This window comes from Streptomyces sp. NPDC001902 (assembly GCF_042891295.1).
In the GTDB taxonomy this organism is placed as follows: Bacteria; Actinomycetota; Actinomycetes; order Streptomycetales; family Streptomycetaceae; genus Actinacidiphila.
Genome location: NZ_JBIATA010000025.1, coordinates 1 through 52137 on the forward strand (window position 1 = coordinate 1; position 52137 = coordinate 52137).

The 52137-nt window shown below is 71.3% G+C and carries 58 protein-coding genes and 4 pseudogenes (1 of these 62 only partly in view); 23 read left to right on the forward strand and 39 right to left on the reverse strand.

The window, feature by feature from the left end:
• Window positions 1-145, forward strand: a pseudogene (locus ACFYYN_RS32090) (IS481 family transposase); the annotation flags it as partial.
• Here the strand turns inward: ACFYYN_RS32090 and ACFYYN_RS32095 are convergent.
• The 4 genes from ACFYYN_RS32095 to qcrB all read right to left on the reverse strand — a co-directional run bounded on the left by ACFYYN_RS32095 (window position 142) and on the right by qcrB (window position 4918).
• The gene (locus ACFYYN_RS32095; protein ID WP_500548524.1) at window positions 142-687 is read right to left on the reverse strand and encodes a DUF1062 domain-containing protein; all 546 of its coding nucleotides are present in this window, start codon (window positions 685-687) and stop codon (window positions 142-144) included. The pseudogene ACFYYN_RS32090 and the gene ACFYYN_RS32095 overlap by 4 nt on opposite strands.
• Before the next feature lie 489 nt (window positions 688-1176).
• A complete protein-coding gene (locus ACFYYN_RS32100; protein ID WP_500548525.1) occupies window positions 1177-2028 on the reverse strand; it encodes an alpha/beta fold hydrolase in 852 nt (283 codons plus the stop codon).
• A gap of 233 nt (window positions 2029-2261) precedes the next feature.
• On the reverse strand, window positions 2262-3212 hold the full coding sequence (locus ACFYYN_RS32105) for an alpha/beta hydrolase (protein WP_500548526.1): 951 nt from the start codon (window positions 3210-3212) through the stop codon (window positions 2262-2264).
• Window positions 3213-3289: 77 nt separating this feature from the next.
• A complete protein-coding gene (gene qcrB / locus ACFYYN_RS32110; RefSeq protein WP_500548527.1) occupies window positions 3290-4918 on the reverse strand; it encodes a cytochrome bc1 complex cytochrome b subunit in 1629 nt (542 codons plus the stop codon).
• Window positions 4919-5211: 293 nt separating this feature from the next.
• Between qcrB and ACFYYN_RS32115 the strand changes: the two genes are divergently transcribed.
• Window positions 5212-6096 (forward strand): sigma-70 family RNA polymerase sigma factor family protein, encoded by an 885-nt coding sequence (locus ACFYYN_RS32115; protein ID WP_500548528.1) that lies wholly within the window; start codon window positions 5212-5214, stop codon window positions 6094-6096.
• 79 nt (window positions 6097-6175) lie between these two features.
• On the opposite strand, the pseudogene ACFYYN_RS32120 reads toward ACFYYN_RS32115, so the two are convergent.
• The 3 genes and pseudogenes from ACFYYN_RS32120 to ACFYYN_RS32130 form a co-directional block, all read right to left on the reverse strand.
• Window positions 6176-6859, reverse strand: a pseudogene (locus ACFYYN_RS32120) (sigma-70 family RNA polymerase sigma factor); the annotation flags it as partial.
• A gap of 432 nt (window positions 6860-7291) precedes the next feature.
• Window positions 7292-7717, reverse strand: a complete 426-nt coding sequence (locus ACFYYN_RS32125) for a MarR family winged helix-turn-helix transcriptional regulator (protein WP_500548529.1) — start codon at window positions 7715-7717, stop codon at window positions 7292-7294.
• An 11-nt stretch (window positions 7718-7728) separates the two neighbouring features.
• Entirely contained in the window at window positions 7729-9084 is a 1356-nt protein-coding gene (locus ACFYYN_RS32130) for an NAD(P)/FAD-dependent oxidoreductase (RefSeq protein ID WP_500548530.1), read from the reverse strand.
• A 284-nt stretch (window positions 9085-9368) separates the two neighbouring features.
• Between ACFYYN_RS32130 and ACFYYN_RS32135 the strand changes: the two genes are divergently transcribed.
• Both ACFYYN_RS32135 and ACFYYN_RS32140 read left to right on the forward strand, forming a co-directional pair.
• Window positions 9369-9830 carry a hypothetical protein gene (locus tag ACFYYN_RS32135; RefSeq protein ID WP_500548531.1) on the forward strand — a complete coding sequence of 154 codons (462 nt, stop codon included), beginning with the start codon at window positions 9369-9371 and terminating at the stop codon, window positions 9828-9830.
• 138 nt (window positions 9831-9968) lie between these two features.
• Window positions 9969-10448, forward strand: a complete 480-nt coding sequence (locus tag ACFYYN_RS32140; protein ID WP_500323989.1) for a cupin domain-containing protein — start codon at window positions 9969-9971, stop codon at window positions 10446-10448.
• A gap of 54 nt (window positions 10449-10502) precedes the next feature.
• Here the strand turns inward: ACFYYN_RS32140 and ACFYYN_RS32145 are convergent, their stop codons facing one another.
• The 4 genes from ACFYYN_RS32145 to ACFYYN_RS32160 all read right to left on the reverse strand — a co-directional run bounded on the left by ACFYYN_RS32145 (window position 10503) and on the right by ACFYYN_RS32160 (window position 14010).
• On the reverse strand, window positions 10503-11378 hold the full coding sequence (locus ACFYYN_RS32145; protein ID WP_500548532.1) for an RNA polymerase sigma-70 factor: 876 nt from the start codon (window positions 11376-11378) through the stop codon (window positions 10503-10505).
• A 48-nt stretch (window positions 11379-11426) separates the two neighbouring features.
• On the reverse strand, window positions 11427-12158 hold the full coding sequence (locus ACFYYN_RS32150; RefSeq protein WP_500548533.1) for an SDR family oxidoreductase: 732 nt from the start codon (window positions 12156-12158) through the stop codon (window positions 11427-11429).
• A gap of 49 nt (window positions 12159-12207) precedes the next feature.
• A complete protein-coding gene (locus ACFYYN_RS32155; RefSeq protein WP_500548534.1) occupies window positions 12208-13530 on the reverse strand; it encodes a PP2C family protein-serine/threonine phosphatase in 1323 nt (440 codons plus the stop codon).
• Window positions 13531-13743: 213 nt separating this feature from the next.
• The gene (locus tag ACFYYN_RS32160) at window positions 13744-14010 is read right to left on the reverse strand and encodes a WhiB family transcriptional regulator (RefSeq protein ID WP_500324238.1); all 267 of its coding nucleotides are present in this window, start codon (window positions 14008-14010) and stop codon (window positions 13744-13746) included.
• A gap of 305 nt (window positions 14011-14315) precedes the next feature.
• On the opposite strand from ACFYYN_RS32160, the gene ACFYYN_RS32165 reads away from it, so the two are divergent.
• Entirely contained in the window at window positions 14316-14813 is a 498-nt protein-coding gene (locus tag ACFYYN_RS32165; protein WP_500548535.1) for an Ohr family peroxiredoxin, read from the forward strand.
• Window positions 14814-14816: 3 nt separating this feature from the next.
• Here ACFYYN_RS32165 and ACFYYN_RS32170 read toward each other — a convergent pair whose 3' ends face one another.
• Window positions 14817-15536, reverse strand: coding sequence for a hypothetical protein (locus tag ACFYYN_RS32170; RefSeq protein ID WP_500548536.1), 720 nt, complete (start codon window positions 15534-15536; stop codon window positions 14817-14819).
• A gap of 231 nt (window positions 15537-15767) precedes the next feature.
• On the opposite strand from ACFYYN_RS32170, the gene ACFYYN_RS32175 reads away from it, so the two are divergent.
• Entirely contained in the window at window positions 15768-16346 is a 579-nt protein-coding gene (locus ACFYYN_RS32175) for a DUF5994 family protein (protein ID WP_500548537.1), read from the forward strand.
• Window positions 16343-17068 carry a hypothetical protein gene (locus ACFYYN_RS32180; RefSeq protein WP_500548650.1) on the forward strand — a complete coding sequence of 242 codons (726 nt, stop codon included), beginning with the start codon at window positions 16343-16345 and terminating at the stop codon, window positions 17066-17068. Before ACFYYN_RS32175 ends, ACFYYN_RS32180 begins: the two co-directional genes overlap by 4 nt.
• Before the next feature lie 388 nt (window positions 17069-17456).
• Here the strand turns inward: ACFYYN_RS32180 and ACFYYN_RS32185 are convergent, their stop codons facing one another.
• Together ACFYYN_RS32185 and ACFYYN_RS32190 are read right to left on the reverse strand one after the other, a co-directional pair.
• Window positions 17457-17936 (reverse strand): DUF5994 family protein, encoded by a 480-nt coding sequence (locus ACFYYN_RS32185; RefSeq protein WP_500358987.1) that lies wholly within the window; start codon window positions 17934-17936, stop codon window positions 17457-17459.
• Window positions 17922-18800 (reverse strand): annotated as a pseudogene (locus ACFYYN_RS32190) (SDR family oxidoreductase); the annotation flags it as partial. The gene ACFYYN_RS32185 and the pseudogene ACFYYN_RS32190, both read right to left, overlap by 15 nt.
• A gap of 109 nt (window positions 18801-18909) precedes the next feature.
• Here ACFYYN_RS32190 and ACFYYN_RS32195 point away from each other — a divergent pair.
• Both ACFYYN_RS32195 and ACFYYN_RS32200 read left to right on the forward strand, forming a co-directional pair.
• Window positions 18910-19368, forward strand: coding sequence for an SRPBCC family protein (locus ACFYYN_RS32195; RefSeq protein ID WP_500548538.1), 459 nt, complete (start codon window positions 18910-18912; stop codon window positions 19366-19368).
• Window positions 19369-19393: 25 nt separating this feature from the next.
• Window positions 19394-21016 (forward strand): phytoene desaturase family protein, encoded by a 1623-nt coding sequence (locus tag ACFYYN_RS32200; RefSeq protein ID WP_500548539.1) that lies wholly within the window; start codon window positions 19394-19396, stop codon window positions 21014-21016.
• A gap of 102 nt (window positions 21017-21118) precedes the next feature.
• Here ACFYYN_RS32200 and ACFYYN_RS32205 read toward each other — a convergent pair whose 3' ends face one another.
• Entirely contained in the window at window positions 21119-21331 is a 213-nt protein-coding gene (locus tag ACFYYN_RS32205) for a hypothetical protein (RefSeq protein WP_500548540.1), read from the reverse strand.
• Between the two features lie 158 nt (window positions 21332-21489).
• On the opposite strand from ACFYYN_RS32205, the gene ACFYYN_RS32210 reads away from it, so the two are divergent.
• The 3 genes from ACFYYN_RS32210 (at window position 21490) to ACFYYN_RS32220 (ending at window position 23158) form a co-directional block, all read left to right on the forward strand.
• A complete protein-coding gene (locus ACFYYN_RS32210) occupies window positions 21490-21966 on the forward strand; it encodes a MarR family winged helix-turn-helix transcriptional regulator (RefSeq protein WP_500548541.1) in 477 nt (158 codons plus the stop codon).
• 114 nt (window positions 21967-22080) lie between these two features.
• Window positions 22081-22638, forward strand: a complete 558-nt coding sequence (locus ACFYYN_RS32215) for a hypothetical protein (RefSeq protein WP_500323978.1) — start codon at window positions 22081-22083, stop codon at window positions 22636-22638.
• 46 nt (window positions 22639-22684) lie between these two features.
• On the forward strand, window positions 22685-23158 hold the full coding sequence (locus ACFYYN_RS32220) for a hypothetical protein (protein ID WP_500548542.1): 474 nt from the start codon (window positions 22685-22687) through the stop codon (window positions 23156-23158).
• Between the two features lie 71 nt (window positions 23159-23229).
• Here the strand turns inward: ACFYYN_RS32220 and ACFYYN_RS32225 are convergent, their stop codons facing one another.
• The gene (locus tag ACFYYN_RS32225) at window positions 23230-23415 is read right to left on the reverse strand and encodes a hypothetical protein (RefSeq protein WP_500548543.1); all 186 of its coding nucleotides are present in this window, start codon (window positions 23413-23415) and stop codon (window positions 23230-23232) included.
• 145 nt (window positions 23416-23560) lie between these two features.
• Entirely contained in the window at window positions 23561-24700 is a 1140-nt protein-coding gene (locus tag ACFYYN_RS32230) for a winged helix DNA-binding domain-containing protein (RefSeq protein WP_500548544.1), read from the reverse strand.
• A 108-nt stretch (window positions 24701-24808) separates the two neighbouring features.
• Here ACFYYN_RS32230 and ACFYYN_RS32235 point away from each other — a divergent pair, with 108 nt between their 5' ends.
• Together ACFYYN_RS32235 and ACFYYN_RS32240 are read left to right on the forward strand one after the other, a co-directional pair.
• Window positions 24809-24976 carry a DUF5670 family protein gene (locus ACFYYN_RS32235; protein WP_018561957.1) on the forward strand — a complete coding sequence of 56 codons (168 nt, stop codon included), beginning with the start codon at window positions 24809-24811 and terminating at the stop codon, window positions 24974-24976.
• 176 nt (window positions 24977-25152) lie between these two features.
• On the forward strand, window positions 25153-25491 hold the full coding sequence (locus ACFYYN_RS32240) for a DUF3040 domain-containing protein (RefSeq protein ID WP_500548545.1): 339 nt from the start codon (window positions 25153-25155) through the stop codon (window positions 25489-25491).
• Window positions 25492-25644: 153 nt separating this feature from the next.
• Here the strand turns inward: ACFYYN_RS32240 and ACFYYN_RS32245 are convergent, their stop codons facing one another.
• A complete protein-coding gene (locus tag ACFYYN_RS32245; protein ID WP_500548546.1) occupies window positions 25645-26319 on the reverse strand; it encodes an HhH-GDP family DNA glycosylase in 675 nt (224 codons plus the stop codon).
• A 226-nt stretch (window positions 26320-26545) separates the two neighbouring features.
• On the opposite strand from ACFYYN_RS32245, the gene ACFYYN_RS32250 reads away from it, so the two are divergent.
• Window positions 26546-27106 carry a hemerythrin domain-containing protein gene (locus ACFYYN_RS32250; RefSeq protein ID WP_500548547.1) on the forward strand — a complete coding sequence of 187 codons (561 nt, stop codon included), beginning with the start codon at window positions 26546-26548 and terminating at the stop codon, window positions 27104-27106.
• A 311-nt stretch (window positions 27107-27417) separates the two neighbouring features.
• Here ACFYYN_RS32250 and ACFYYN_RS32255 read toward each other — a convergent pair whose 3' ends face one another.
• The 10 genes and pseudogenes from ACFYYN_RS32255 to ACFYYN_RS32300 form a co-directional block, all read right to left on the reverse strand.
• Window positions 27418-27600 carry a hypothetical protein gene (locus tag ACFYYN_RS32255; protein WP_500323971.1) on the reverse strand — a complete coding sequence of 61 codons (183 nt, stop codon included), beginning with the start codon at window positions 27598-27600 and terminating at the stop codon, window positions 27418-27420.
• Between the two features lie 107 nt (window positions 27601-27707).
• Window positions 27708-27922, reverse strand: a pseudogene (locus ACFYYN_RS32260) (hypervirulence associated TUDOR domain-containing protein).
• Window positions 27923-27973: 51 nt separating this feature from the next.
• Window positions 27974-28204 (reverse strand): DUF6480 family protein, encoded by a 231-nt coding sequence (locus ACFYYN_RS32265; protein ID WP_500323969.1) that lies wholly within the window; start codon window positions 28202-28204, stop codon window positions 27974-27976.
• A gap of 24 nt (window positions 28205-28228) precedes the next feature.
• On the reverse strand, window positions 28229-28915 hold the full coding sequence (locus ACFYYN_RS32270; RefSeq protein WP_500548548.1) for a UdgX family uracil-DNA binding protein: 687 nt from the start codon (window positions 28913-28915) through the stop codon (window positions 28229-28231).
• Window positions 28916-29055: 140 nt separating this feature from the next.
• Window positions 29056-29211, reverse strand: coding sequence for a DUF6131 family protein (locus ACFYYN_RS32275; protein ID WP_326579019.1), 156 nt, complete (start codon window positions 29209-29211; stop codon window positions 29056-29058).
• 30 nt (window positions 29212-29241) lie between these two features.
• On the reverse strand, window positions 29242-29568 hold the full coding sequence (locus ACFYYN_RS32280) for a plasmid stabilization protein (RefSeq protein ID WP_500323967.1): 327 nt from the start codon (window positions 29566-29568) through the stop codon (window positions 29242-29244).
• A 161-nt stretch (window positions 29569-29729) separates the two neighbouring features.
• The gene (locus ACFYYN_RS32285; protein WP_500440198.1) at window positions 29730-30206 is read right to left on the reverse strand and encodes a hypothetical protein; all 477 of its coding nucleotides are present in this window, start codon (window positions 30204-30206) and stop codon (window positions 29730-29732) included.
• A gap of 39 nt (window positions 30207-30245) precedes the next feature.
• Window positions 30246-31082, reverse strand: coding sequence for a Rieske (2Fe-2S) protein (locus ACFYYN_RS32290; RefSeq protein WP_500323965.1), 837 nt, complete (start codon window positions 31080-31082; stop codon window positions 30246-30248).
• A 129-nt stretch (window positions 31083-31211) separates the two neighbouring features.
• Complete coding sequence (locus ACFYYN_RS32295; protein ID WP_500548549.1) at window positions 31212-32369, reverse strand: PP2C family protein-serine/threonine phosphatase; 1158 nt, start codon at window positions 32367-32369, stop codon at window positions 31212-31214.
• A gap of 82 nt (window positions 32370-32451) precedes the next feature.
• Complete coding sequence (locus ACFYYN_RS32300; RefSeq protein ID WP_500548550.1) at window positions 32452-34182, reverse strand: PP2C family protein-serine/threonine phosphatase; 1731 nt, start codon at window positions 34180-34182, stop codon at window positions 32452-32454.
• Window positions 34183-34397: 215 nt separating this feature from the next.
• Here ACFYYN_RS32300 and ACFYYN_RS32305 point away from each other — a divergent pair, with 215 nt between their 5' ends.
• Entirely contained in the window at window positions 34398-35054 is a 657-nt protein-coding gene (locus ACFYYN_RS32305; protein WP_500323962.1) for a HemK2/MTQ2 family protein methyltransferase, read from the forward strand.
• Entirely contained in the window at window positions 35035-35259 is a 225-nt protein-coding gene (locus tag ACFYYN_RS32310; RefSeq protein ID WP_500548551.1) for a CDGSH iron-sulfur domain-containing protein, read from the forward strand. The genes ACFYYN_RS32305 and ACFYYN_RS32310 overlap by 20 nt, the downstream gene beginning before the upstream one ends.
• 459 nt (window positions 35260-35718) lie before the next feature.
• On the opposite strand, the gene ACFYYN_RS32315 is transcribed toward ACFYYN_RS32310, so the two are convergent.
• Window positions 35719-36909, reverse strand: a complete 1191-nt coding sequence (locus ACFYYN_RS32315; protein WP_500332390.1) for a zinc-dependent alcohol dehydrogenase — start codon at window positions 36907-36909, stop codon at window positions 35719-35721.
• Between the two features lie 278 nt (window positions 36910-37187).
• On the opposite strand from ACFYYN_RS32315, the gene ACFYYN_RS32320 reads away from it, so the two are divergent.
• Window positions 37188-38996, forward strand: a complete 1809-nt coding sequence (locus ACFYYN_RS32320; protein WP_500548552.1) for a thiamine pyrophosphate-requiring protein — start codon at window positions 37188-37190, stop codon at window positions 38994-38996.
• A gap of 30 nt (window positions 38997-39026) precedes the next feature.
• Here the strand turns inward: ACFYYN_RS32320 and ACFYYN_RS32325 are convergent, their stop codons facing one another.
• The 6 genes from ACFYYN_RS32325 to ACFYYN_RS32350 all read right to left on the reverse strand — a co-directional run bounded on the left by ACFYYN_RS32325 (window position 39027) and on the right by ACFYYN_RS32350 (window position 44087).
• Complete coding sequence (locus tag ACFYYN_RS32325; RefSeq protein WP_500548553.1) at window positions 39027-39866, reverse strand: helix-turn-helix transcriptional regulator; 840 nt, start codon at window positions 39864-39866, stop codon at window positions 39027-39029.
• Window positions 39867-39989: 123 nt separating this feature from the next.
• On the reverse strand, window positions 39990-40745 hold the full coding sequence (locus tag ACFYYN_RS32330; RefSeq protein ID WP_500548647.1) for an SDR family NAD(P)-dependent oxidoreductase: 756 nt from the start codon (window positions 40743-40745) through the stop codon (window positions 39990-39992).
• A 164-nt stretch (window positions 40746-40909) separates the two neighbouring features.
• Window positions 40910-41929: an ABC-2 membrane transporter-related protein gene (locus tag ACFYYN_RS32335; protein WP_500548554.1), complete on the reverse strand. Its 1020-nt coding sequence runs from the start codon at window positions 41927-41929 to the stop codon at window positions 40910-40912.
• Window positions 41926-42840, reverse strand: coding sequence for an ABC transporter ATP-binding protein (locus ACFYYN_RS32340; RefSeq protein WP_500548555.1), 915 nt, complete (start codon window positions 42838-42840; stop codon window positions 41926-41928). The genes ACFYYN_RS32335 and ACFYYN_RS32340 overlap by 4 nt, the downstream gene beginning before the upstream one ends.
• A gap of 37 nt (window positions 42841-42877) precedes the next feature.
• Window positions 42878-43144, reverse strand: coding sequence for a hypothetical protein (locus ACFYYN_RS32345; protein WP_500548556.1), 267 nt, complete (start codon window positions 43142-43144; stop codon window positions 42878-42880).
• 298 nt (window positions 43145-43442) lie between these two features.
• Window positions 43443-44087, reverse strand: a complete 645-nt coding sequence (locus tag ACFYYN_RS32350; RefSeq protein ID WP_500548557.1) for a hemerythrin domain-containing protein — start codon at window positions 44085-44087, stop codon at window positions 43443-43445.
• 72 nt (window positions 44088-44159) lie between these two features.
• On the opposite strand from ACFYYN_RS32350, the gene ACFYYN_RS32355 reads away from it, so the two are divergent.
• Window positions 44160-44783, forward strand: coding sequence for a TetR/AcrR family transcriptional regulator (locus tag ACFYYN_RS32355; protein WP_500548558.1), 624 nt, complete (start codon window positions 44160-44162; stop codon window positions 44781-44783).
• 113 nt (window positions 44784-44896) lie between these two features.
• Here the strand turns inward: ACFYYN_RS32355 and ACFYYN_RS32360 are convergent, their stop codons facing one another.
• The 3 genes from ACFYYN_RS32360 to ACFYYN_RS32370 form a co-directional block, all read right to left on the reverse strand.
• Window positions 44897-46258, reverse strand: a complete 1362-nt coding sequence (locus ACFYYN_RS32360) for a variant leucine-rich repeat-containing protein (protein ID WP_500548559.1) — start codon at window positions 46256-46258, stop codon at window positions 44897-44899.
• 65 nt (window positions 46259-46323) lie between these two features.
• Window positions 46324-47331, reverse strand: coding sequence for a CU044_5270 family protein (locus tag ACFYYN_RS32365; protein WP_500548560.1), 1008 nt, complete (start codon window positions 47329-47331; stop codon window positions 46324-46326).
• Window positions 47324-47896 carry an RNA polymerase sigma factor gene (locus tag ACFYYN_RS32370; protein WP_500548561.1) on the reverse strand — a complete coding sequence of 191 codons (573 nt, stop codon included), beginning with the start codon at window positions 47894-47896 and terminating at the stop codon, window positions 47324-47326. Before ACFYYN_RS32370 ends, ACFYYN_RS32365 begins: the two co-directional genes overlap by 8 nt.
• Before the next feature lie 187 nt (window positions 47897-48083).
• Between ACFYYN_RS32370 and ACFYYN_RS32375 the strand changes: the two genes are divergently transcribed.
• The gene (locus tag ACFYYN_RS32375) at window positions 48084-49079 is read left to right on the forward strand and encodes a phosphotransferase family protein (RefSeq protein WP_500548562.1); all 996 of its coding nucleotides are present in this window, start codon (window positions 48084-48086) and stop codon (window positions 49077-49079) included.
• Between the two features lie 102 nt (window positions 49080-49181).
• Here the strand turns inward: ACFYYN_RS32375 and ACFYYN_RS32380 are convergent, their stop codons facing one another.
• Entirely contained in the window at window positions 49182-49484 is a 303-nt protein-coding gene (locus tag ACFYYN_RS32380; protein ID WP_500548563.1) for a hypothetical protein, read from the reverse strand.
• Window positions 49485-49740: 256 nt separating this feature from the next.
• Here ACFYYN_RS32380 and ACFYYN_RS32385 point away from each other — a divergent pair, with 256 nt between their 5' ends.
• The 3 genes from ACFYYN_RS32385 to ACFYYN_RS32395 form a co-directional block, all read left to right on the forward strand.
• Window positions 49741-50670 (forward strand): metal ABC transporter solute-binding protein, Zn/Mn family, encoded by a 930-nt coding sequence (locus ACFYYN_RS32385; RefSeq protein WP_500548564.1) that lies wholly within the window; start codon window positions 49741-49743, stop codon window positions 50668-50670.
• Between the two features lie 80 nt (window positions 50671-50750).
• Entirely contained in the window at window positions 50751-51563 is an 813-nt protein-coding gene (locus tag ACFYYN_RS32390; RefSeq protein WP_500548565.1) for a metal ABC transporter ATP-binding protein, read from the forward strand.
• Window positions 51560-52137, forward strand: partial view of a metal ABC transporter permease gene (locus tag ACFYYN_RS32395; protein WP_500548566.1) — the 5' portion only. Its footprint extends 319 nt past the window's final position; only the first 578 of its 897 coding nucleotides appear in the window; its start codon is at window positions 51560-51562; its stop codon lies off the right edge, out of view. Before ACFYYN_RS32390 ends, ACFYYN_RS32395 begins: the two co-directional genes overlap by 4 nt.

Here is a 52137-nt window from a genome sequence, read left to right on the forward strand (position 1 = left end):
CGCACAGCCCTACCGCTCAGAGACCGAACGACGTGAGGCGTTCCCACACTGGCTGCACACCTACAATCACCACCGCGGACACACCGCGCTGAACGCCAAACCACCCGCCAGCCGCGTCCCCAACCTCACAAGGCAATACACCTAGGCCGTGTGATCCGCGGCGGCGTCGTGCGAAGGCGGTGGGGTGGCGATGACGAAGAAGGTGAAGTCTCCGCGTGCCTTCGCGTCGACGGCCAGGGGCAGGCGTAGCCGCCCGCAGGCGACCATGGCCCTCACGGCGGATCGGCTCAGGCCGAGCCCGGTCATGAGCAGCTTCTCGACCCGGATGGGCGCAGGGAGGTCGAAACCGACGACGACCTCGAACGATGCCGGGTCGTCCTGCTCGATGTCGTAGAACGGCGTGTCGGTCTCCAGCTCCCACGTGCCGGTCCAGTCGAGCCGGTACCCGGCCCTTCCGGCCAGCGCCCCGTCCATCGTCAGATGCCGCACCATGCCCGGATCGTTGTTCTCGAACATCAGCAGCCGCTCGTGGTCGAGTGCCTGTACGTGGACGCGCTCGTGGACGGGGATCTTCGACGTACGGCCGCACAGCTCGCAGCAGATCAGCATCCAGACGTCGAGGAGCTTGCCGCTCGCGTTCACGCGGAACTTGCCGCTGGGACGGTGGCGCGTGGACCTGCACGACACGCATGCCGTGACGATGGCGGGCAGAGCGAGCTCCCTTACCACCCACAGTGCTTTCCGGTCGACGTCGGAACCGCCGCCCTCAGCGGACACACGGATACTGCGGACCTCGTTCATGGCTTCGCGAACTCCAGGGCTGACGGAGGAGGCGTCAGGGAGCGCGTCGCGGCGCTGTGAACTCCCCCGGATCCAGTGGCGTGAGGCCGGCGTCCGAGAGCGGAGCACACCGGCCGGCGCGACGTGGCACATCACGTCGCGTGAAGGAAGCCCGCACCGATCACGAGGTGCGGGCTTCGAACGGCACGCCGGAACCGGACGGGGCGTGACTCGAACCCGTCTTCATTCCGCACGTGCGCCACTGGTTACAGATCCATGGCCGAGATGATGTTCGACCAGCGGGCCGTCAGGCAACCGAATTTCCCGGAGGCCACGAACGGCGGGCGGGGCGGCGCATCGTGCGCCGCCCCGCCCGCGGGGTCACCGGGCCGGCGGTCAGCGGACCGAGCGCGCGGCTTCCTCGATGATGCGCGCGGACTCCTTCGGGTGGGACACGCTCACCGCGTGGGACGCGCGGACCTCCTCCACGTGGGACTTGGCGCGCTTGGCCATGAAGACCTGGAGCTCGCGGGGGATGTTCCGGTCGTTGGAGGCCACCAGGGTCCAGGAGGGGATGGTCTTCCACGCGGGCTCGCCGGAGGGCTCGTTCAGCGCGCCGCCGGACACGGGGCGCTGGGTGGCCGCCATGATCTCCGCGGTGTGCGCGGGGACGTCCGCGGCGAACTGCTGGTGGAACTTGGCCTGGTCGATGTAGAGGTCGACGCCCTTGGAACCGTCGGGCATCGTGACCGGCACCTGCTTCAGCGCGCCGCCGAGCGTGCTGCCCTCGAACTTCAGCGACAGGTTGAAGGCGTCCTCGCCCTTGTCGGGCATGAAGGCGGCCAGGTAGACCAGGGCCTTGACCTTGTCGGAGCCGTAGGCGGCGTTGGAGATCACGGCGCCGCCGTAGGAGTGGCCGGCCAGGACCACGGGCCCGTCGATGCTGTCCACCAGCTCCCGGACGTACGCGGCGTCGCTGGCCAGCCCGCGCAGCGGGTTGGACGCGGCCACCACGGGGTAGCCGTCGTGCTTCAGCTTCTTGACGACGTCGTTCCAGCTGGAGGAGTCGGCGAACGCGCCGTGGACCAGGACCACGGTCGGCTTGCGGTGGTGCGAGGGGGCGCCGTGCCCGCCCTTGGTGGCGCTGGCGGGGGCCATGGTCGCGGCGAGCAGACCGGCGGCGACGGTCACCGTCGCCATGACGGTGAGCGGGGTGCGGAGGGTCCGGTAACGGGCATGACGGTTCACAGGAAGGCCCTTTCGAGGCGGGAGATGGTTGTGCGATCCGGGCCCCGGGAACGAGGTCCGGCGGAGGGTGCGGCGGGTTGTCGCCGCACGTCTGCGAGAGGTGGCTCGCGGCCGGCAACCGGGGACGTCCGGGTCCGGGACCACCAGGAATCACCGGTGCGGGCGCTTCTCGGGGAGGCCCGCGGGCAGGGGGCGGCCCAGTGGCCCGGCCCCGCGTCCGGCGGTGGGGTGACTCAGTTGGTGTGCAGCGCGGTGTGCAGCGCGCGGGTGGCCTGCTCCATGGCGGCGGTGGTCGCCTGCGTGGAACGGACCGGGTTGAGCATCATGAAGTCGTGCAGCGTGCCGTTGTAGCGGACGCTGGTGGTGGGGACGCCGGCCTGCGTGAGCTTGCGGGCGTAGGCCTCGCCCTCGTCGCGCAGCACGTCGTTCTCGTCGGTGATGACCAGCGCGGGCGGCAGGCCCTCGAGGTCCTCCAGGCTCGCCCGCAGCGGCGAGGCGGTGATCTCCGCCCGCTCGGCCGGGCCGGTGGTGTAGCAGTCCCAGAACCAGGCCATGGCCTTCGCGGTCAGGTACGGGCCGTCTGCGAACTCCCGGTAGCTGCCGGTGTCCTGGGCCGCGTCGGTGACGGGGTAGTAGAGCGACTGGTGGACGAAGGTCACGTCGCCGCGCCGCTTCGCCATGATCGTCAGCGCCGCGGCCATGTTGCCGCCGACGGAGTCGCCGGCGACGGCCATGCGCGAGGCGTCCAGTCCCTCGTCCGCGCCCTTCCCGGTGACCCAGCGGGCCGTCGCGTAGGCCTGCTCGACGGCCACCGGGTACCGGACCTCGGGCGAGCGGTCGTACTCGACGAACACCACCGCGGCGTGCGCCATGACGGCCAGTTCGCGCACGAGACGGTCGTGCGTACCCGCGTTGCCGAGCACCCACCCGCCACCGTGCACGTACAGCACGACGGGCAGGACCTCCTCCGCGCCCACGGGCTTGACGATGCGCACGCGCACGTCACCCACCTCGGCCGGCACGGTGATCCACTTTTCCCGGACGTCGTACTTCTCGACCGGCGCCGCCTGCAGGTCGTCGAGGACCTTACGGGCGCCTTCCGCACCGAGCTCGTAGAGGAATGGCGGCGTCGCCGTGGCGTCCGCGATTTCCTGAGCCGCAGGCTCGAGGACGGGCTTGCTCATTGTCGAACTCCCAAGTTCGGCACTCTCGTGCACTTCCTTCGCCCTTATGACAAAGGACCGGCTGAATATGTGACACCTCAGTGGATAATGTTCTTCTCGCCGTGGTCGTGGGTGATCTCCTCGAATTCCTGCACGGTGGGCTTGGGAATCTGCGTCCCCTTCCCGTACAGGCCCCGGCTGAGCAGGGCCCGCAGTCGCTCCACCCGGCCGGCCCTGCCGTCCGGGGAGAGGCGGATGGGCACGTACTGCTCGTGCTGCGTGAGGAGGTGGAGCTGCTCGCGGTCGAGCGGCTGGTGGACTTCGACGTACTCGCCGTCCGGCAGGCGCTTGATGATCCCGGTCTCGCGGCCGTGCAGCACCTTGTCGCGGTCGCTGCGCTGGAGGGCGAGCGCCCAGCGCTTGGTCACGCCGTACACCACGAAGGGCACGACGAACAGGCCGATGCGGACGGCCCACGTCACGGAGTTGACCGACATGTGCAGGCGGATGGAGATCACGTCGTTCGCCGCGCCCAGCAGCGCCACCGTGTACACGCTGACCCACGCCGCGCCCAGGGCGGTGCGCACCGGCCGGTTGCGGGGCCGGTCGAGGAGGTGGTGGTCGCGGTTGCCGTCCTTGGTGACCCATGCCTCGACGAACGGGTAGGCGCCCAGGGCGAGGAAGAGCCCGGCGCCCGCCAGCAGGGGCACGAGGTTGTCCAACGCCAGGGTGTGGCCCCAGAGGACGACCTCCCAGCCGGGCATGACGCGCAGCAGGCCGTCGAGCACGCCCATGTACCAGTCGGGCTGTGAACCGGCGGTGACCTGGTCGGGCCGGTAGGGGCCGTACAGCCAGATGGGGTTGATCTGCGTGGTCGAGGCGATGATGAGGACGACCCCGCTGACCAGGAGGAAGTACGCCCCCGACTTCACGGCGTAGACCCGGAAGGGCAGGCCGACCACGTTCCGCTCGGTACGCCCGGGCCCCGGGTACTGCGCGCGCCGGTGACGGCGCGCCAGGACCAGGTGGGCGACGAGGACGCCGGCCATGAGGGCGGGGATCACCACGACGTGGAGCGTGTTGAAGTGCGCGATCAGGTCCTTGCCCGGGTACTCGCCCCCGAAGAGGTACATCGACAGGTAGGTCCCGACGACCGGTATCGAGAGGATGGTGCCGTTCACGACCATCAGTCCGGTCCCGGAGAGCAGGTCGTCCGGGAGGTCGTAGCCCGTCAGTCCCTCGAACATGCCCAGGACCAGCAGGGAGAAGCCGAGCACCCAGTTGAGCTCGCGCGGCTTGCGGAACGCACCGGTGAAGAACACCCGGAGCATGTGGGCGAACATGCTGGCGACGAAGATCAGCGCTGCCCAGTGGTGGGCCTGGCGGATCAGCAGGCCGCCGCGCACCTCGAAGGAGATGCGCATCGTCGAGTCGAAGGCCTCGGACACCATTTGGCCCTGCAGCGGTGCGTAACTGCCGTGGTATTCCACCGGCGTCATCGACGGATGGAAGTACAGCGACAGGTACACCCCCGTCAGGACGAGGATGAAGAAGCTGTAGAGGGATATCTCCCCCAGCATGAAGGACCAGTGGCTGGGGAATGCCTTCCGCATCCCGGACGATCTGGTACGTCTGTCCATGCCCAGTCGTTCGCCGACCCATTCGGCGACTTTCACCCCCCGGTCCGGCGGTCGTTCCGAATCGGTGGGCCGGCTGTCACCGTCCATGTTCCTGTCACCATTCATGATTCACCCATGGCGGGTCGCGGGTCGGCACTCTCGTGCACCTTCCGGCAATACGACCGATCACGCGGCGAAAGTGTGACGTGTGCCGTCTGCGCGCCAATGCGGAAGGAGGTTTCGCGCCCTGTTCACGAGGGAGGGGTGGACCCGCACGGGGACAGCTCCGCCGGCGGCCGGCGCGTGGGCTCAATGTCACAAGGTCCGCACGGACCTGGTCTCACCACTAGGACCGGAATTCGGTGCCATGTCGGTGTGGTGGGCGAGGGAGGTCGGGGGTCATGGATTTCTCCGGTGACGCGGTGCCGATCGCGGAGCTGCTGGACGAACGTCGGCACTTGCTGGACGTGGCGTTGTGGATGGTGGGCGGCACGGCGGAGGCCGAGGCGGTCGTCGACGAGGCCTACCGCCGGTGGTTCGAGCTGCCGGAGGCGGCCCGCCGGTCGATCGATCCGCCCGGGGCGTGGCTCGTGAAGACGGTCGGCGCGATCTGTCTGGCGCGGCTGGCCGCGTCCGCCGGGGGAACCGTCCCGTCCGCGGCGGACACGGAACGGCCGGGCGTGGGGGCCGAGCTGGAACAGGAGATCGGTGAGGTCCTGCTGACGGCCCTGGCCGCGCTGTCGCCCGTCGAGCGGGCGGCGTTCGTGCTCAACGACTGCTTCGGGATGGCGCTGGGCGCCGTGGCCGACGTGGTGGGGCGGTCGGAGCCGGAGTGCGCCGAGCTAGCCGATCGTGCGCGGCTGACGATCCGCGCCTGCCGGTCGCATCCGGTGACGCCGGAGGTGCAGGACGCGGTGGCGCGCGCGGTGCGCGCGGCCTGCGCGGGCGGCGACGTGGTGCGGCTGACGTCGCTGTTGCGTCCGGACGCCACGGCGTTCTTCGACGGTGGCGGGAAGATCCGGGCACTGGTCCGGCCGGTGCACGGCGCCCGGGCGGTCGCGCGCAGTCTGCTGACCTTGCTCTCGCACCACCAGCGGGTGGCCCTGTCCGCCCACTCCGTGAACGGCCGCACCGGTCTGGTGGCCCGCTACGAGGGCCAGGTGGTGGCGGTCATCAGCCTGGACGTCGCCGACCACCGCGTCTCGCAGGCCTGGATCGTCCTCAACCCCGACAAGCTCCGGCCCTGGAACCATCCGGCCCGCCCCGTGGGCACCCTCGGACCCTGACGGCTCCGCGGGCCCTTCATGCGCCGGCGTCCGTCGTCCGCGACGGACCGGCGGCGCAGACCCCGTCGCGGACCGTGGGGGCCGCTCCGTGCGGGCCGCCGCGTCCGGCCAGACGGTCCGCGACATCCGGGGCGAGGAGCGCTTCCAGCGGGGCGAGGTTCCCCGTCCGGGCCGCCGAGACGAAGGTCTCCAGGAGGCGCTGGTGCTCCGCGGCGTCGACGGTCTCGCGGGGCTTGTCCACCACGTGCTTGCGGGCCCGGCTGACGATCTTGCGGACGTTGACGATGCTGAGCCGGAGTATCTCGGCGATCTCCGGATAGGCGTAGTCGAACGCCTCGCGCAGGACGTAGGCCGCGCGTTCCGTGGGGTTCAGCCGCTCCAGGACCAGCAGCAGGGCGAACTCCACGGCCTCCGTCCGCTGGACGCCCGCCTCGGGATCCGCGCTCGTGTCCACGGGCTCGGGCAGCCAGGGTCCGATGTAGGTCTCCCGGCGCACCCGGGCGGATTGTGCGACGTTGATGGCGAGCCGGGTCGTCGTGGTCGAGAGGAAGGCGGCCGGACTGAGCACCGCGGAGCGGTCGGTCCGTTGCCAGCGCAGCCACACCTCCTGCACCACGTCCTCGGCCTCGACGGCGCTGCCGAGCACGCGGTACGCGATGCCGAACAGGCGTGGCTGGAGTTCAACGAAGGCGGAGGCCGCCTCGTCGAGGCTTGGTGCGGAGGGGGACGGCTCGGCGTCCGCGTTCCGCCGGTCAGAGGTCATTTACGGGCAGCCCTCGGCCGCGTGACACAAAGGTGTCACACGATGTATTGCATGGGTGGCCACTCCACGGTCTCTGATCACCGAGCGTCACGATCTCTCCATTCACGTCCGCTGAATAGACCGGAAGGGGCCCGATCATGTGACAGAAAAAGGCGGGAGAAAGTCGTCGTCGGCACCGGAACAACAGGCCTGCGGGGAGCGCATGGTGTGTTCCATGGGCTCACAACCCACCGTTGCCTCACATCATACGCTGGACAAACGACACAAAAGGGATGTCGAATCCGACACTTCGCCAAAAACCGCACAGATTCAACCCTCTGTTGCCAGAGAAAGAGTGACACGTTATTCATCCGTGGCGGAAACTTCCCCATGCACGATGGTCGATGTGACGGAAAGTGACCGGCCCGGCCGGGACGCACGCGCCTCCAGGGGCTATGAGAGCCCCTGGAGGTAGCGGATCAGGTCGGCGTCGGTGTCGTCTGCGCGGAGGCCGGACACGACGTCGTGGACGGCGCGCTCCAGGAGCGGCACCCCGAGCCGCAGCACGTCCTGCGCGACCGGGGTGAGGTGCACGTCCACGCTCCGCCGGTCGTACGCCGAGGTGCGCGTGGTGATCAATCCCCGGTCGCGCAGCCGGGTCACCAGCCGGCTGGTCGCGGACTGGGTCAGGCCGATCACGTCGGCCAGTTCGTCGAAGTGGAGCTGGCCCTCGGCATCGCGGATGCTCTCCTGGAGGGCTCGCAGGGCATGGAACTCCCTTGCACTCACGCCCAGTTGCCCGTGCAGCGCCCGCTCGACGCGGTTCTCGATGCGGCGGTGGAGCCGGTCGAGCGCGCTCCACCGCCCGCTCAGTGTCATCTTCCCGGCGGTCACACTCCGGCGTGGTCGCCCGCCCGCGGCTCCGCGGGACGCCGGGGGGTGGCGCTCGTGACGAACGCGTCCCGCGGGTGCTGCACGGAGGCGAGGGAGACGAGGTCCCGGCCGAACAGGGCCGCGGTGAGCCAGACGGTGAGCACCCGGACCTTCCGCTCCCACGTGGGCACCGCGAGCACGTGGTAGCCGCGGTGCATCAGCCAGGCCGGGAACCCCTTGACGACGATGGCCTTGTACTGGAAGATGCCGCGTCCCAGGCCCAGCGTGGCGACCACGCCGAGGCTGCTGTGGCGGTAGTCCCGGACCCTGCCGCCGCGCAGGCTCGCGACGATGTTCTTGGCCAGGCGCTTGCCCTGCCGGACCGCGTGCTGGGCGTTCGGCACCGTGTGCGCCCCCGGCACGGGCGAGGCCAGGTCGGGCACGGCCGCGTCGTCCCCGGCCGCCCACACGTCCGGCACCGGCTCGGCCTCCGTACCCACCCGGAGGTCCGGCCGCACGATGAGCAGGCCGCGCTCGTCGACCGGCAGGTCGGTGTGGTTGTGCACCACGGGGTTCGAGGCGTTGCCGGCGGTCCAGACGATGAGTTCCGAGTCGAACTCCTCCCCGCTGGACAGCACGACGTGCCCGTCCTCGGCGGAGACCAGCTGGGTGTTCAGGTGCACATGCCCGCCGCGGCGCTCCAGGTGGCGCACGACCCAGGCCCCGGGCCCGTCGGTCACCTCGGGCAGGATGCGGCCCCGCGCCTCCACCAGGTGGAACGACAGCTCCTCCAGTCTCAGTTCCGGATAGGACTTGAGCATCGCGGTCGCCAGCGACAGCAGCTCACCGAAGCCCTCGACACCGGAGAACCCACCGCCCACGAAGGTGACGGTGAGCAGCTTCCGCCGCTCGGGCCCCGGGGGCAGCGAGGCGGCCTGGTCGAACGCCGTCAGCAGCCGGTCGCGGATGGCGACCGCCTCCTCGACGTGCTTCAGGCCGATGGCGTGCCGGGCCAGGCCCGGGATGGGGAAGGTACGGGTCACGGCTCCCGCGGTGACGACGAGGGTGTCGTACCGGAGTTCGTACTCCTCCCCCTTCACGGGCCGCACGGTCACCGTGCGGTCGGCGTGGCGGATCCCGGTCACGCTGCCCGCGACCAGCCGGGACTTGTGCAGGTGCCGCCGCATCGACACGGCGGCATGACGTGCCTCCACCGAACCGGCCGTCACCTCCGGCAGGAACGGCTGGTACGTCATGTAGGGACGCGGGTCGACGACGGTGACCCGCGCCTCCCCGAGCCGCAGCGTCTTCTCGAGGCCCCAGGCCGTGTAGAAGCCCGCGTAGCCGCCGCCGACGATCAGGATCTCGCGCATGATTCCCTCTGTTTCTCTCCGTCACCAAGAAGACAGCGCAGGCCCTGTCGGTGTGACAGAGCATGTCCGCTCAGTGGTGAACACTGTGATCACGGCAGAGACGTATCGGGGGATTTCCCACCAGAACGACCTTTTGGGGGGCCGTCCGCAGCCCCTCCGATCGCCGGACGGATCAACACTGTCTGCTACGTTCCTGAGGACTCGACGTCAGCCGGCCCGGGCTGACGTCCACGGCGACGCCACGCGCGCCCCCCACCTTCGCCTTCCTTCTCCTGGAGCTCCACGTGCGCACAGCACTCCTGTCCGCCGTACTCGTCAGCACCGTCGCGCTCGCGCCGTTCGCCACGGCGTGCACGGACGCCCCTCCTCCGGACGACGCCCACACCTCGCCCCCCGCGACGGCCCTGCGCGGGGGTGCCGTCTGCTCCGCCCACTTCAGCTTCGCCACCGATGTCTCCTGCGGCCTGACCGACTTCGGCGACGTGCGCTTCCACTGCGCCGACGAGCTCACCGGTACGTGTCCGAGGACCCGCTCCGTTACGCTGGAGAACATCGGCAGGACGCCGGTCAGGCTCGTGGCCGTCAGCGGATCGGAGCCCGGCGAGAGACACGAGACGGTCACCGGGACCCTGCCCTCCGGGGGCCGGCAGGTCCTGACGCCCCGCGCGGGCGACACCTACCTCTACGACATCCTCCTGCGCGCGGACAACGGCCTGGCCGCGGTGGGGGTCGTCGCCGTCTCCTGACGCCACGGAGCTGTCACACGCGCCCGGGCAACCCGGTCTACCCCCGAGGGGCGTGGTCATGGACGGCCGACCGGAACGGCCGGCACACGCCCCGCCGATGCGCCACGGCGCACACGACGCGAGCGAGGGATGGTAGGCATGTCATACCCAAAGCAGGTGTACTTCGGGGACAGCGGCGAGGTCAACGCCAACTTCCGCCCGGCGAGCGCCCCTCCGAACGTCGGCCAGGCCGGGGACGGCATCCACTACCTGGCGACCACGGACATGACGCGGGGCGAGTACGGGCTCTACCGCGTCATGATGAAGGCGAACGCGGGCGGTCCCAAGACGCACTTCCACCGGACCATCTCGGAGTCCTTCTTCATCCTCAACGGCACCGTCCGCCTCTACAACGGCGAGAAGTGGGTGGACGCTCAGGAAGGCGACTTCCTGCACGTCCCGCAGGGCGGGCTGCACGCCTTCCGCAACGACTCCGACGCCCCGGCGGAGATGCTGCTGCTCTTCACTCCGGGCGCACCGCGTGAGGAGTACTTCGAGCAGATCTCGCGGATGGGCAACGCCACGGCGGAGGAGCGCGCCGCGTTCCTGGACAAGCACGACTCGTACTTCGTCGACTGACCGGGCCGCTCCCCCGGCGCCGCGCCCCCTGGGCGGTGCCGGGGGTCCGTGCACTCACTTGTCCAGGACGGCGAGTTTCGTCGGGCTCATCATCCACATCACCCGGTCGATGCCCTCCGGTGTGACGCTCAACGTCAGGACGGCGTAGACCGTGCCGTCGCGGGACAGCTTCATGCCGGGCCCGCCGTTCACCTGGATGGGCTCCACGGTGGCGCCGACCCAGAACCGGTCGGCGAAGGCGTGGATGTACTTGGCCACCCGCTGACGGCCCACGACGGGGAACTTCGAGGCACGGACCTCGCCTCCGCCGTCGGAGTACGAGACGACGTCCTCGGCGAACATGTCCTCCAGCACGCCCACTTCCCCGGCCTTCGCGGCCGCCACGAACGCCGTCAGGAAGCGCTGCCGGTCGGCGGTCACGACACCGGCCCGCTTCTCCGCCGCCAGGTGCTTGCGCGCCCGGCTCACCAGTTGGCGCGCGTTGGCGTTGGACTGTCCGATGATCTCCGCGATCTGCGCGTAGGGGTACTCGAAGGCCTCCCGGAGCACGTAGGCGGCGCGCTCCGCGGGCGTGAGCTTTTCCAGGAGCATCAGCACCGCGACCTCCAGCGCCTCCCCGTTCACGGCTCCCAGCGCGGGGTCGCTCTCGGTGTCCACCGGCTCCGGCAGCCAGGGTCCGACGTAGGTCTCACGCCGGGCCCTGGCCGACTGCAGCACGTTGATGGCGAGCCTGGTGACCGTCGTCGCGAGGAACGCCGGGGGGTTCTCCACCTTGGAGCGGTCGTAGGTCTGCCAGCGGATCCACGCCTCCTGCAGGATGTCCTCGGCCTCGCTCACGCTGCCCAGCATCCGGTAGGCGATGCCGAACAGGCTGCCACGGGCGGCCTGGAACTCCTCCTGTGCTTTCTGGAGGTCGTCGGCGTCATCCACTGCGTCGTCCTTGGTCGGCGTTGTCCGCGGTCCGGACGCGCCCGTCGGTCAGGACAGCCAGTCCCGGTAGTGGGTGGGGGCGATGCGAGCGGCTTGCCCACCCACGAGGACGTCGCCCTGGGGGACGGCGAACATGCCCGCCGTGTCGTCGACGACGACGGAACGCCCGTCGCCCTTGGCGGCGATGGTGATCCGGCCGATCTCGTCGAGGGAGAAGACATCGGGCCCGGCGATGTCCACGGTCCCGTTGAGCGGGGGACCCGAGGCGACCTCGGCGACCATCCGCGCGACGTCGGCGGCGGCGATCGGCTGGAGCGGGGTGTGCGGCAGCCGGACGGTGTCGCCGTCGGTGGTCCAGGACATCGTCGCGTCCATGAACTCCATGAACTGCGTGGCGCGGACGATGGAGTACGGGATCGAACTCGCCTTGAGGATGTCCTCCTGCAGCACCTTCGCCCGGTAGTAGTCCAGCTCCGGCACCTGGTCCACGCCCACGATGGAGAGGATGACCATGTGACCGACGCCGCCCTTCTCACACGCGGCGATCAGGTTGTCCATCGACGTCTGGAAGAACGCGGGTGAGGCCTCGTCGAAGGTCGGCGAGTTCGTGAGGTTGACGACGACGTCCGCGCCCGCGACGGCCTCCACGACGCCCTCGCCGCTCAGGAGGTCCACGCCGGTGGACAGGGAGTGCGGCACGGCCTCCTGGCCGGCCGCGTTGAGGTCCTTCACGACCTGCGAGCCGATGAGCCCGGTTCCGCCGATGACTGCGATTTTCATGGCTTTGCCCATCTCCCGATGCCTGTGACCGGTTAATGCCCCTACCTGCTTAACGTACCTTCGCGGCAGTCGACGCGCCTGGTCTGCCACGGAGGCCGCCCGAGGGCACGCCGGACCGCGCCGCACGGTGTGACGGGCCGGCCGGTGTCAGGGCGTGCAGGCCGCCATCGCCCCGATGGGGCGGCGGACGGGAACTTCCCGCCGCGTCCGGCGGCGGCCCGCCCGGAACCCGCCCGGCCTCCACCCCGGGGGCGGTCGCCTGCGCGGGAACGGGAACCCGCTGGAGGGCGACAATGGCGACGTCGTCGCTCAGCGGGCCCCGGAGGTGCCGGCACAGGTCTTCCCGTACGTGCCGCACCAGGCCACCGGGCTCGTCGCCCGCCCAGGAGGCGACCCGGTCCTGGAGGGGGTAGAAGGTGCCCGCCGGGTCCCGGGCCTCGGTGACGCCGTCGGTGTAGAGCAGGAGGACGTCCCCGGGGGCGAAGGGGAAGGTGTCCTCGTGGTGGTCGTGGGGGGCCAGGCCGCCCAGGCCGAGGGGCGGCCCGCAGCGGCGGGGTGCCAGGAGGGTGACGCGCCCGCCGCCGGAGACGAGGGGCGCGGGGTGGCCGCAGTTGACCGCGCGGATGACCCGCCGGTCGTCGGGTATCTCCAACACCAGCGCGGTGACGAAGCGTTCGGCGGCGTCGTCGTGGCCCTCCTCGAACTCCTCCAGGTGGGTGCGCATGCTGCACTCCAGGTGTGCGGCCACTTCGGACAGGGTGGCGCAGCGGGGTGCCGCCTCCCTGAACGCGCCGACGGCGGCCGCCACTTCGTGGATCCCCTGCAGGCCCTTGCCGCGGACGTCGCCGATCAGCATCCGCGTCGCTCCGGGGACGCGGGCGGCTGCGTAGAGGTCGCCGCCGACGGTGGCGTGGGCGTCGGAGGCCTGGTAGGCGGCGGCGACGCGCAGCGGGCCGATCCGGTCGGGGAGCGGGCGCAGGACGACTCGCTGCGTGATCTCGGAGACCGACCGTACGGCGGTCAGTTCCAGCTGGTGGTGCTCCTGGCGGACGCAGAACACGACGGCGACCACGGACAGCACGAGCACGACGGCGTCCTGCGAGGTGGTGACCGGCGGAACCCCGGTGGGGCTGACGACCAGGCCGATCCCGGCCGCGGCGACGATCAGGACGGCTCCTGCGGTCAGCGAGGCGCCGGCGAACGCCGCCGCCGCCGAGGCGGCCACGAGCGTCGTCGCCCAGCCGACGGCCGGTGGGCACAGCCCGTCCAGGACGCTCATGGCGGCGAAGAGGAGGAGCCCGACGGCGGGCCGTGTCCACGGACCCCGCGAGCGGGGGGCGGGGCGGTTGCGGAGCGGAAGGGAGGGGATCATGCGCTGCCTTTCCGTGCGGGGGCATTGCGTGGCCGCGCGGTCGCGCCCGTGTGCGGCGCTGCGCCACCGTTCCGACTTTCCGGGTACGACAGGACATCCACCGCATATGTGACATGGATCCCATCCGCCCCCGCCGCGCCATCCGCTCCCGGCCTCTATTGTTCGACATATGACGAACATCGAACAAGGGAAGCCATGAGCGTCCGACCCGGATCAGACGGTGGCCTGCCGCGTCTTCCGCCAGCGCTCGACGTAGTCGCGGCGCTGCATCCTCCGCCGTTCGTCCTCCGTGGTGCCGCCCCAGATCCCGTCGAGGCGACCGGCCGACAGCGCCGACCGCAGGCACTGCGCCGTGACGGGGCACCGCAGGCACACGGCCTTGGCTTCCTGGATCTGCGCCATTCCCGGGCCGCTGCCGCTGATGGGGAAGAACAGCTCCGGATCCTCCTCGCGGCACGCAGCGTCGTAACGCCAATTCATGAAGACCTCCTGGTGGGACGGGCCGGGACTCTTCATGGAGACCAGTGGATCGACGTGGCTGTGACGCCCGATATGCCGCGCTTGGGTGCCCGGCGGACGACCCGGGCGTCAATCGCTCGGGCCCGGGGGCGAGTTCACCTGGAATTTACCTCCGGCGTGTCACAAGTTGATCAGCTGATCGGTCAGAGTCGGTGATCGGGTCCGGGCCTCTCCCGGGACGAAGGGCGGACCATGCAGACCACAGTCATATGCGGCGGAAAGGCGCCCGCACCGTACGGGAGCCGGCTCCGAAGAGGGGCACCACGGTGAGCGAGCCGACCCAGTGGCCCGGGCTGTCCACGGCGAAGGACTACGACGGCACGGCCTTCTCCCCCATCTACACGGCGTCCGTGACCGTCAGCGGCGGCGAGGTGAGCCACGGACGGGCATCGGGACGGGCCCGGTCGTCCGACGGGATGCTCGACCTCGTGCTGCGGCTGCCCCCCGAACTCGGCGGGGAGAGCGGCGGCACGAATCCGGAACAGCTGTTCGCCGCCGGGCTCGCGGCCTGCTTCCACGGCGCCCTCAGCCTGGTCGCCCGGCAGGCCGGCCGGAACCCCGCGGCGATCGCGGTGGAGGCCTCCGTGGCCTTCGGCCGGGACCCCCTGGACGGCGGCTACCTGGTGCGGGCGGACCTGGTGATCACCTGGCCCGGGACGGACGCGGCGACCGCCGCGCCCCTGCTGCGGCGGGCGGACTCGCTGTGTCCCTACACCAAGATGCTGGCGCGGGGGACGCCGACGACGCTCACGCTGGCCCCCTGAGCCTCACACGTAGTGCACGTCGCTGACGTCGATCGAGACGAGCAACGTGTCGCGCCGCGGGCTGCCGTCCTCGGCGCGGAGGTGCACCCGGCGCTTCGAGGGCATCCGCAGCCCCTGGGCCTCGACGTAGTCGTAGACGTACTGCGCGCACGCGAAGCCGCCCGCGATCTCCACGTGGTAGTCGTAGCGGCGCAGCCGGAGGGCGTCGTCGAAGTAGAAGTCCTGCTCACGGGAGTGCGTGGCCACGTCCTCGGGGAACGTGGCGCGCAGGCCCCGCCACGTCTCGTCGTCCTCTCGCCACGCCCCGATGCCGGAGACGGTGACCCCCGGGCCGGCGAGCAGGAAGGGGGTGGTCAGGTAGGTCCACAGGGCGTAGCCGTTGAAGTAGGCGCGGTCCAGCGCGTCCCAGGGGGTGGTCATCGTGTGCCCCACGAAGTGGGACCGGGGGTCGCCGCGCTCGGCGACGACCGTGCCGTCGGCCTTCTCGATCGCGACACGGCCGGGGGTGAAGTCGGTCGACTGGTCGGGCGCGCCATAGGGGCGCAGGGACGCCCGCTCTTCGTGGAGCCACACGGTCATGTCGCGGGGCGCCGGGTCCTGCGGCACGCCCTTCAGCGCCCACAGCTCGCCGCCGGTGACGATCGTCGCGCGGACCTCGCCGAACCGCGCGTAGCGGTCACCGCCGCCGTGCGCCCGGAGGATCTCCGCCAGGTACCGGTCCATGGCCGTTCGCTTCCGTCGCCTGGCCCCGAGTACGTGGGACGAGTCTTCCAGGGCCCTGCCCGCGGGGCATCACGGCACTGCCGGCCGCCCGACCACGGCCCCGTCGGGTCCTCACCGGAGTACGCTTGAGGGACCAGGAGCATTTCGCACACGGGCCCTCATGCCGGTGTCGTTCCCGGCGAACGACCATCTCGGGCCAGCGGGAACGCTCCCCGGAGTCAGGTCCGTGTCATGAACATCGTCCTCGATCGCCCATTCGTCGCTGATGGGCAGGACTCTTCACCACCGATACCGCCGCCTCGGCTGGCACTCAAGCCGGCCAGTGCCGGCACCCGGGGACTGCTGGACGGCGCCTGGTGGCCTCGTTCTCGCGACCTCACGCGTGAACTCCCGGCCCTGATCGACACACTGGACCGCTGCTGGGCGCGCGTGACCCGGGTCGCGGTGCACCCCTCGCTCTGGCCTGTGATCCCACGCAAAGTGCCCGTCTCGGGACATGTCGTCCACGTCGGCTGGTTCACCGAACAGGACGCGAACAAACTGCTGTTGCTCTCCTACACCACCGGCCGCCTCGACTTGCTGGTCATTCCGCCGGAATGCGATCTGGCCGCAGCGACCCGGCTGATGGCAGCCGCGGCCGACCCCCGGAGCCGACGCACCGCGAGCGGCATCATGGCGGACGAAGAAGCCCTCCGGGCCAGGGGAACCGACCGCGGAGACGAAACGGACTGGGAGTCGGAAGGCGGAGCCGCGCCGGCGGCCGGCGCGGCCGCGGGGCCGGTCCCCGCTGAGGGGATGTGGACGTCATGACCGTCCTCGTCAGCCTGGCCGTGCTCCTCGCGATGATCGCCGTGGGCACCTTCCTGATCCATGCGCTCAACGACCGCCACGACCAGCGGATCGCCGCCTTCCGTTACGGCGATCTCCTTCCGTACCGTCGTCGCCGGACCGTCGCCGTCCCGGAGGAGAGCGCGGGCGATCCCGCGAACCCACCGGCCGGGACGATGCAGGAAGAGCCGCGAGGCGGAAGCCGTCGACTGCTGCGATCCACAGGTTCGACGGCAGCGAGTGCGCGGCGACCCGAACGGCTGCTGGCCTCGCCTGGTCGGGTCACCGTTGCGGACCGCCCGCCGTCGGCGGCGCACACCGGGCAGACGGCCACGCCGCCCCGGACCGCGCTCGCCGAGGTCCGCATCATCGCCGCGTCCCCCGAGGCCGCCCGCCGGGTCGCCGAAACGCTCCGGAGGCACTTCGCGGGGACGGAGCAGCGCAGCTACCCGGCGAATCCCGAAGGCGGCACCCGCCTGCACCTCACGGTCGACACCACGCAGGGCCCCGGAGCCGTGGAGTCGTTCCAGTCCGGAGCGGGCACGGGACACCCGGCCCCCACCGACCGTCCGCACGAGGGCGAGATTCCGGCTCGGACGGCGTCGGGCCGCGATGACACGGGCGAAGCGGCGCAGACCCGCAAGCGAGCGGACACCGCCCGGGCCCGCCGGGCCGACTGGCCGCCGGCAACCGCCTGGGGGTGATGTACCGGCCCGTACCCCATCGGGCCGGCAGGCGGCTGGGGCGGGCGAACCCGTCCCGCCCGGCTTCACCGCGGGGCCCGGACCGGCGAAAGACCGCCGGTCCGGGCCCCGTTGGAGGCTTCCCTCCCCTTGGCGTCCGCGACGGCACCCTCGTCCGCGGGACATGGCTCTCCCGGTATCCGTGTCACAGCGTCGAGCGTCCGGCAGCAGTACCATGGACAGTGAACTGGCGCACTCTCACGTGCGGCAGTTTGGAAGGGCGGCCCTGGCGTGTGAATGCGCCGGGGCCGTTGTGTTGGCGGTTGCGCGAGGCCCCCGTACCAGGGTGCGGCAGCGCGGGTCATCGCGCGTAGAGCGGAGGGGACGCGCCGCTTCGCCGGGACCCCCGTCACGGTCCGCGGGGAGGGGTGCCCGTGTCGATGAGGATCTGTTCGGCCCCCTGGACGTTGCCGGCCGCCACCGCCTTGGCCATCGCCGCGCGTGCCGCATCGGGGGTCGCCTGTGGCGGAACCACCAGCAGGGAGAAGTGGTCCCGCTCGCCGCGGGTGATCAGGACCGTGTCGTCACCGACGGCGAAGGAGTCGATGTGCACGACCCGGTCGTCGATGGTCAGGCGCGTGGGGAGTTCGTCCCAGGCACTCGCGTCCAGGCCGACGCGCGTGATGGGACCCAGGTGGCGGACCAACTCGGTGATCAGGCTGGGAAGCTCCGCGACGATGTCGCGGGAACGCGGCCACCACGCACCGTCGAGGATGCCCTGGCGGTCGGGGGTCGTCTCCAGCCTCAGCACTGCCGTCCCGGGTTTCACTTCTCGCTGGATCTCATCCGCAAGGAGTCCGGGAGGGTGGGGGGTGTCGGAGTCGGCCATGGTGTTCTCGCTCGTCTTGTCGTCTTCAACGTACTCCCCGCGCCGGCCTGCCGTCCGCCGTTCCAGGGCGCCCATCGCGTGCCGGGCCCGCCAGGCGACCACACCCGGCAGAAGGGTGCGCACCGCTTGGACACCGCGCAGCCAGGGCTGTACGTAGACGGCGGGCGCGCGGCGTTCGATGCCCCGCACGAGCCGCTCCGCCGTGTCCTCGGCGGGGTAGGTACGGCTCGCCGGCCAGGGCATGAGGGCCCTCAGTTCGCGCAGGGGCGCGTCGTACCGGGCATCGCGGATCATCTCGGTGTCCGTCCAGCTCAGGTAGGCGACGCCCACGGCGACGCCACGGTGGGCCACCTCGGCACGCAGGGAGTGCGTGAAGGCCTCGACCCCTGACTTGGAGGCGCAGTAGGCGGACATCAACGGGGCGGCGCCGATCGCCGCGAGCGAGGAGACCTGCAGGTAGTAGCCGCGGGTGGCCAGCAGTTGCGGGAGGAAGGCCCGGGCGGTCAGAGCACTTCCGACGAGGTTGACCTCGACGATCCTGCGCCAGGTCGCCATGGAGGACTCGCCGAAGGGGCCAGCGGAGGCGATCCCGGCGTTCGCGACGACCACGGAGGCCGGCCCGAACTGCTCCGTCACCTCGTCGGCAGTGCGGCGCAGGGCGGCCTCGTCCGTGACATCGAGTTGCCAGGCCCGTGCCGGACCGGGCACGCCGGCGGCCGCCGACTCCAATTCCTCCGGTTCCAGTCCGAGCAGCGCGACACGGGCGCCGCGGGCCGCGAGGGCGTGCGCCACCGCCCGCCCGATGCCCCGGGCGGCGCCGGTGACCACGGCCGTACGGCCCAGCAAGGGCAGGGAGCCCGTCACCTTGGTCCTCCCGCTGCGACGAGGAAACTCCGCAAACACGCCTATAACGACCGTAACCGAGGGCAGAAGAACGGGCGTGCGGTGAACACGAAGGTCACCGGAGGTACTCATGGCAGTTCGGCACAGGCTCGTCGGCGGCGCACCGGAAGACGTATGGGCCGTGCTGGCCGACGGCACGCGTTACGGGGACTGGGTCGTGGGTCCGTCGTCGTCCCGGCGCGGCGAAGGCGACTGGCCGGCGGTCGGCTCCAGCATCGAGTACACCGTTCCGCTGGGTCCGGTGAAGCTGACCGGCGAGACGATCGTACGGATCTGCCGGCCTCCGCGGCAGCTGGAACTGGAGGCCTTCAGCGGATGGCTCGGCTCCGCGCGGATCGCCATCGACCTGCGCCCGTGGGGCAAGGACACGCTGGTCATCGTCGACGAGCATCCGCTGCGCGGCCCCGGCGGCCTGTTCCACAATGCCGCGCTGGACGCGCTGCTCCAGGTCCGGCACCGCAGCATGCTCAGCCGGCTGGCCGACGCCGTGGAGGCCGACGCGGCACGCGAAGGCACGGACGGCGGCTGAACGGCGCCGACGACGGGAGGCACCCATGGCGGACGCGGTCGTGATCGGCGCGGGCCCCAACGGCCTGGTCGCCGCCAACCTGCTGGCCGACGCGGGATGGAGCGTGGAGGTGCTCGAGGCCCAGGACGAGCCCGGCGGCGGAGTCCGCTCCGGGCGGGACGTCCATCCGGAGTACATCCACGACCTGTTCAGCTCGTTCTACCCGCTCACGGCCGCCTCGCCGGTCATCCGCGGGCTCGACCTGCACCGTGAGGGCCTGCGCTGGAGCCACGCGCCGGCCGTCGTCGCCCATCCGCTGCTCGACGGCCGCTGCGCGGTGCTGCACCGGCGTGCCATCGACACGGCCGCGGTCCTCGACGCGGAGACCGCCGGCGACGGCGCGGCATGGCACCGGCTGTGCACGATCTGGGGGCGCCTCGGCGACGACCTCGTCGATGCCCTGTTCACGCCCTTCCCTCCGGTGCGTCCGGGCCTGCGGCTCGCGGCACGGCTGCGCGCGGGCGGTGGGCTGCGCATGGCACGCACCCTGGTGCTTCCCGTGCGCCGTCTGGGCGAGGAGGAGTTCCGGGGCGAGTTGGGCCCCTTGCTGCTGGCCGGCTGCGCGCTCCACGCCGATCTCGCCCCGGAGGCCGCGGGGAGCGGAGGATTCGGCTGGCTCATGGCCATGCTGGGGCAGACGTACGGTTTCCCCGTGCCCGTCGGCGGCGCCGGAGCGCTCACGGCCGCCCTCGTCGGGCGGCTCCGCAGACGCGGCGGGACGCTGCGGTGCGGAGCGCGGGTGACGGAGGTCGTGGTGCGCTCCGGCCGGGCGGTGGGGGTCCGTACGGCCGACGGCGACGCGGTGCCGGCACGCCGCGCCGTGCTGGCCGACGTGTCCGTGCCCGCGCTGTACGGGCAGCTGGTCGACCGGGACGACCTCCCGGACCGGGTCCTGGAGGATCTGCGCCGCTTCCAGTGGGACTTCGCGACCTTCAAGGTGGACTGGGCCCTGGAGGGAGCGGTGCCGTGGTCGTCGTCCGCGGCGGCGCAGGCGGGCACCGTGCACCTGGCGGAAGGTGTCGACGAACTGACGCGGTTCGCCGCGCAGATCGCCATGGGGCAGGTGCCTGAGCGGCCCTTCCTCCTGTTCGGGCAGATGACCACGGCGGACGGGTCGCGTTCCCCGTCCGGTACGCAATCCGCGTGGGCGTACACCCACCTCCCCCACCGTGTCCGCGGCGACGCCGGCGGGGCGGGCATCACCGGCACCTGGACCCGCACCGACCAGGAGCTGATGGCCGACCGGGTCGAAGCGCAGGTCGAGCGGTACGCACCCGGCTTCCGCTCACTCGTCGCCGCCCGCCGTGTACTCGCCCCGCCCCAGCTCGAGGCGAACGACGCCAACCTCCACGGCGGTGCCATCAACGGCGGCACCGCGGGCATGCACCAGCAATTGGTCTTCCGCCCCCTCCCGGGAACGGGACGTCCGGAGACGCCGATCGCGGGACTCTTCCTGGCGTCCGCGGGGGCCCATCCGGGCGGCGGCGTGCACGGCGCCCCGGGCGCCAACGCCGCTCATGCCGCGCTGCGATCCCGTTCCCCGAGCCGCCTGCTGAGCAGGGCGCAGCGTGCCCTCACCCGCCGCGGCCGCACGGGGCGCTCCACCTGATCCGCCGTGTCCTTCAGGCTTTGGGAGGCAGACGCAGGCCGGATTCGCCGTTTCCCGGGAACCGGTTTCCCCGCCCTTGCGGAACTCACTGACGCCCGGCTTCTACAGGGAGATCATCACCCGGGCAGCGGCGCGGTCGCTGGCGTGGCCTTCGAGCGCCGCCCATTCCGCGACGTCCAGGGCCCACAGTGAGTCGCAATACCTGATGACGACGTCGGCCCCGTCCTGCTTCACGGTGTGCTGGGGGTCACCGGGGCAACTGCCTACCGCCACCACGGCGGCAGCCGCTTCAGGACTGCGGCATGCAAGGCGCATCTCGGGCATGGTCAACGCTCCTGTCGTGGCTGAATCCCTATCGACGGAGCGTACTCGCGGTGAAGATCGATCACAGTTGAGTGATGCATTCGGGTCAATCGCAATGGCTAAAATGTGGAGCTTTCAAGCAGAATTGCCGCCCTCGATATGATGGGGAAATGGCGAAGGGCAAGAGCGACGAATGGCTGACCGCTGACGAGCAGCGCGCCTGGCGCACCTATCTGGAGGTCGGCACGCTGCTGCTCCACCAGCTCGGACGCGACCTGGAGCCGTTCGACCTCACCATCAACGACTACGAGATCCTGGTAAACCTCTCGGAGTCGCCCCAGCACCGCATGCGGATGAGCGACCTGGCCCGCGCCACCCTGCAGTCCAAGAGCCGGCTGTCCCACCAGATCAGCCGCATGGAGAACGCCGGTCTGGTCCGCCGCGAGAACTGCGAGTCCGACCGGCGCGGGCTGTTCGCCGTCCTCACGGACGAGGGCTGGGAGACCATGCGCAACGTCGCCCCGCACCACGTCGCCGCCGTCCGGGAGCACTTCATCGACCTGCTCCCCGCCGAGGACCAGGCGGCCCTCCGCAGAGCCCTCACCCCGGTCGTCGAGCACTTGCGCGCGGAGCACGGTACGGCCTGAGGTGCCACTGGCGTCATAGGTGACGAATGCCCGCACAAGTGGCGTTTTGGATACCGGTGCCAGGGCAGGCGTCAGCCTGAGGGGGGTTCCCGTAAGTGCTAGGGAGTCGACCCCATGTCAACAGGGACACTTCTGGCGATCATCATCCCCGTGGTGGTGATACTCGCCCTGATCGCGGTGGCGTCCACCCTCTTCATGCGCCACCGGCGCCTGAAGGAACGGTTCGGCCCGGAGTACGACCGGACGGTGGAAGGCGCCGACAGCCGCAAGGACGCCGAGCGGGACCTCGCCGCACGCACCAAGCGTCACGACTCGCTGGACATCAAGCCGCTGCCGAGCGGTGTGCGAGACCGCTACGCGCGGGAGTGGACCAGCGTCCAGGAGGAGTTCGTCGACCGGCCCGAGGACGCCGTCCACGACGCCGACAGCCTGGTGGGCTCCCTGATGCGCGACCGCGGCTACCCGACCGAGAACTTCGACCAGCAGGTCAAGGACCTGTCGGTGGAGCACGGCCGGACCCTGGACCACTACCGGGCGGCCCACGAGGTCAACGACCTCAGCACCCGGCACGAGGCCACGACCGAACAGCTGCGCGGCGCGATGGTCCACTACCGCGCCCTGTTCGACGAACTGCTCACCGACGGCGGTGGGCGGCGCCACGCCCGGGCCTGAGCGAAGGGCCCGTCCCGGAACACCCCATCTGGAGAGGCGGAGAACCATGGAACGCGAGCGTGCCTCCCGCGGAAGCGGTCTGGCCACCGAAGACCTCGCAGAGACCCACGCACCCGCCGGCCTCGAGCAGGACCGCCCGGAAGCGGCCTCCCGGGCACCGGAGTACCCAGGCGAGAGCACCGGAACCCGGGGCGGACCGCCCCCGGAGGACATGGCGGGCACTCCTGTCCAGGAGTCCGCCTCGGATGAGGCCCCGCAGTTGCTGGGTTCTCAGGACCAGGAGAACTTCCGCGACCGTTGGCAGCAGATCCAGAGCGAGTTCGTCGACGACCCCCGCGATGCCGTGCACGCCGCCGACGAGTTGGTCGCCGACGTCATGCAGAAGCTGGCCTCGACGTTCGCCCAGCACAAGGGGGACCTGGAAGGCCAGTGGACCCGTGGCGAGCAGGTGAACACGGAGGACCTGCGTACGGCGCTCCGGCGCTACCGGTCCTTCTTCAACCGCCTGCTGTCCACCTGAGTCCGGTGCGGCGGGGCGCTGCCCAGGCGGCGGCGTCCCGCCCACCGCTGTGCGGGTGCCGGGAGGACGACCTAGAAATCTTCCAGGCCGGTTCCCCGACGCTTCTCGTGCGGTGGAATCTTCAACTGCTCCGAGCCCCGCTCCTCTTCACCCGGTTCATCCGGTTCATCCGGGGACGGCGTTCCCGATTCCCGGGTCGCCTCCTCCCCCGGGTGTCGGTCCGGGTCCCGGCGGGTCTCCTCCTCCGGCTGCTCCATGGGCTGACTCCTCCCTTCTCGGACGGTGACGTCTCAGGATCATCACCTATAAACCCGATGATAAGTACGCGAAAGATCGGCAGAGCAGTCTCCGCGACACGACGCGAGGCGGCGAAAAGGCGAAGCCGACGTCGCGGCGCCACGTTCAGGCCTTCACGAACCGGCTCTCGACGCCGGGGAACCCCTTGTCCCACCAGTGTCCGTAGCGGCGGTAGACGGCCGGGTCGCGGTCGGCGAGCAGAGCCCACAGCTTCGCCGCCTCCTCCACCAGCCCCTGCCAGGCAGCCTTGCCGAGCGTGCGGAAGGCGGTCAGCTCCAGGCCGTCGCCGGTCGCGCGCCACACCCCGGCGACCTGCCCGTCGACGAGCAGGCACGGCAGCGTGTCGCCGTTCCGCCGCGCGATCACCGGCCGGTACTCCCCGGGCACGACCCGCCCCGCGCCGGCGTGGGCCAGCAGGATGCTGTCCCACATGGGGAGCAGCCTCGGCGGCGCCGGCGTGTCCTCATCGGGGACCGTGGCGTCGGCGAGGTCGTACAGGGCGGCGCGGCCCGGTCCCGCCACCTGCACCACCTGGTCGCCGAGCCCGTCCAGCGCCCGGGTGATGACGGAGCGCTGCAGCAGCGTGAAGCGAGCGAAGTCCTGGGCCGAGGCGGGCCCGAACGCGCCCAGGTAGGCGAGCAGCAGTCGCCGCACCCCGGCGTCGGTCTGCTCGGACTCGGGCGCGGGGACCGCCGCGGAGGCGCGGTAGGTGTTCGGCAGGGTGAACGACCAGGGGCCGCCGGCCGGCGCGTGATGCACGGGGGCGTACGTGCGCAGCGCCCACCACACGCGGTGGGCGTGCTCGCCGAAACGTCCCGCGACCTCGTTCTCCACCTCGGCGCCGGTGCGGGGCCGGTCGAGGAACCCGGCGAGTTCGGGAAGCAGCGCGTCGGCGTCGGCCGGGTCCAGCCCGGTCGAGGTGAAGCGGCGGTCGTACAGCCGTGACGCCCGCAGCGTGCCCACCATCGCGGCGTGGTAGGCGGCATGGTCCTCGGCGTGGACGGCGTGCAGCGTGATCCGCATCAGGGTCGCCTTGATTATCCGCCGGTCCGCGAACGCCGCGTCGAGGTCCTCGGGCGCGAAGTCCCGAACCCTGTTCCACAGCGCCAGGTACGGGGAGGCCGGGGTCTGTGCCTGCAGCGCGCAGACCCGGCGGACCGCCTCGGCCACGTCGAGGCGCCTGCGCTCGAGCAGGAGCTGACGGTCCAGGGTGGCGAGGGTGAGTTGCCGCGCGGTGAGGCTCATGGCCGGATTATGCCGCCCCGGTCCGACAGTCCTTCCGGTGGACGCCGCGGCACGGTGGTGCATGGTCACGGAACACCAGGGCAGACGCGGGGTCAGGAGGTTGACGACATGGTTCCCTTGCTTCTTGTCCTGCTGCTCGCCCTGATCCTCTTCGGTGCGGGCTTCGCCCTCAAGGCCCTGTGGTGGATCGCCATCATCGTGCTGGTGGTGTGGCTGCTCGGCTTCGTGTTCCGGGCCGCCGAAGGCGGTGGGCGCCGCCGCTGGTACCGATGGTGACCTCTCGCCCGCAGCACGCCGGGGGCCCGCCGCGCATCGCGGCGGGCCCCCGTCCGTCGTCCGCCACCGGTCGTATCAGGTCATTCCTGCCGCGGCGGCGGTCCCTGCCGCACAACGGGGTACACGCGGGGCAGAGATGGCCGGAGCAGCCCGGCCCACGCCTCCAGGAGACGCCGATGAGGGAGGACTGCCGGCTCACCGTCCGGGAACGCATGGCTCTCGACGGAATCGAGCGTTTGCTCCGCCGTGAGGACCGGGCGCTCGCCCGGCGACTGCGCACCATGCGCGTGCGTACCCCCCTGCGGGAGATCGCGGCGCGGTTCGCGCGGTGGCCACGCTCCCTGCTGGTGACCTTCCTCGCCGGCACCACCCTGGCACTGCTGCTGTCGGCGACGCTGACCAAGGAGACCCCGCTGGTGTGGGTCGGCGCGGCCTCGTGGGCCGTCACCTTGCTCGCCGCCGCGTGGCCGACCCCGCCCTGGCGGCGCATCGGTCGGCGCAGGCAGGTCGTGTAACGGACCCTCAGCCGGCGGACGGTGAGCGCGGCGAGGGCCACGGCCGCGGTCACCTCGTCACGCCAGGGGCGTCGCGCACAGCGAGCCCCCGAGCCCGGCATCATGCCGCCCCCCGACCGGGAAGTGGCAAGCTCGCCACTGGAAAACTCCCGCTCAGGGCTGGGCGGCGGCGACCTCCTCGGCCACGTGGCGGTCGAGCGCCGCCCGCACCAGGGCCGCAGCGAAGACCGCGTGGGCGGCCTTGGGCACCAGGGCCGCCAGCTCTTCCGGCCGAGCCGGAAGGCCGAGCCGCTTGGCGCCCTGCAGGGCCTTGTCGTCGAACAGGGGGCCCGTCTCCGGCCAGACCGCCTGCACCTCCCTCAGGAAGATCTCCACGCCGACCGGCCCGAGCCCGGGAACCTGGCGCAGAGCGCGCCGGATCTCGTCCGGGTCGCCGTCCGCCTCGTCCCGCAACCGGCGCAGGTCGCCGCCGTAGCGGTCAAGGAGCAGCTCCGCCCCGTCCCCCAACTGCGTCGCCGTCCGTTCGTCGTAGCGCCGGTAGTGTCCCCTGCCCAGCGCGTCGACCCGCTGCTGCCAGGTGGCGTCGCGCATCCGGCGCGGGTCGCGCATGCCCGCGGCGAAGAGCTCGTGAGCCGCGTCAGTGGCCACGGACGCCTTGATCCGGGCACTGAGCAGGCAGGCTGCCACCAGCGCCTGGTAGAGCGGCTGCGGGGTGTTCTTCAGCTTGATGCCGGCGTCCTCGGCATAGGTGTGGCCCTCGCTGTCCAGCAAGGCCTCGACCTTCGCCTTGTCCTTCGTACGGTCCCGGGGTCCGGTGGTCCCGGCCATCACGCATCACCTTCTCCGGAAGCGGATCACCGCCTCAGTGCAGGCTGCTACCCGGCCACCCGCGCCCTACACGGCGTAGCGATCGATCCCGGAATCCACGTGGTGGCGGCCCTGGCCGAAGATCGTCGTCCGGATGGCTGACGAAGGGGGCGTGTCCTCCGTGGGACCGGGAAGCAGCCCCGGAGAAGACCGTCGACCGCACACCGACCCGGAAGGGAGTCATGTGATGGGACACGGTGGAAACGTGATCGCAGAGCTCACAGCCGACCACCGCGAGGTGGAGGAGTACTTCGCCCGTCTGCGGGCCCTGCCCGCGGGTGACAAGGAACGCCGGAACGTGCTCGACGAGGTCACCATCGAGCTCGTACGCCACTCGGTGGCCGAGGAGATGTACCTCTACCCGGCCGTCCGCAAGCACCTGCCCGGCGGGGACGCCCTGGCCGACAAGGAGATCCAGGAACACGCCGAGGTCGAACAGGTCCTCAAGGACCTGGAGGACGTCGACATCGACGACGCCCGGTTCGACGAAATGGTGGGAAAGTTGATCACCGATGTCACCGAGCACGTCAGGGAGGAGGAGCAGCAGCTCTTCCCGGGCCTGGCGCAGGCCTGCACGCCCGAGCAGCTCTACGAGCTCGGGGACCAGGTCCGCCGGGCCAAGAAGGTCGCCCCGACCCGCCCGCACCCGAGCGCCCCGGACACCCCGCCCGGCAACAAGCTCCTGGCACCGGGGACCGGACTGGTGGACCGGGCACGCGACTTCATCACCGGCCGCGGCCGTTCCTGACGCGAGCCCGCCTCACGGGCCGTTCCGGCGGGCGACCGCCGGAACGGCACAGGGGCCTGACACGGCGGTGACCGGGGTTCCACGAGCATCTCGTGGCGGACGTCCGCGGCGGGCCATCCGCCGCCCACCACGTGTTCGTTGAGGTTCTCCCCCGAGCCCAGCGAAGCCGGCCTCCAGCCGTGTGTGGGACCGCGAATCCGGGGCATCCGGATTCTGCGGTGAGGCAGCCGCATGGTGGGTGAACGCCCCGGACGCCGGGTCCCCCCTCACGGCGTCCGGGATCACCTCGTGTCCCCCGGTCGGCTCGATCGTCAGTCGGGGGGTTCTTGCGGTGGAAGGTCGCGCGGCGCGTCGGGAACGTCGGTGTCCGGTCGTCCCCGTTCCGCCGTGTCGGGATCGCGCCCGCGGTGCCCGCGGGCCTGCTGGAGATCCTGCTGGTCCTTCGGCGGCGGGGCGGTGTGCTCCGCACCTTCGGGCGTCTCGTCGCGCTTCACGTGTGTCTCCTTTCGGGTGCCTGTATCGACGGACGCGGGGTGACATCCGCCGCGGACGGCGGGCATCGCATGGAGCCCTGACCGACGCCGCCCTCGTTGCCCGCGGCTCACCCGTCCTTGCCCAGTGCCCCCGGCTTGTGGACCGCCGAGCGCCCGGACTTGTCGCTCTCGACCTCGTACTGCGGTCCTCACTCGAGGCGTCGACGGTGCGGCCCGCCGCCCGGGTCCGTTTGGTGACCTTCTTCTTGACCTTGCCGGTCACCTTCTGGCCGTGGCTCTTCCACGACACCTCGTCGCCCTTGCTCAGGTCGCGCTCGGCCATGGATTCCTCCTCGCGAAGGCGTTCGTATGTCCGGGTGCCCCCGCGCCGTACCTAGGAGGAGAGTGCGACGATCATGGCGATCACTCCCGCGAGGAAGATCGCGACGACGCAGAAGATCAGCACCAGCGGCGCGAATCCCCACGCCTTGCGAAGTTCCGGCCGCTCGGGAAGGGAGATTCCGTGGGTGGTGCTGCTTTCCGCCGGGGGTGTCTCCGTGGGGGGCACCTTGCGTTCGGCACTGCTGCTCGGGGCGGAACGGTCGGCTGCATGCGGCGTGCTCATGGCACACCTCCCAGAGGGACGCGGTCAGTGCATCTGCTGAGCATCTGCCCGTGACCCGGCCCGGGAAACGGAATCGGATCGTCCGAGGGCATCGGCCACCACGCGCAGGTCCGCCACCAGTCCGGCGTACATCTCCTCGCGGTTCTCGCCGGCGCGCAGTACGGCGGAGGGGTGGACGGTGGCGAGGACGTGCGCCCCGTCGAGGGGCACGCCCGGCGTCAGAAGCTTCCCGCGCTGCCGGGTGACCCGGAACTCCGGGCCCATCAGGGCCTTGGCGGCGGTCGCGCCGAGGGCGACCACGATCCGGGGGGCGATCCGTTCCAGCTCGGCCTCCAGCCAGGGCTTGCACGCGGCGACCTCGCGGAGCGTGGGCTGCTTGTGGATCCTCCGCCTGCCGCGCTCCGGGACGGTGAACTTGAAGTGCTTCACGGCGTTGGTGACGTAGGCGTCGGCCGGATCGATCCCGGACTCGTCCAGCGCCCTGCGCAGCACCTTCCCGGCAGGGCCGACGAAGGGAAGGCCCTGCCGGTCCTCCTGGTCCCCGGGCTGCTCGCCCACCAGTACGAGCCTCGCGGACGGCTCCCCGTGCCCGAAGACGGTCTGGGTGGCATCCGCGTACAGCGGGCACCCCCGGCACCCCGCGGCCGCGCTGCTCAGCGCCGCCAGGTCCGCGTCCTCGGGGACGTAGGGCGAGGCGTCATAGTCCGCCATGGGGGTGCCTACCCCGCGGCCTTGGTGGGAAGCCGGTCAGGGCAGACCTGGGTGTCGCGTCACCACGGCCGTGGCCGCGCGCGGCCGCCATGGCGGTCGCGCGCGGCCTCCGGACTGGCTGACGACCGGACCCGCGCCGCCTACCAATAGTGCTTGCGCCCGCCGACGCTGTGCCCCACGGCGCCCAGCACCCAGAGCACGAGGCCGATGACCACGAGGATGATCCCGATGGTCCACAGGATCGAGATCCCGGTGAGGAAGCCGATGATCAGCAGGATGATGCCGAGGATGAGCATGATGTCCTCCGCTGGTTGACCCGCGTACGCTCAGCTGTCGCCGAGGGCGCGTTGGAGTTCGGCCTTGTTCATGTGGGAGCGACCGTCGACGTTGCGGCGCTTGGCCTCCGCGTAGAGCTGGTCGCGAGTGGGTCCCTGGGAACCCTTGCCGGAGCGCTGACCGCCGCGTTTGCCCGAGGACATGTCCTCGATGGAGGAGCGGCTGGCGGTCTTGGACTCACCCGCCCGGGCGCGTTCCTTGTTGACCGTACGGGCGGCGATCTCCTTGGCCCGCTTCTCGCTCTCGCCCCGGTTCTCGGCGCTCTCCTTGATGTGCTCGTACTGCCGCTCCCGCTTGCGACTCGACCCTGCGGGCATGTGATTCACCCCATTTGCTCATCTTGGTCTTGAGTCACGGCTACCCCGAAACGGAGGATCATCACACTTTTCACCCGAACGGCCTGACGGCGGAGGACGCCACAGGCGTTGCCACGGAGCGCGCGACGGCACGCCGTTGCGGGCTGTAGCGGCGGCCGGGATCACCCGAGGCCGGCGCCGACGGCTTCGCGGCGTACGGTCTCCACCGTGTCGATCTGCTCCTGCGCGCGGTCCAGGAGGGTGCGCAGCCGGTCCTCGTCCAGATCCTTCTTCGGTGTGAGCGACAGGAGCGACTGCCACAGCAGGCTCTTCCCCTCGATGCCCAGGCGCAGCGCCTCCAGTTCGATGACCGTGCTCAGGCCGGAACGGCGGACGACCCGGCCGTTGAGCTTGAGCAGGCGCGCCTTCTCGGCGAGCCACCCCGCGTAGACCTTGTGACGTCGCGCCGGGACGTCGAGCGCGGCCATCAGGTCGAGGAGGCTCTGCCGGTCCTCGGCGATCTCGTCGGCCACGCGCCGCAGTTCGTCGCCGTGCGGCGTGGAGCGGTGGTGGTCGGCGAGGTGACGTGAGATCAGCTGCCCGGTGGTGGAGCCCGCCAGATGGTCGTTCATGTAGATCTCGAGAGCCTGCTGACTCATGGCAGTTCCTCCTCGTGGCTCAGGGTGGCCCAGGGTGACTCAGGACCGCGCCAGCCGGACCTCGACCTGCCCGTCGGCGGCTATCCGGCACTCGAAGCGGGGCTGCGGCGCGGTCGCCGGCCCCTGGACGTTCGCACCGTCCGACAGGCGGAACTGGCTGCCGTGCCAGGGACATTCGAGGCAGCCCTCGATGACCTTGCCCTCGTGCAGGGGGCCGTCCATGTGATTGCAGCGGTCGGCCAGGGCGTGGAACCGCCCGTCGTCCGCGCGCACCACGACCACGGCCGCCTCGTCGGCCATCCGCCGCACCGGCTCGCCGAACGGGAAGTCCTGCGGCACGCCGACGCGATGCCAGCCCGGCTCCACCAGCACCGGCACCGCCTCGGCGTGGTTCACGCCGGCGCCCTGCCGGTAGGCGAGGTGGCCACCGAGCACCCCGCCCACCGTGGCCACGGTCATGCCGCCGAAGCCGAGGGCCCGGCCGAGGACCGGGCGGCCCTTGATCCGGGCCGCGAGTGAGCAGGCGTACGCGGTGACGGCGACGGCGTTGGCGGTCGCGTGGACCAGGCCCACGCGGGCCTGCCGGGGACGCTGCTCCGCCCAGTCCACCCATCCGGCGAGGGCCGCGGGCACCGCGGAGACCAGGCCCAGCGCCACCAGACGGCGGGCGGCACGGCTCTCGCCGGGGAGCAGGTCGAGCACCCCGGCTGAGGTCCAGGCACCGATCGGCACCTGGACGAGTACCGGGTGCACGGGGTGGCCGAGCCACAGCCCGCGCAGCGCGTCGCGCCCCCGGCCCAGGGGCAGGGCACGCACGGCCTTGCGGACGACGGCGGCAAGCCCGTCGAGCCACTCCTGCCCTTCGAGGGTGTCCATCGCCGCAGGAAGGGCGGCGTTCGGGGATCCTTGCTTTTCGCTCGTAAGCCTCATAAGCCTCATGTGGAGCGGCTTTCCTCCTCACTCCACGACAAACCCGGCATCCGGCCGTGCGGCAACCGTGGCCTTCTACGTACGCCAGTCCAGGCACACGATCGAGGCGTCGTCCTCCAGGTGGCCGTGGCAGGCGACGGACACGGCGGACGTCATCATCTCGACCACTTCGCGGGGGTGCTCGGCGGCGGAGTCGCGGAGCATGACGGCCAGGTCCACGCCGCGGGCCCGGCGCTCCTGCATGCCGTCGGTGTAGAGCACGAGCCGGTCCCCGGCGCGCACGTCGAGGTCTTGAACCCGGTGGGGAGCCGGGGAAGGGACTCCGAAGGGAAGGTCCACGGCGAGGCGCAGTTCCTCGACCGTTCCGTCGCGCAGGCGCAGGGGCCATGGGTGCCCCGCGTTGACCAATTGAAAGCCGGTTCCGTCCAGGGCGACACGGACCAGCTGCCCGGTGGCCAGCCCGTGACTGCCGTGCTGCTGGATCGCCTCGTGCATCTGGCGGGCCTGCTCCGCCAGGTCGCACCCGGCACGGCGGGCGCGGCGGGAGGCGTTCACCAGGACGGTGGCCAGCATCGCCGACCTGATGTCGTGGCCCATCGCGTCGGTGATCGACAGGTGCAGCGTGTCGTAGTCCAGGGTGAAGTCGTAGGTGTCACCGCCGATGGAATCCGCGGGCACCAGCGCCCCGGCGACGGTGAACTCGTTCACCGTGCAGCAGGAGGCCGTGGGCAGCAGCTGCCGCTGGATCTCGGCCGCCAAGGTCATCGGCGTCGTGCGCTTGCCCCACTGGTAGACGTCGGTGAAGCGGCGATCGGTCACGACGATGTACGCCAGCGCGAGCGCCGCCTCGGCAACCTGTCCCAGCACGTCGTCGGTGGCGTCCGGCAGGGTCAGCTCCAGCACCCCGATCGTGTCGCCCCGGTTGGTGACGGGCGCGATCACCCGCTCACCCGTCCCGTCGCCGGGTACCCGCGTCACCTGCTGGCTGCGCAGCACGTCGTGGTAGACGCTGCCGTGCAGCGGAACCTGATCGGCGCTCCTGACCTGCTGCGAGTCCGCGTCCTCGCTGACCCGCACCATCTTCTGGCCGATGACGTCGGGGAGCAGCAACGACACCGAGCGGGCCCCGAACCGCTCCCTCAGGTTGCGCGCCACCACGTCCAGCGAGTTCACCGGCGAGGCTGCCTCCGCTGCCGTGAGTACGTCGTCGAGCCCGAGCTGGTCATGCGACACGGCGACCTCCCTAGCTCCCTGCACTTCTTCCCACCCTGGCCGCTTCACTCACAGGACGCATCCGACGGCGGCCGGCCCGGTCCTACGGGGCGGCGGGTGTGCGCAGCGCGAGGAAGGCGACGTCGTCGTCATTGTCGTGGGGGCGGACCTGGCTCAGCAGCGAGTCGCTGAACGAATCCAGGGGGCGCCGGGCCAGGGAAGCGGCGTGCTGGCGGAGCCGGTCGAGGCCGACGTCGATGGAGTGCCTGGTCGACTCGACCAACCCGTCGGTGTACAGCACGAGGGTGGCCTGCGGGGGCAGGGTGACGACGGCGTCCTGGCGCGGCTTGTCGGTGCCCGTGCCGAGCAGGATGCCGTGGCCCTCGGTGAGGAAGCTGGTCTGCCCGTCGTGGGTCACCAGGAGCGGCGGCGGATGGCCCGCGTTGGTCCACTCCAGTCGCCACAGCCTGTCATCGGCGCTGGTGAGCCGCGCGAAGATCATGGTCGCCATGGGCACTTCGGCGGTGTGCATGACGGCCTGGTCGAGGCGCGTGACGACGGCGCTGGGCGACTCGGGATCCGACCAGGCGAAGGCGCGCAGCATGTTCCGGACCTGTGCCATGCCGCCGGCGGCGTCGAGGTCGTGTCCGACGACGTCGCCTATGGCCAGTGCGGTGGCGCCGTCGACGAGAGGGAACGCGTCGTACCAGTCACCGCCGACCTGCGAGGCCTGCGGGGCCGGGACGTACCTGGCGGTCATCTGCAGGCCGGGGATCGTGGGCATCTGGGGCAGCAGGTGACGCTGCATGGTCTCGGAGACCTTGCGCTGCCTCTGGTAGAGGCGGGCGTTGTCCAGCGCCAGTCCCGCCCGGCGGGTCACGTCCTCCAGCAGCGGCAGGTCACCGGCGGTGAAGCCGTCCGGGCGTTCCGAGCGGCCCAGGGTGAGCGCCCCGAGCACGTCCCGCAGCCCACGGATCGGGGCGATGGCCGCGGAGTGCATGCCCGTCCTCTCGAAGAGCCGGTGCTGCTCGACCGCGATCCCGGAGTCCGGAGGACCGTGGTACGTCGAGGCGGTGGCGATGGTCGACGCGGCGCCGCGCAAGGCGCGGGACAGCGGCATCGGGGATTCCTGCGGCACCGGCGGCATGGGCCCTTGCAGGTCCGCGCGCTCGATCAGGAGACCGTCCTTGTTCTGGACCACCAGGGCGCGCCGCACCTCCTCGTTCTCGGCGAGGAGGTCGACGACCGCCCAGTCCGCCAGCAGCGGCACGGTCAGGGCGGCCAGGCGGTGCAGCGCCTCGTTCACGTCGAGTGTCGAGGTGAGCTGGGTGGTGGTCTCCGCGAGGAGGGCGAGACGGTCGAGCTCCGTCAGCGGCGTCGAGAGCCCCGCTGCCGGCTCCTGGTCGGTCGTTGCCGCCTCCTGTCGCTGGTAGAGCATGACCAGGGCCCCCGGCCTTCCGGGCCCCAGGCCGTACGGCGTCAGGAACCAGGACAGCCCGAGCAGGCTGCCGTCACCCCGGGCGAACCACCCGACGTCGCCGTGCCGGGTGCGTTCCGTGAGCAGGGCGTCACGCATCTCGCAACGGGAGCGCGGCAGGGTGTGACCGTGGCTGTCACGGTGGAGCAGGTCATGTGCGTCCTGGCCGAGGAGATCCGCGGTGGACCTTTGCAGGAGGGTCCCTGCCGCCTCGTTGGCCGCGATGATCGACCCCTCGCCGTCCACCACGTAGGCGGGCGCCATGACGCCGTCCAGCAGGCTGTCGGGCATGCCCACACGCAGGGCCCGCGATCCCTCCAGGAAGGGCGGTCCGGTGTCCGGTACGACGGCGTCCATGTTCCCCTGTCCTCCGGTGCAACCCAGCTTTCCCGGCTTACCCGCGCACCAGGATCCCATGCGGTCGGCTCACGCTCTCGCCGACGAAGGGGCGCGACGACAGCGCCCGGCACGGGGGCGCAGAACCTGGAGGAGGCCGCCCACACGGAGCGGCCGGTCCCGTACCTTGCCCTCAAGTTCATGATAGTTCCGGGGCCGCGGGGTAGTCGTGCCCTATGTGGCTTTTGTCCCCGCCAGGGGTGTACCGCCCCCAGGACGACACGCTCCTCCTCGAAGAGGCACTGAAGCGGGAGCCTCTCGCCGACGGCACCGAAGTCCTCGATCTGGGGACGGGCAGCGGCGCGCTGGCCCTGACCGCCGCCGAGCGCGGCGCCGCGCAGGTGACCGCCGTGGACGCATCCCTGGGCGCGGTGTGCACCACCTGGCTCAACGCCCGCCTCAACGGCCTGCGCGTCAAGGTCCTGCGCGGCGACCTCACCGCACCCGTGACGGGCCACCGCTTCGACCTCATCACGGCCAATCCGCCGTACGTTCCGTCGCCGCAGGCGGACCTACCGACCCGCGGTCGCGCCCTGGCGTGGGATGCGGGGTCCGACGGCCGCGCGCTGCTGGACCGCATCTGCTCCGACGTGCCGCCGCTGCTCGCCCCGGGAGGAGTCCTGCTCCTGGTCCACTCGGCTCTCTGCTGTGTCGAGCGCACCCTGGGCCGGCTGCGTCACGCCGGACTGCGGGCCGCGGTCACCGAGCGCCGGTACATCCCCTTCGGTCCCGTGCTGCGCGACCGGTCGGCATGGCTGCAGGCCCAAGGGCTGATAGCCGCGGGGGAAGACAAGGAAGAGCTGGTGGTGATCCGTGCCGAACGTGAGCGGTGAACCGGCGCCGACGCGCGTGACGATCACCCGGGACGGCCCGATCCTGATCGAGGGCCCCGTCGAGGTGGTCCTGGACGACGGCCGTGTCGTGCGTTCCGACCGCTTCGTCGTGGCCGTCTGCGCCTGCCGCCGCAGCCGCACCTACCCGTGGTGCGACACCAGCCATCGCCGGCGCGCCCGGCCTGCCCCGGCTCCCGCGGATTAGGTGGCCGGAACGGCGGTTGCCCGGCTCGCGACGGTGAGGGCGGCATGCGGGCCTTTTGTAGCGTCCTCCAGCGTCGGAAGCCGGATCTCAGCGGCGATGGTCGGACACGGTCCGCGCCTCGGAATCGGTGCTCGGGGGACGCACGGTGAGCAGCCCGCGGGCGCACAGCTCCCGCACGACTTGCAGCAGCACGTCGCTCTGGTCCAAGCCACGTGCCCAGCCCGCTTCCGGGGCGGGCAGAGCCTCAACGGAGGGTACGTCCCGGGGCCGCGGGACGCAGGGAGCCTGTCGACCGGATTCCTCAGCGCACTACCGCGGTATCGGCACCGCGGCATCCGCCTTGATGGGACAACCGGGTGAACTCAGCCGCCCGCCAAGACCCGCGGCGTGGCACACGGACCCCTCCCGGCGTGGGGAGACTTGCGGAATGCCCGGTGGGTTCCCCGGCGGGATCGTCCCTCACGGGTGCATGAGGACCTTGATGGCGCCGTCGGCCTTCTTCTGGAACATGTCGTAGGCCTGGGGGGCCTCCTCCAGCGAGACGTGGTGCGTGGCGAAGCCGTCGACGCCGAGCGGGTCCTCGTCGGTCAGGAGCGGGAGGATCTCGTCGCTCCAGCGCCGGACGTTCGCCTGGCCCATGCGCAACTGGATCTGCTTGTCGAACAGGGTCAGCATCGGCAGCGGGTCGGTCATGCCGCCGTACACGCCGCTCACCGAGATCGTGCCGCCGCGGCGGACCAGTTCGATGGCCAGATGCAGGGCCCCGAGGCGGTCGACGCCGACGTTTTGCATGAGCTTGGCCGCCCAGGCGCGGGGCAGCAGACCGGCGGACTGCTGGACCAGCTTGCCGAGGGTGCTGCCGTGGGCCTCGGTACCCACCGCGTCGATCACGGCGTCCGGGCCGCGGCCGTCGGTGGCGTTCCGGACGGCCTTCACGAGATCGTCCTGGTCCTCGTACTCGTCGAGGCTGAAGACCTGGGCGCCGTCACGGCGCGCCCTGGTCAGCCGTTCCGGTACGTGGTCGACCCCGATGACCTTGCCCGCACCCAGGTGGCGGGCGACGCGGCAGCACATGTCGCCGATCGGCCCCAGGCCCAGGACGACCACGCTGCCGCCCTGGGGGACGTCGGCGTACTTCACCGCCTGCCAGGCCGTGGGCAGGACGTCGGAGAGGTAGACGTACCGGTCGTCGGGCGGCCCGTCCGGAACCTTGATCGGGCCGAACTGCGCCTGCGGCACCCGTAGGTACTCCGCTTGGGCCCCGGGGACGCGCCCGTAGAGCTTGGTGTAGCCGAAGAGCTCCGCCCCGCAGCCGTACTCGGTGACCTGGGTCGTCTCGCACTGCGTCGGCAGCCCCTCGCGGCACATGTAGCAGGTGCCGCAGGCGATCTGGAACGGCACCACGACGCGGTCGCCGGGCGCCAGGTTGTCCACCTCGGAGCCGGTCTCCTCGACGATGCCCATGGGTTCGTGCCCCAGGATGTCGCCGGGCGTCATGAACGGGGCGAGGACCTCGTACAGGTGCAGGTCCGATCCGCACAGGCCGGTGGACGTCATGCGCACCACCGCGTCGGTCGGCTCTTCGATCCGGGGGTCGGGCACGGTCTCGACCCGTACGTCGTGCTTGCCGTGCCACACGGTCGCCCGCATGATCGATCACTTCCTCGCGGTTGTCCTTCACGGCAGGACCATCGGGTACCCGAGGACACGCCGGTGAACCGCCGTGCGTGCCGTCATCCGGCCGGTCCGCGCCGGGGGGCGTTAGAGACCGTACGGTCCGGGAACGCGTGACTGGGGCGCCGAGTCGGTTCACCGACGAGCGGAAGCGGACGACGCTACCGCCGCCGCCCTCGTGGCCGGGGCGACCGGTGCGGCCGTCACGGTGCGCCGCCACCGACGACGTTGAGCCGAACCGGAGGGTGACTCCCATGTCCATCAAGGTGTCCGACTACGTTCTGCAGCGGCTTCGCGAATGGGACGTCGAGCACGTCTTCGCCTATCCCGGTGACGGCATCAACGGACTGCTCGCCGCTTGGGGCCGGGCGGACGACAACCCGCGGTTCGTCCAGGCCCGCCACGAGGAGATGGCCGCCTTCCAGGCGGTGGGGTACGCCAAGTTCTCCGGCAGGGTCGGCGTCTGCGCGGCCACGTCGGGCCCCGGCGCCATCCATCTCCTCAACGGCCTGTACGACGCGAAGCTCGACCACGTTCCGGTGGTGGCGATCGTCGGGCAGACCAACCGCAGCGCGATGGGCGGCTCGTACCAGCAGGAGGTGGATCTGCTGAGCCTGTTCAAGGACGTCGCCTCGGAGTACGTGGAGATGGTGACCGTCCCCGAGCAGCTGCCGAACGTCATCGACCGGGCGATGCGGGTGGCGGCCGCGAAGCGGACGGTCACGGCCGTGATCATCCCGGCCGATGTCCAGGAACTCGACTACTCCCCACCGCAGCACGCGTTCAAGATGGTGCCGTCCAGCCTGGGCATGCCGTCCTTCACCCTGGTCCCCGACGAGGCCGATCTGGACAGGGCGGCCGAGGTGCTCAACGCGGGCGAGAAGGTGGCCGTCCTCATCGGTCAAGGAGCGCGCGGCGCACGGCCCGAGGTGGAGCAGCTGGCCGACACGCTCGGCGCCGGTGTGGCCAAGGCGCTGCTCGGCAAGGACGCGCTGTCGGACGAACTGCCGTACGTCACGGGGGCGATCGGCCTGCTGGGAACCCGGCCCAGCTACGAGCTGATGCAGGACTGCGACACCCTGCTGGTGATCGGCTCCAGCTTCCCCTACAGCCAGTTCCTGCCGGAGTTCGGCAAGGTCCGCGCGGTGCAGATCGACATCGACCCCTTCATGGTCGGCCTGCGCTACCCGTTCGAGGTGAACCTCGTCGGCGACGCCAGGACGACTCTGACGCGGCTGCTGCCGAAGCTGGAACGCAAGAAGCACGGCAGCTGGCGCAGGAAGATCGAGAAGGACACGGCCCGCTGGTGGGAGGTCATGGAGCGCCGTGCCGGCGTCGCAGCGGACCCGATCAACCCCGAGTACGTCGTGCACGCGCTGGACGCGCTCCTGCCCGAGGACGTCATCCTGGCCGCCGACTCCGGTTCCGCGGCCAATTGGTACGCCCGGCACTTGCGGATGCGCGGCAGCATGCGCGGTTCCCTGTCCGGCACGCTCGCCACCATGGGGCCCGGTGTGCCGTACGTGATCGGCGCGAAGTTCGCCCACCCGGACCGCCCGGCGATCGCCCTGGTCGGTGACGGGGCGATGCAGATGAACGGGATGGCGGAGCTCATCACCGCCGCCAAGTACTACCGCGAGTGGTCCGATCCGAGGATGGTCGTGGCCGTGCTCAACAACGGCGACCTCAACCAGGTGACCTGGGAGATGCGCGCCATGTCCGGAGCGCCGCAGTTCCTGCCCTCCCAAGCCCTGCCGGACGTCGCCTACGCCGACTTCGCCCGCTCCATCGGTCTGGACGGCCTCCGCTTGGAGAAGCCGGGCGAGGTGGAGGGGGCCTGGGAGCGGGCGCTGGCCGCGGACCGTCCGTTCGTCCTGGACTTCCGCACCGACCCCGCCGTCCCGCCGATCCCGCCGCACGCCACGCTGGACCAGATCGAGGCGGCGGCCGCGTCCGTCCTCAAGGGGGACTCCGATCGCGCCGCCATGGTCCGGCAGGGCTTCAAGGCGAAGGTGCAGGAGATGCTGCCCGGCCGCGGGCGCCACGGCCACGGCGAACCGTGAGCCCGCCCGCCGCGGCCGGAGGGCCGCGGCTCAGGTGCCGGGCGCGCGGTCGCCGAGCACCGGGAGCAGTTGCAGCTTCTCGTGGGTCTCCGAGCCCGGGGTGGCGGTGTAGACGAGCAGGGACTGGGCCTGGTCGGCGTCGTACAGCACCTGGCAGTTCAGTTCGAGCAGCCCCAGCTCCGGGTGGAGCAGACGCTTCACCTCGCCGCACCGCACGCCGATCTCGTGTGCCTGCCACAGGTCGCGGAACTCCGGGCTCTGCGCGAGCAAGGCCTCGACGATGGCCCCGGCCCGCGAGTCCGCGCCGAGCCGGGAGTAGACCGCGCGCAGGTCGGCGACGAAGCGGCGGCTCAGCCCGGGCCGGTCGTCCTCGTGGTAGGCATGCCTGGCGGCGGGGTCGGTGAACCAGCGGTAGACGAAGCTGCGGGCCGGTCCGGTGAAGCGCGTCTCGTCCCCGAGCAGCGCGACCGACAGGCGCGTCTGCAGCAGGGTCTCCCCCAGCGCGGTGATCACCTGGGCCGGGGTGTCCGCGAGCCGGTCCAGGATGCGCATCATGCCCGGGCTGACGTGGTCGCCGCGCAGTGCCCGGCTGGGGGTGTTGTGCCCGGCCAGCCGGAACAGGTGGTCGCGTTCGTCCAGGGACAGCCGCAGCCCCCGGGCGATGGCCGCGAGCATCGGCTCGGACGGCTGCGGGCCGCGCTGCTGCTCCAGCCGGGCGTAGTAGTCCGTGGACATGCCGCACAGCACGGCGGCCTCCTCCCTGCGCAGGCCGCGGGTGCGGCGGCGGGGCCCGCGTGGCAGGCCCACGTCCTCCGGCTGGAGCGCCTCCCGCCGGGTGTGCAGGAAGTCGGCCAGTTGTGCTCGGTCCATGGTGTTTCCTCGTCGCGACCGCCGCGGCCGGGTGCGCCCCGGCCGCTCGGTCCGAAGGGTACGCCCGGCCGCGGGTGGGCGGCCGGGCGTACGGGTGGACGAATGGGCGGGCGTACCGGCGGGCTACAGGAGCGTGCCGCCGGAGGCCTCGACGCGCTGGCCGGTGATCCAGCCGGTGCCCGGTGCCAGCAGCGCGGCGACCACCGGCCCGATGTCCTCCGGCTCCCCGACCCGGCCGAGCGCCGCCCGCTCGGCCATCGCCGTCCGCAGCCCGTCGTCGTCACGGATCATCCCGCCGCCGAAGTCCGTCGCGACGGGACCCGGGGCGACCGCGTTGACGCTGATGCGCCGCGGGCCCAGCTCCTTGGCCAGGTACCGGGTGTAGGTCTCGACGGCCGACTTGACCGCCGCGTACACCGACCAGCCCTCGCCCACGAACCGCGTCAGCCCGGTGGAGGTGTTGACGATCCGCCCGCCGTCCGCGAGCAGCGGGAGCAGCTCCTGGGTCAGGAAGAACACGCCCTTGAAGTGCACGTCGACCATGAGGTCGAAGGCCTCGGCACTGGTGGCGCCCAGCGGGCTCACCGCCCCCACGCCCGCGTTGTTGACCAGGAAGTCGAACGACTCGCGCCCCCATGTGGCGCGCAGGGTGTCGCCCAGCGTCCGCGCGAAGCCCGGGAAGTCCGCGAACGCGGTGGTGTCCAGCCGCAGCGCGGCCGCCCGGCGCCCCATGGCGGTCAGTGCCTCCACCACCTCCTCGGCTTCCTTCTCGCTGCTCCGGTAGGTGAGGACGACGTCCGTCCCGGCGGCGCCCAGCGCGAGGGCCGTGGCCCGGCCCAGTCCCCGGTTGCCGCCGGTGATCACCGCGATCGTGTTCACGCTCATGTTCAGCTCTCCTGCATCTCGGTCCGCGCTCGGGGCCCTGGCCGGGCCCCGAACCGCTCACCACCAGATTCGGCGGGGGCGCCGAACGGATGAAGGCATCACCGATCCAGGGAGCGCCGGTCCCCCTTTGGCGGGTCGCCCGAGGAACGCGGATCCGATCAGGCGGGGTTCCGGCGGATCCACCACACGCACAGGGCGGCCAGCCCGACGCCCAGTGCCAGGCACAGGCCCGTGGCCGTCCATTGCAGCGGCCAGAAGTCCGACGCGGGGTGGTACTCCGCCCAGCGGCCGCTGATGCCGCGGGAGGCGAGGCACTGCTTCACGTTCCCGGCGGCGTAGCAGTCCCAGGCCTCGGCCACGCGCCGCCCGTCCTTGGACAGCGGGCCGTCCGCCAGCAGCCACGCGGTCCTGGGGGCCGGCGGTTCCGAGGTGTGCTGCGCGTACGCGGTGCTGACCGGCCAGATGCCGGGCCGGACCGCTTCCAGCAGGGCGAACAGCCCGGCGCCGGTGACGAGGGTCGCCCCCATGGCCAGGACGGTACGGCGCAGGACGAGGCCGAGGGTCGTCCCGAGGAGGTAGAGCAGGACGCTGAGGCCGACGACGACCGGCCCGACCCCGTAGAACGGGTACCACATGTGCCAGTCGAACAGGGGGCCCATGGTCTTGGCGACGGGGTGCCACCACCAGGTCATGGCGGCGGCGATGACGCCGCTGACGACCGCGGTCATGGCGAGCGGCACACCCAGCTTCGCCGCGAACCAGCGCATGCGGGTCACGGACTGGGTGGCCACCGTGCGGTACGTGCCCGATTCCAGCTCCTGCGCGAGTTGTGGCCCGCCGAGGAACAGCCCGAACAGGAACGGCAGCAGCAGCATCGCCTGGAGCGGCCGCCGCATCGGGAACTGGTACCGCTGCCCGAACGTGTTGAGGCGGCCGAGGCAGGAGTCGGAGTACTCGTGGCCGTGGCAGGCGTCGAGGTGCTGCGCGGCGACGGCCGCGGCGATGTGCTGGTGCTGTACGACGGCGTAGACGGCGATCGCTGCCGCGGCCGCCAGTCCGATCCAGAAGGCGGTGCGGTTCTGCCGCCAGATCAGCCAGGTCAGCCCGTGCAGTCGCGGTCGGCGGCGGACGACGGTGCGCGTGCCGGTGGGCGTGCCGGTGCGGGTGCCGACGCTCATGCCGCCACCACCTCGCCGCCGGTGCTGACCTGCGCGCTCGGGGTGAGCAGCGCGGGTGCGTCGGGCGTCCTCAGGTACCCGAGGACGAGCTCCTCCAGGGTGGGGGCGCGGTGGTCGGCGTCGTGGGGCGGTGCGTCGGGGGTCCGCACCAGCGAGGTGAACCCTCCGTCGCTGCCGGTGGTCGCGATGACCTGGTGGCCGTCCAGGTCCTCCCGTCGGCGCGTGGTGAGCTGCCGGTGCCCGGCGAGGAGGAGTTCCACCTCGCCGGCCAGCCGTACGGTGCCGTTGTTGACGAGCACGAGGTAGTCGCAGGCGCTCTCCAGCTCGGAGACCAGGTGCGAGGACATCACGACCGTCGAACCGTGCCGCCGGGCCTCGGACTGGAGGATGTCGGTCATCTGGTGCCGGACCAGGGGGTCCAGGTCGGCCATCGGCTCGTCCAGGAGCATCAGCCGGGGGCGCTTGCCCAGGGCGAGGGCGAAGGCGACGCGGGTGGCCTGTCCGCCCGAGAGGGTGCCGACCCGGGCGTTCAGGGGGACCCCGCCGGCGTCAATGACGGACTCGGCGGTCTCCTGGTGCCAGGTGGGGTTCAGCTCCTGGCCCATGCGCAGGACCTCGCTGACGCGGAACCGCGGGTAGAGGGCCTTCTGCTGGCTGAGGAACGCGGTGCTCCGGCGGGCCCGCGCGCTGCCGGGACGGTGCCCGGACAGCGTGATCGTGCCGGTGGTCGGCGTGATCAGGTCGGCGGCCAGGGACAGCAGGGTCGTCTTGCCCGCGCCGTTGGGGCCGACGAGCGCGCAGACGCGCCCCGCGGGCAGGCGGAAGGAGGTGTCGCGCAGCGCCCACCCGCGGCGGTAGCGCCTGCCCAGCCCGATGGTCTCGACGGCGGGGACGATGGGGGAATCGGTCATGACGTGGTGGCCCCTGTGGTCTTCCTGTGCGTCCCGGTCATTCACCGGCCGGAGGGGCGGCCGGGGCCGCGGCGTACCGGTGGCGCCAGAACAGGGCCAGCAGCGCGGCGCCCACGGCGAAGAGGGCCAGGTGGGGCAGTCCGGGGACGGTCAGGGCGGCGCCCCGGAGCGTCAGATGGGCGAGCAGCCGCCCGGCCAGCGGCACACCGCCCAGCAGGAGGAGCGCCACACCGAGCAGGCCGGCGGCGAGCAGTGCGGGGCGCTGGGCCAGGGGGACGGTGTCCGTACGCGAAGTTCGGTTCATGGAAAGGACGTTATGGCGAGGGCCCGGCGCCTGACTTCGGCAGAAAGTCTGCGTTCCACGGGTGACGAAAGTCGCCACCGGCGGCGGCACCCATACCTTCGTCTATTGCTTCGCGCCGCCCGGGCCCGGAGCCTCGCTCCCGGCCGGTTCGCCGGCCTCCGTGCGCCCCGAGGTGTCCCGGGCCGCTCCGGGGCGCACCCTGGAGATGCGGCCCCGCTCCCGCTTGCCGAATCCGCCCTCGGGGCGGGGCCGCCCGGCGTCCGTCCGTCGGCCTGGGCACCCCGCCCGCGTGCCCGGGTCAGGCCTCGACGCCGCGCAGGCTCCGGAGGTCGTCCGCCGCCTGCTGGCGCAGCACGGGCACGAGCGGCCGCACCGGCTCCGGGAGGGCGGCGAGCATGAGTGCGACCTCCTCGGCGGACCCCACCTCGTCGAGGAATCCGATCATCAGGTGTCCGGCCACGGGCGGCGTGGTGGCGATCACCCGCTGCGAGAAGTCCGCCCAGTACTCGGGCGTGATGTGCTCCCGCAGTGCCGGGAAGAGGACGGGCTCTTCGTGGGCCAGGTGGCTGTGCACCGTGTCGCGTACGGCGACGGCCGCCTCGCGGAGCGCGGCCCGGGCTCCGTCGCCCTCCGCGTCGCCCAACTCGACGGCGGCGAGCCGGTCGAGGCCCTCGTCCAGGCGCTCGTGTTCCGCGCTCAGCTCCTTGAGCGCGTCCGCGGCCGCCGGTGCGGTCGTCAGGATCCGCGGCCACAGGTCCTCGTCCTCGGTCTCGTGGTGGTGGCGGAGGTTCACCACGAGGAAGTCACGCAGCTGGGCCAGCGTGCTCAGGGGTGCGGAAGGCCGAACGGCCGCCTCCGCCAGCAGTGTCGTGGCCACGCGGTGGACCTCGTGGGCGAGCCGGGTCTCGATGACGGCCATGGGCTCTTGGGAGGAATGGTTCATGGGGCGGAACATATTCATTAGAAGAAATTATTGTCAATATAGTCACTTACGGTGGAGGGGTACGATGCGTCGGTGACGAGCCGGAAGTACCACTCCCCGCTGCGCGCCCATTCGGCCGCGAGCACGCGCGAAGCGATCCTGAACAGCGCCCAGGCGCTCTTCCTCGCCCGCGGGTACGCCAGGGTGACCATCGGGGAGATCGCGGAGGCGGGGAAGGTCGCCGTGCCCACGGTGTACAGCAGCGTGGGGAACAAGCCGAAGATCCTGACGGCCTTGCTGGAGCCGGCCCTCACCGACCCTGCCATCGCCGACTCCCTCGCCGCCGTCGACACCAGCGACGACCCGCGCGCCGTCGTCGAGCTGACCGCCGCGGGCACCCGGCTCACGCACGAACGCCACTGGGAGCTGGTGTACGGGCTCTTCTACCGGGATCCGCCCGGGGAACCGGCCGTCAAGGCGGTGCTGGACAAGGGGGCGGACGACTACGTCCAGGCCCTGAACCGGGTCGCGGACCGCCTCGTGGCGCTCGACGCGCTCCGCTCCGAGGTGAGTCGCGCCGAGGCCGTCGACGTGCTGTGGTTCCACCTCGGCCCGCACGCCTGGATCACGCTCGTCGGCGAACGGGGCTGGGCCTTCGACCGCGCCCAGACCTGGATCGCCCGTGCCGCCTGCCGGGAACTGCTCAAGCAGGCCTGAGGCGACCGTCTCCCTCGACCAGGTGCCCGAGGGCTACCGGGCGATGGACCGGCGCGATGCGCTGGAGGTGCTCATCACCGCGTGAACACCGCCGCCCCGGGCCCCGTCCGGCCTCACAAGCCGGCGTCGGCGAGGATGCCATTCATCCGCTCGGGGCGCAGCACGGGGTTGGCGGCGGCACTGTGGACGACCTCCGGATCCGGGTCGTAGAGCAGTCGTTCCAGCAGTGCGTCCGTGATGTTGGGGTGCCGCGCGACCGCTTGACGCAGGAAGGGCTCCTCCGCGGCGGCAAGTCGCTCCAGGACCGGCGGGGGCAGTTCGGGGTCCTGCAGGGCGACGTGACGCACACGGGCATCCGGTTCGTCGGCGAACGTAGGCAACATGTGGCGGGGGAAGTGGGGGTGCTCGACGAGCGGAGGCCGTACGCGGAACTCGTCACCGTGGGCACGTACGAGCCGTTCCAGGACCTCCGGGGGCGTGTCGGGCCGACGGGCGGCGATGCGGCGGACCTGGAGGTCGGGGTCGTCGTCGAGCCGTTGCCACGCCTCCTGGGGCAGGTCGCGGCAGGAGGCCAGTACGCGCCGGAATGCCACATGCGGGCTGTCCAGGTACGTCAGGCGTTCGTCGAGGGGCGCTTCGCTCAGCCAGCCTGGCCTGACGGGGTGCCAGTTCAGCGCGACCTCAGCCTCGATGCTGCCGTCCGCGCGCTGCCGTTCGACGTGTGCGTACAAGTTGTCCCGGGTCTTCGCGTCGACGTGCCGGCTCTGGGCCATCGCGACGCGCACGATCGGATCGTCCACGTCCAGGAGCCGGGCCACCATGTCGGCGGTCAGGTGCGGGTTTCCGGCGACGGCCTGCCGGACGTCCTCGTCCCCGTCTCGCATGAGCGCGAGGAACTGCTCCCCCGTGAGCGGGACGTGGCACGCCACGTTGGCACGGGTGGCGGGGTCGGCGAGGCACCGGTCCCACCACTCCGGCGGAACTCCCGGTCGCTCGTGCGTCGTCGCGGCCGCCCGGACCTGCGGATCGGGGTCGGCGAGCAGGGCCACCTGCACCTCGATGGGCCGCTCCCACCAGGTCTGCGCCACCGCGGCACGCAGCTTCGGGTCCGGCGCGCCGGCGAGTGCCCTCCTCGGCTCGCCATAGGCCTCTTCAAGAGCCTCGATGTGGGTCGGCACGCCGAGGTCGACCATGGAGCGGATGAAGTCCGCGTGCGCGTCGCGGATCGCGGCGTCGGGATGCGCGGCGATCCGGCGGCGCATCTCCGGGGAGATCAGGGACCGGCGCATCAGCACGCCGCTGTCGCTGCCGCCGTGGGTCAGCAGGGCCTCGACGACGGCGTCCGCCAGCCGGCCATCGCGCAGCTCCACCCCGTGCCGACCGGCGGCGTGCGCGGCCAGGCGCACCAGGACGTCGTCGGAAGCCGCGGGATTGCTCCCCAGCCCGGAGAGTCGCGGATGCGTGAGGCTCGTCATGCGCCCAACGTATCCGCACGGCGGACCGGCCGGTGAGCGGCAGGTACTCGTCCCCGCTTCCCCCCTCACATGCTGTCGAGGTAGTTGATGTAGAGGACAACGGCGGGAACCTTGACGTTGAGGGCGCCGGCATCGTTGGTCAACTGCTCGTCGTACGACAGCAGTTGACCACGCCGAGGGTCGAACACGAGGGTCTGAACCTTGGGAAGGCCGCCGTAGGTGGTCGCCACGGAGAAGGCGTCCCCCGATCTGCCCGCGCGATCCCTCACGACGCCGCGGTACTCGACGCCTTCGACGGTGCTCAGGACCCTCAGCAGCGCGGCCCGCTGGGCCGGGGAGAAGCTGTTGTCGAGGTAGCGCTCGGCGACCGAGTCGAAGAGTTCACCCGCCCCATGCGTCTCGTACCCCGCGCGCAGCCAGCGCTTCATTCCCTCCGCGTCGGAGGGCGCCTCCTGATGGCGGACGTCCTCTGGGTCGGCGGGACCTGCCGAGTCGGTGTACTCCTCCGGTGCGCTCCCCAAAGAGCCTGCGTCCTCCCACGTTTCGCGCTGCTCCGCGGTCTGGAACTGCGGTTCCAGGGTGCGGACGCGCCACGTCCGCGACCCGTCCGGCTTCTTCCACGTCACCCTTCGCTCGGGGACGATCGCGGACGTGACCTGGATGCCGTCGATGCGGGTCGACAGGGACCAACTGTCCTGCACGAAGCGCTCGGTGCCGGACGACGGCGAGTCGTCCGGCAGTGCCCCGACCCGCCCGGCAAGGGCCTCGAGGACTTCGGCGGCGGGCCTGTCCGAGTGGCGCAGTGGCAGTGGTTCCGGCGTCACGGCGTACGCGGGCTGCGCTGCCGGGCCGGACACCTGGGGAACCACCACCGCGAAGGCCGCCGCCGCTGCTGCCACCGCGACAGCCAGGCCCCACGCGCGGGCCCCTGAGCGCCGGAGCCGCGCCGCTCCGTCCTCGCGGGGTGTCCGCAGGGTCCTCTCCAGCAAGGTCCCCCGTTCGGCTGCGGTCAGGAGCTCCGCCCGACCCATGGCCGGATCCAGGGCCCGGAATCGCTCGTCGGTGTCATGCATCGGATCCACCCCATGTCGGCCTCGGCAACGCGCTGTTCTGAGTGCCCTGTGACGGTCGCTCGATCGCGGCGGGGTGCGAGGCGACCCGTCGGCGCAGACGCTTGCGCGCACGATGCAGGCGGACCTGGAAGGTGGCGGACGAGCACCCGAGGACGCACGCCGCGTCCTTCGGCGTCAGCTCCTCCCACAGTGCCAGACGCAGCACCTCTTGGTCGGACTCGCTCAGGCCGTCGAACGCCTGCGCCAACTGGAGACGATCCGCGACGACGTCCGCGTGATCACCGACATCTTCCCTGGGCTGGACGGCAAGCACTTCCAGCAGACCTGCGCGCCGCTGGTCGGCACGGTGGGCGTTGGCCAGGGTCCGCCGTGCCACGCCGTACAGCCACGGCAGCACGTCGAAGGCCGGCGCCTCGTCGAACCTGCGCCACGCGACGAGGAACACCTCGGCGACCACGTCCCTCGCCTGGTCAGGGTGGATGCGACGACGCACGTACGCTTCGACCGCAGGGTAAGTCGCCCTGTACACACTGGTGAAGCGCTGCTCATCGGTTGTTGTGTCCACATCGCCTCCATCCTGTCTATGTCCGGTCGCGGCGCCCGCTTACAGGCCGGGTTCGAAATCTTCCGGCACGTCATAGGCGACCACGGGTTCGGGCGCTCCGGGCTCCTACGGCTAGTCTCTGTGCTGTCGGGGCGCAGCCGGGTGGCACCGCCCAGGCGGCGGCCGGTGGGGCCGGGGAAGGACGGACGTGGACTTCGAGCCGATCCTGCGCGCCGAACACGCCTTTCAGCAGGGCCTGTCCGCGCAGGAGATCCAGGCCGTCGCCGGCCGCGCCTTCGGGGCCGCGGCCCGGGTCGTCTCGGCCGTGGAGCTGGGCCTGGGCATGTACAACAACACGTACCGCCTCACACTGGCCGGGCGGCGACGGCCGGTGATCCTGCGCGTCGCACCGGAGCCACGCAGGCAGTTCCTCTCCGAGCGGGAGCTGATGCGCAACGAGTACGCGAGTGTGCCGTGGCTGTCGGTGGTCGCGCCGTTGATGCCGCGCGTGATCGCCGCCGACTGGTCGCACGAGGTGATCGGGCGGGACTGGATGGTGCAGAGCCTGCTCGACGGCGTGCCGGCGCCGGGCCACCTGGACGCATACCCCCGATCGGCCTGGCCGGGCTTCTTCCGGCAACTGGGCGCGGTGGCCAGGACGGTGCACTCGGTGCGGGGCCCGCACTTCGGGCCGGTCACCGGTCCCGGGTACGCCACGTGGAGCGAGGCGGTCGTCGCCTCGCTCGAGGACATCGCCACCGACCTCGACGGCCTCGGCCTGGACGCGGCGGATCTCCGCAAGGTGGCCGCGCTCGCCATGGAGCGCCGTGCGGTGCTCGACGAGGTCACCGAGCCACGCATGCTCGCCGGCGACCTGTGGACCGTGAACGTCCTGATCGCCGAGGGTTCTCCCGAGCCCCGGATCACCGGGGTCCTGGACCTGGACCGGACCTTGTGGGGCGACCCGGCGGCGGACTGGACGATCCACATGGCGCGGGCCAGGCCCGGCAGCGAGCGGGACGCGTTCTGGGACGCCGACGGCTACGGCTCGCCGGCGGACTCACCCGCCGCGGTGTGGCGCTCCCACGTGTACCGGGCGCGTCACATCGGTGCGATCCGGCTGGAACACCATCGCCTGGGCAACACCGACGGCGTCCACGGCACCTACGAAGACCTGGCGGCCGTGGCGGCGGAACTGGCCTGACGTTCGAGCCCGGCCGGGCGCGTACAAGCGGCCCTTTCCGGTGCCGGCGAGGGCGGGCGAGATGACGTGCCGGGCGCTGCACCCCGGGGCCGGCAGAATGCGTCAGTGGTCGTCCCAGTGGCCGTCGTGCGCTGCGTGACGGTGCCCGTCGTGGACGTAGTCGACGTGGTCCCCGTGCGGCACGGCGACGTGGCCGCAACCCTCGGCGTGCTGATGGCCGTGCCCTTCGTGGGCCACGTGGGCCGCAGCATTGCATTCGTCGATGTGGTCGCCGTGGGTGCGGTGGATGTGACCGTCGTGGGCGTAGTCGACGTGGTCCCCGTGCGGCACGGCGACGTGGCCGCAACCTTCGCCATGAGCGTGCTCGTGCCGATCGTGCGGACGGTGCTGGCCTGTGCTCTCCATCAGGGCCCCTTCCATGACGCCTCGCATGCGAACGCGTCGCCGGTTGTTCGTCACCGGTAGAGCATCGACAACCGATAAGCATCGTATCGCCCGATATGCGCCATTCACACACCTCGATGGTGACGCAACGACCTTCAGGGTGCCCTTTGCCCGACCCCTGTCGATAGTGGTATTCATTTTCATCTAAGCTGCCGGTGTGCGTGTGGCCTTGCGCCCACCCGGCAACGCCCCTTCGCAGCCCTTGGAGGCTTCCGTCATGTCCCAGTCCTCTCCCCGTCTCGCCATCCTGCTGACCGGTGCCGCATCACTCGGTCTGCTGGCCGGCTGCGGCGGTTCCTCCGACGGTGCTGCGAGCACCAAGAGCAGCGCTTCCGCGTCCAGGGTCTCCGTCGTCGCCTCCACCGACGTCTACGGCGACATCGTCGAGCGGATAGGAGGCGACCGGGTCGACGTCACGTCGATCATCAGCGATCCCGACCAGGACCCGCACTCCTACGAGGCCGACACCCGCAACCAGCTGGCCCTGTCCGAGGCGAAGATCGTGGTGGAGAACGGCGGAGGGTACGACGACTTCATCGACCGGATGCTGAAGAGCGGCAACGCCTCCGCGGACGTCATCAACGCCGTCGAGGTCTCGGGCCGGACCGCTCCGGCCGGCGGGGAGCTCAACGAGCACGTCTGGTACGACTTCCCCTCGGTGAGCAAGATCGCCGACCACGTTGCCGATGCCCTGGGCAAGGCGGACCCGGACCACGCCGGCACCTTCACCAAGAACGCCGCCGCCTTCAAGAAGAGCCTCACCACGCTGGAGAACAAGGAGGCTTCCCTGAAGTCCGCACACAACGGCGAGGGCGTGGCGATCACCGAGCCCGTGCCGGGTTACCTGCTCGCAGCGTCCGGCCTGGTCAACCAAACCCCCGAAGAGTTCAGCGAGGCCGTCGAGGAGGGCGGCGACGTGTCCGCCAAGGTGCTCAAGGCCACCCTGGACCTCTTCCCCGGCAAGAAGGTCAAGGCCCTGGTCTACAACGAGCAGACCTCCGGCGCCCAGACGGAGAAGGTGAAGTCGGCGGCCGAGGCGGCCGGTGTGCCCGTGGTACCCGTCACCGAGACCCTGCCCGCGGGCAAGGACTACCTGACGTGGATGAACGACAACGTCGACGCCCTCGTCGACGCCCTGAACAAGTGACCCGGCGGCCCTCGCCGTCGGTCCCCGGACCCCGCACGGGCAACTCGCACGTTGACGGCAGGCCGGGGCCGCTGATCCGGATGAGGAAGGGCGGTCTCCGGTACGGGGACCGCACCCTCTGGAAGGATCTCGATCTGGACGTGGCGCCCGGGGAGTTCTGGGCGGTGCTCGGACCGAACGGCTCCGGCAAGACGAGTCTCGTCCAGGCCCTTCTGGGGCGCCGGCCGCTCTCCTCAGGCACCCTGCACGTGCTCGGCGACGAGCCCCGTCAGGCTGCGCCCCACATCGGGTACGTGCCCCAGCAGGGGACGGCCATGGCGCACGACATGGTGCGGGCGCGTGATCTGGTGGGTTTCGGCCTGGACGGACACCGGTTCGGGCTCCGCCGGCGCGACGCCGCCACCCGGCGGCGCATCGACGCCGTCCTGGACGCCGTCGGCGCTTCGGCCTACGCGAACGCGCCCCTTGGCACCCTCTCGGGCGGCGAACGGCAGCGCGTCCGCATAGGGCAGGCACTTGCCACCGACCCCCGCGTGCTGCTGTGCGACGAGCCCACGCTCTCCCTGGACCTCCACCACCAGCGGGCGGTGACCGAGCTCATCGACCGAAGGCGCCGGGACCACGGGACCGCCGTGGTGTTCGTGACCCATGAGATCAACCCTGTGCTCGACCTGGTGGACCGGGTGCTCTACCTCGCCCCGCAAGGGCACCGCACCGGCGCCCCGGAGGACGTGCTGACGTCGCGATCCCTGTCGGCCCTGTACGGCGCGCACGTCGACGTCCTGCGGGTGCGGGGCAGGATCGTCGTCGTCGGTACCCATGACCAGCAGGCCTTGCACCACCCGGGACTTGACGCCGCGGACGCACACGAAACCGACGGAGCACACCCATGACGGCCGCCGAGATGTGGCAGCAGATGTTCAACTTCCAGGACTACGGCGCCCTGCTCGGCCTGGTGCGCAACTCCCTCATCGTGGGGGGCGCGCTGGGCCTGGTCGGCGGACTGACCGGGGTCTTCGTGGTCCTCCGCGACCTGCCCTTCGCCGTACACGGGATCAGCGAACTGTCCTTCGCGGGCGCCTCCGCGGCCCTGCTGCTCGGGGTGAACGTGGTGGCCGGCTCGATCGTCGGATCGCTCATCGCCGCCGTGGCGATCGGCGTACTGGGCTCCCGCGCCCGGGACCGCAACTCGATCATCGGCATCCTGATGCCGTTCGGGCTCGGCCTCGGCGTCCTCTTCCTCGCGCTCTACAAGGGCCGTTCGGCCAACAAGTTCGGCCTGCTGACCGGCCAGATCGTGGCCGTCGACGATCCGCAGACCGGGTGGATGCTCACCCTGTCCGCGCTGGTGCTGATCGCCCTCGCCGTCATCTGGCGCCCCCTGGCCTTCACCAGCGCCGACGCGCACGTCGCCGAAGCACGCGGCCTGCCCGTCCGCGGGCTGTCCGTGGCCTTCATGCTCCTCCT

Bases quoted from the DNA above. Each gene is read 5' to 3' on its own strand.
- ACFYYN_RS32105 (WP_500548526.1), bottom strand. From the start codon at position 3,212: ATGAGCAAGCCCGTCCTCGAGCCTGCGGCTCAGGAAATCGCGGACGCC.
- qcrB (WP_500548527.1), bottom strand. From the start codon at position 4,918: ATGGACGGTGACAGCCGGCCCACCGATTCGGAACGACCGCCGGACCGG.
- ACFYYN_RS32115 (WP_500548528.1), top strand. From the start codon at position 5,212: ATGGATTTCTCCGGTGACGCGGTGCCGATCGCGGAGCTGCTGGACGAA.
- ACFYYN_RS32125 (WP_500548529.1), bottom strand. From the start codon at position 7,717: ATGACACTGAGCGGGCGGTGGAGCGCGCTCGACCGGCTCCACCGCCGC.
- ACFYYN_RS32130 (WP_500548530.1), bottom strand. From the start codon at position 9,084: ATGCGCGAGATCCTGATCGTCGGCGGCGGCTACGCGGGCTTCTACACG.
- ACFYYN_RS32140 (WP_500323989.1), top strand. From the start codon at position 9,969: ATGTCATACCCAAAGCAGGTGTACTTCGGGGACAGCGGCGAGGTCAAC.
- ACFYYN_RS32150 (WP_500548533.1), bottom strand. From the start codon at position 12,158: ATGAAAATCGCAGTCATCGGCGGAACCGGGCTCATCGGCTCGCAGGTC.
- ACFYYN_RS32155 (WP_500548534.1), bottom strand. From the start codon at position 13,530: ATGATCCCCTCCCTTCCGCTCCGCAACCGCCCCGCCCCCCGCTCGCGG.
- ACFYYN_RS32160 (WP_500324238.1), bottom strand. From the start codon at position 14,010: ATGAATTGGCGTTACGACGCTGCGTGCCGCGAGGAGGATCCGGAGCTG.
- ACFYYN_RS32170 (WP_500548536.1), bottom strand. From the start codon at position 15,536: ATGGACCGGTACCTGGCGGAGATCCTCCGGGCGCACGGCGGCGGTGAC.
- ACFYYN_RS32175 (WP_500548537.1), top strand. From the start codon at position 15,768: ATGAACATCGTCCTCGATCGCCCATTCGTCGCTGATGGGCAGGACTCT.
- ACFYYN_RS32180 (WP_500548650.1), top strand. From the start codon at position 16,343: ATGACCGTCCTCGTCAGCCTGGCCGTGCTCCTCGCGATGATCGCCGTG.
- ACFYYN_RS32185 (WP_500358987.1), bottom strand. From the start codon at position 17,936: ATGGCCGACTCCGACACCCCCCACCCTCCCGGACTCCTTGCGGATGAG.
- ACFYYN_RS32195 (WP_500548538.1), top strand. From the start codon at position 18,910: ATGGCAGTTCGGCACAGGCTCGTCGGCGGCGCACCGGAAGACGTATGG.
- ACFYYN_RS32200 (WP_500548539.1), top strand. From the start codon at position 19,394: ATGGCGGACGCGGTCGTGATCGGCGCGGGCCCCAACGGCCTGGTCGCC.
- ACFYYN_RS32205 (WP_500548540.1), bottom strand. From the start codon at position 21,331: ATGCGCCTTGCATGCCGCAGTCCTGAAGCGGCTGCCGCCGTGGTGGCG.
- ACFYYN_RS32210 (WP_500548541.1), top strand. From the start codon at position 21,490: ATGGCGAAGGGCAAGAGCGACGAATGGCTGACCGCTGACGAGCAGCGC.
- ACFYYN_RS32215 (WP_500323978.1), top strand. From the start codon at position 22,081: ATGTCAACAGGGACACTTCTGGCGATCATCATCCCCGTGGTGGTGATA.
- ACFYYN_RS32220 (WP_500548542.1), top strand. From the start codon at position 22,685: ATGGAACGCGAGCGTGCCTCCCGCGGAAGCGGTCTGGCCACCGAAGAC.
- ACFYYN_RS32225 (WP_500548543.1), bottom strand. From the start codon at position 23,415: ATGGAGCAGCCGGAGGAGGAGACCCGCCGGGACCCGGACCGACACCCG.
- ACFYYN_RS32230 (WP_500548544.1), bottom strand. From the start codon at position 24,700: ATGAGCCTCACCGCGCGGCAACTCACCCTCGCCACCCTGGACCGTCAG.
- ACFYYN_RS32235 (WP_018561957.1), top strand. From the start codon at position 24,809: ATGGTTCCCTTGCTTCTTGTCCTGCTGCTCGCCCTGATCCTCTTCGGT.
- ACFYYN_RS32240 (WP_500548545.1), top strand. From the start codon at position 25,153: ATGAGGGAGGACTGCCGGCTCACCGTCCGGGAACGCATGGCTCTCGAC.
- ACFYYN_RS32245 (WP_500548546.1), bottom strand. From the start codon at position 26,319: ATGGCCGGGACCACCGGACCCCGGGACCGTACGAAGGACAAGGCGAAG.
- ACFYYN_RS32250 (WP_500548547.1), top strand. From the start codon at position 26,546: ATGGGACACGGTGGAAACGTGATCGCAGAGCTCACAGCCGACCACCGC.
- ACFYYN_RS32265 (WP_500323969.1), bottom strand. From the start codon at position 28,204: ATGAGCACGCCGCATGCAGCCGACCGTTCCGCCCCGAGCAGCAGTGCC.
- ACFYYN_RS32270 (WP_500548548.1), bottom strand. From the start codon at position 28,915: ATGGCGGACTATGACGCCTCGCCCTACGTCCCCGAGGACGCGGACCTG.
- ACFYYN_RS32275 (WP_326579019.1), bottom strand. From the start codon at position 29,211: ATGCTCATCCTCGGCATCATCCTGCTGATCATCGGCTTCCTCACCGGG.
- ACFYYN_RS32280 (WP_500323967.1), bottom strand. From the start codon at position 29,568: ATGCCCGCAGGGTCGAGTCGCAAGCGGGAGCGGCAGTACGAGCACATC.
- ACFYYN_RS32285 (WP_500440198.1), bottom strand. From the start codon at position 30,206: ATGAGTCAGCAGGCTCTCGAGATCTACATGAACGACCATCTGGCGGGC.
- ACFYYN_RS32290 (WP_500323965.1), bottom strand. From the start codon at position 31,082: ATGGACACCCTCGAAGGGCAGGAGTGGCTCGACGGGCTTGCCGCCGTC.
- ACFYYN_RS32300 (WP_500548550.1), bottom strand. From the start codon at position 34,182: ATGGACGCCGTCGTACCGGACACCGGACCGCCCTTCCTGGAGGGATCG.
- ACFYYN_RS32305 (WP_500323962.1), top strand. From the start codon at position 34,398: ATGTGGCTTTTGTCCCCGCCAGGGGTGTACCGCCCCCAGGACGACACG.
- ACFYYN_RS32315 (WP_500332390.1), bottom strand. From the start codon at position 36,909: ATGCGGGCGACCGTGTGGCACGGCAAGCACGACGTACGGGTCGAGACC.
- ACFYYN_RS32320 (WP_500548552.1), top strand. From the start codon at position 37,188: ATGTCCATCAAGGTGTCCGACTACGTTCTGCAGCGGCTTCGCGAATGG.
- ACFYYN_RS32325 (WP_500548553.1), bottom strand. From the start codon at position 39,866: ATGGACCGAGCACAACTGGCCGACTTCCTGCACACCCGGCGGGAGGCG.
- ACFYYN_RS32335 (WP_500548554.1), bottom strand. From the start codon at position 41,929: ATGAGCGTCGGCACCCGCACCGGCACGCCCACCGGCACGCGCACCGTC.
- ACFYYN_RS32340 (WP_500548555.1), bottom strand. From the start codon at position 42,840: ATGACCGATTCCCCCATCGTCCCCGCCGTCGAGACCATCGGGCTGGGC.
- ACFYYN_RS32345 (WP_500548556.1), bottom strand. From the start codon at position 43,144: ATGAACCGAACTTCGCGTACGGACACCGTCCCCCTGGCCCAGCGCCCC.
- ACFYYN_RS32350 (WP_500548557.1), bottom strand. From the start codon at position 44,087: ATGAACCATTCCTCCCAAGAGCCCATGGCCGTCATCGAGACCCGGCTC.
- ACFYYN_RS32360 (WP_500548559.1), bottom strand. From the start codon at position 46,258: ATGACGAGCCTCACGCATCCGCGACTCTCCGGGCTGGGGAGCAATCCC.
- ACFYYN_RS32365 (WP_500548560.1), bottom strand. From the start codon at position 47,331: ATGCATGACACCGACGAGCGATTCCGGGCCCTGGATCCGGCCATGGGT.
- ACFYYN_RS32380 (WP_500548563.1), bottom strand. From the start codon at position 49,484: ATGGAGAGCACAGGCCAGCACCGTCCGCACGATCGGCACGAGCACGCT.
- ACFYYN_RS32385 (WP_500548564.1), top strand. From the start codon at position 49,741: ATGTCCCAGTCCTCTCCCCGTCTCGCCATCCTGCTGACCGGTGCCGCA.
- ACFYYN_RS32390 (WP_500548565.1), top strand. From the start codon at position 50,751: ATGAGGAAGGGCGGTCTCCGGTACGGGGACCGCACCCTCTGGAAGGAT.